Here is a 55,592-nt window from a genome sequence, read left to right on the forward strand (position 1 = left end):
CTGATCGTCGCGTAGTTCTCACCTTGATCGTCGCGCTACAGTTCGAGAGGGCACGGCGGCTGGCGCAGGATCTTGCGCGCCCAGAACGCGCCCAAGATGCACTGCGCAGCTTCGTCACGGCGATCCATGTGGGTAAGCAGGACATGCAGGTTGAACTGCAGCCGGCGGCTCTAGATGCCCAAGGGCCTGTCACCTGGTCCCATCCCATCCCGAGGCCAGTCAGCAGCCGGCCGTTCCGCGAAGCAAAGCTGAAAATCGAGGCAAGGCGTAGCGATGACCGATATGATGCTGAACTGGTCGCGCTGATGGCCGAGGCCATGGAGGTGCAGCGCTTGGTGTTGCAAGCGCCTGAACTCAGCCTCAACCAGCTGGGCAAGCGGGAAGGGCGGTGCCGCACCCACTTGGCCAGGCTGCTCCGCCTCTCGTGGATCAGCCCCAAGATCGTCGNAATCGCTGCTGGCACTCAGCCGAAGACGCTGACCCGCCGTGTGCTTATGTCGGCGCCGATTCCGCTCGCCTGGGACGAGCAAGAGCGGGAATTCGGTCTCGCGGTCTAGCCGCTGCAAACCTGCCAAACTGACGTGAAGCCGGGAACTTTCGCAGAGAGATTCCGGCTCTTTCCTTGCCAATGTGTGGGGCTGAGAACCGGGTCTCTGACCACAAGCCGGGCGCGGGCTCGCCGCAAACCCACGGAGAATGGGCAGTTTTTAGAGAGAGCGCAGCCCGGGCCCCGATAAACGGTCAACCCTGAAACTGCGTGGTGCGGCCAAGAAGACTCGAACTTCCACGGCCTTTCGGCCACAACGACCTCAACGTTGCGCGTCTACCAATTCCGCCATGGCCGCACACCAGGGAAATGGGGCACGAGGCCCCTTCGGCATGAAGCGGCGGGTAGCAGGGGAGGGCTTGGCGTGCAAGCCCTTCCCCACTTCCAAAACCGACTTAGTTGTACTTCCTGAGCTCGTTCTTGGCGATGGCCTGGCGGTGCACTTCATCCGGGCCGTCGGCCAGGCGCAGGGTCCGCTGGCCGGCATAGCCCGAGGCGAGGCCATAATCCTGGCAGACGCCGCCGCCGCCATGGGCCTGGATGGCCATGTCGTGGATCATGCAGCTCATGTTGGGGGCCACCACCTTGATCATGGCGATCTCGTTGGCGGCGGCCTTGTTGCCCACCGTGTCCATCATGTAGGCGGCCTTCAGCGTGAGCAGGCGGGCCTGTTCGATGGCGATGCGGGCATCGGCGATGCGTTCGTGCCACAGGCTGTGTTCCGAAATCGGCTTGCCGAAGGCGACACGCGATTTCAGGCGCTTCACCATCTTTTCCAGCGCGCGCTCGGCAGCGCCGATGGAACGCATGCAGTGGTGGATGCGGCCCGGGCCAAGGCGGCCTTGCGCGATTTCAAAGCCGCGGCCTTCGCCCAGGATCATGTTGGAGACAGGCACGCGCACATTGTCGAGGATCACCTCGAAATGGCCGTGCGGCGCGTCGTCGAACCCAAAGACGTTGAGCGGCCGCAGCTTGGTGATGCCCGGCGTGTCCAGCGGCACCAGGATCTGGCTCTGCTGCTGGTGGCGCGGGGCGCTGGTGTCGGTCTTGCCCATCACGATGGCAATCTTGCAGCGCGGATCGCCCACGCCCGATGACCACCATTTGCGGCCGTTGATCACATATTCGTCGCCGTCGCGGCGGATGGACGTTTCGATGTTGGTGGCATCCGACGAGGCGACCGCGGGCTCGGTCATCAGGAAGGCGGAGCGGATTTCGCCATCCATCAGCGGGCGCAGCCACTGGCGCTTCTGCTCTTCGCTGCCATAGGTGCGCAGCACCTCCATGTTGCCGGTATCGGGCGCCGAGCAGTTGAACACCTCCGACGACCAGCCGACGCGGCCCATTTCCTCGGCCAGGGTGGCATATTCAAGGTTGGTGAGGCCGGGGCCCTTCCATTCCCCCGTGTCATGATCGCAAATGTTCAGGAACAGGTTCCACAGGCCAGCGGCACGGGCCTTGGGCTTCAGCTCCTCGATCACCGGGATCACCTTCCAGCGCTCGCCTTCATGGGCTTCCTGCTGGTACCGCTCCTCGTTGGGATAGATATGCTCATCCATGAAGCCGCGCAGCTTTTCGATGAGGGCTTTCGTCTTGTCACTGTGATCAAAATGCATAGCGCGTCTTCCCGTTGGGTGGATTATCCGGAGCAGGCTGTCATGCCCAAGGCTGCTTCGCCACTGGCAAAATGAAAAGAGCGGGAAATTGCCTAACCGGCCGCCAAATGGACGTGGCTGGCGGGCAAATCGCGAAGCTGGGCTGGCGCATGTCCCTCATGATCGCGCACATCGCCGGCATGGCGCTGACCTGCCAGCACCGCGCCAGCCCATCCGTCGCGCGCCGATGCGACAGACAGCACGTCAAGCCCTGGCCCGCCAATGGCCATGCAGCCGGGGTGGTTGATCCGCACGGGGAGACGGCCGGTCAGCGCCCCATTCGGCTCTCAACAATTGGGCAACGGCCTCGACACCGGCCCAATCTTGCCCCGTCAACGCGACAGGCCCCACGCCGCCAGGAACGTCGCCGCCGCCGCCCGCACTTCGCGCCGGCCTTCTGCCTTATCGCCGGCGCTCGTCATGCCCATCAGGTGCCGGTCCACCACGCCGGCGCGGCACAGGCCGCTGAATTGCTGGGCGGCGAGGGTGGGGTCGCCTTGTTTCAGGGTGCCGGCGGCCATCTGGCGGGCGAGCCAGGCGGCGAAGCGGGCCATGCCGGGGCCGGGGCCGCGTTCGAACATGGCGCGGCCCAGTTCGGGCACGCGGGCGGCTTCGCCCATCACCAGTCGGTGGATGCCGGTGATCGGGTCAGACATGATGGTGTCCATGATGGCGTCGCCCATGCGGATCAGGGCGGATTCGATATCGGGCGCGCTGTCGAGATCGACGGTGAGAGCGGTGCCATATTGCTGCACCACCATGTCCACCACCGCTTCGAACAGCGCGAGTTTGGAGGGGAAGAGGCTCCACAGCGTCGTCTTGCTGCCGCCCACGGCCGCGGCGATGGCGTTCATCGAGGTGGCGCCATAGCCATGGGCGAAGAACAGGCGCTGGGCGGCGGCGATATAGGCCTGGCGGCGCGGATCGGCGGCCGGCGGCGGGGCGGCGCCGCAATCTTCTGTACTGGTCGGTATCAATTCACTTGACGGCGCGCTGAGCACGGCTCAAACCCCTTTCTGTACTGACCAGTATCGCCCGAGTCGCCCGTGCATCGCAAGCCTTTCCTGCTTCTTCCCCTGCTGCTGACGGTCGCCGCCTGCGCCATGCCGCCCCGGCTGGGCCCGGCGCCCGGCGTGCGCACCACCGCCAGTGTGGCCGCCGAACAAAGCCTGGCGGAAACGCCCGGCCGCGCCTGGCCGGCGGCGGACTGGTGGGCCGGCTGGGGCGATCCGCAGCTTGCTGGCCTGATTGAAGAGGCGCTCGCCGCCAATCCCGACCTGGCGCTGGCCAATGCACGGCTGGCGGCGGCCGATGCCGCCGCGCGGCAGAGCCGGGCCGGGCTGCTGCCGACGCTGAATGCCACCGGCACGCTGGGCGGGCAGCAATTGTCCAAGAATCTCGGCATCCCGCCGCAGTTCGTGCCGCCTGGCGTGCGCGAATTCGGCCAGGTCAATCTGCAGGCTGGCTGGAACCTTGATCTGTGGGGGCAGGGGCGTGCCGCGCTGCGCGCCGCCCGGCGGGAGGCCGATGCGCTGGCGGTGGAGCGGGATCAGGCCCGGCTGATGCTGTCGGCCAGTGTCGCCCAGGCCTATGCCGATCTCGCCGCCGCGCTCGATCGGCAGGCGGTGGCGGCCGATGCGCTGGCCATCCGCCAGCAGACTCTGGATCTCACCGCCGGCCGGGTTGCCGCCGGGCTGGACAATGATGGCGCCCGCGCCCAGGCCGCCAGCCGGCTGGCGCTGGCCCGCGCCGATGCCAGTGCGGCCGGCCAGCAGGTGCTGGTCGCCCGCCACCGGCTGGGCCTGTTGCTGGGCGCCGGGCCGGATCGCGGGCTGAGCACTGCAGCGCCAAAGCTGATGCCGCTGCCGCCCGGCCTGCCGGAGGGCGCACGGATCAACCTGATCGCCCGCCGGCCCGATCTGGCCGCCGCCCGGCTGCGCGTGCTGGTGGCCGGGGAGCAGGAACGGGTGGCGCGGCGGGCGTTTCTGCCCAATCTCAGCCTGAATGCCACCATCGGGCAGCAGTCGCTGGGTTTTGACACCTTGTTGAACGGCAACAGTTTCTATGCCCAGTTCGGCCCGGCGCTGAACCTGCCGATCCTGGATGGCGGCCGCCGCGCCGCCGACTTGAAGGGCAGCCGCGCCAACCGGCTGGCGGTGCTGGCCGCCCATGATGCGACGTTGCTGCGTGCCTTCAATGAAGTGGCCGATGCCGCCAGCGCCGTGGTGGCGCTGGGCGATCAGCAGGCGGCGGCACAGGCCGCCCTGCAGGAGGCTGAGGCCGCGCGGCGGGTGGCGGCGCTGCGCTATCAGGCCGGCCTGTCCAGCCAGCTCGCCGTGCTGATTGCTGATGATGCCGTGGTTGGCGCCCGCCGGGCGCTGGCCGATGTGACCGCATTCCGCCTTGCCGCCGATGTCGCGCTGGTGCGCGCGCTGGGCGGCGGCTTTCGTGAACAGGAGCGTGGCTGATGGCCGAAACCGAAACCCTGGCGCCTGCCGCCAATCCGAAGCGCGCCCGCGCCCTGCGCATCCTGGCCGGCGTGGTGGTGATCGCCGGCCTGGGCTCTGGCCTGTGGTGGGCCGCCTCTGAACGCGGCCGGGTGGAGACGGACAATGCCTATGTGGGCGGCGACACCGCGCAGGTGACGCCGCAATTGCCCGGCACGGTGGCCAGGGTGCTGGTGGGCGGCACCCAGGCGGTGAATGCCGGCGATGTGCTGGTGGTGCTGGATGATGCCGATGCCCGGATTGCCGTGGCCCAGGCCGAAGCCGCGCTGGCCCAGGCGCAGCAGCGCTTCACCCAGGCCGCGGCCAATGCCGATGCGGCCGGGGCCCGCGCCGCCGGCCGGCAGGCGGATGTGGCCGCAGCCCGCGCCCGCCTGGCCGAAGCCGATGCCGTGCTGGCCCGCGCCCGCGGCGAGTTTGAACGGCGCCAGCAATTGGCCGGCAGCGGTGCGGTTTCGGCCGAGGAATTGGCGGCGGCGCGTGCCGCGCTCGCGGCAGCCACCGCTGCGCACAGTGCGGCCACCAATGCCGTGAACGCAGCCACCGATGGCGCCCGTGCGGCCACCGGCGATGCCGCGGCGGCCACGGCTCTGGTCAGGAATGTCACCATCGCCACCGCGCCCGATGTGTGCGCCGCCCAGGCCATGCTGGATCGCGCCCGGCTGGATCTGGCCCGCACCGTGATCCGTGCGCCGATTGCCGGCATCGTCACCAACCGCAACGTGCAGGTTGGTCAGCGCGTGGCCGGCGGCGCCCCGTTGATGACGCTGGTGCCCACCGCCGGCCTGTTCGTTGATGCCAATTTCAAGGAAAGCCAACTGAAAGCCATCAAGACCGGCCAAGCCGTTGAATTGACGTCTGATCTTTATGGTGGCGATGTCGTCTATCACGGCCGGGTGACCGGCATGGCGGGCGGCACGGGGGCGGCCTTTGCCCTGATCCCGGCGCAGAATGCCACCGGCAACTGGGTGAAGGTGGTGCAGCGCCTGCCGGTGCGCATCACGCTGGATCCCGCCGAACTGAAGGCGCACCCGCTGCGCATCGGCCTGTCGATGACGGCGGTGGTGGACACCCGCGAATGACAACCGCCACGCCAGCCCAGCCGGCGACGCCCGTCCCCTTGACCGGCGCCAAGCTGTGGATTGCGGCCATGTCGTTGGCATTGGCCAATTTTGTCGTGGTGCTGGATATCACCATCGCCAATGTTTCCATTCCCAGCATCGCCGGCAGCCTGGCGGTGGCGCCATCGCAGGGCACCTGGGCCGTCACCAGCTACTCGGTGGCCGAGGCGATTTCGGTGCCGCTGGCCGGCTGGCTGGCGGCGCGCTTTGGCGTGGTGCGCTGGTTTGGCGTGTCGCTGTTCGGCTTTGGCTTCTTTTCCCTGCTCTGCGGTCTCAGCCAGAGCCTGGAGGCGCTGGTGCTGTTCCGCATTGCCCAGGGCTTTGCCGGCGGGCCGATCATGCCGCTGTCGCAGGCCTTGCTGCAATCCATCTTCCCCCGCGAGAAACAGGGCGCAGCCATTGGCCTGTGGGCCGCCACCACCACGGCAGCACCGATCTTCGGGCCGATCCTTGGCGGGCTGATTTCTGACAATGTGAGCTGGCACTGGATCTTCTTCATCAACCTGCCGGTGGTGGCGATCTGCCTGTTCGCGGTGGCGCGGCAGATGAAGCCGTTTGAAACCCCGCTGAAGCGCCAGCCGATCGACATCATCGGCTTCATCCTGCTGATCATCGGGGTGGGTGCCTTCCAGATCATGCTCGACACCGGGCGGGAGAAGGACTGGTTCGGTTCCACCGAAATCGTGATCCTCGCCATTGTCGCGGCGGTGGGCACCATCGCCTTCATCATCTTTGAATTGACCGACGATCACCCGATCGTTGACCTGAAGATCTTCCGCCATCGCGGCTTTGCAGCGGCGACAGCGGTGATCAGCATCGGCTTTGGCAGTTTTTTTGCGGTGGTCGTGCTCACGCCGCTGTGGCTGCAATCAGTGTTCGGCTACACGGCCACCCAGGCCGGTTACACGGTGGCCTGGATCGGCGTGTTTTCCGTGTTGATTGCGCCGGCGGCCGGGCTGTCGCTCACCAGGATTGATCCGCGCATCACCGTCACCTTTGGCGTGATCTGGCTGGGCCTGATGGCGGCCTGGCGCACCACCTGGTCAACCGACAGCGATTATCTGCACCTCGTCTGGCCCCACCTGCTCACCGGCATCGGCATGCCCTTCTTCTTCATCGGCCTGTCCAGCCTGGCGATGGCCAGCGTGAAGCCGGAGGAAAGCGTGTCGGCCGCCGGCATCCAGAATTTCTGCCGCACCTTGTGCGGTGCGATCGGGGCCGCCATCGCCACCAGCCAGTGGGACAATGAATCGCGCCAGGTGCGGGCAGCCATGGCCGATGGCATGAACGGGGTGGACAGCAGCCTGGCCCGGCTGCAAGCCGGCGGCCTTTCCGCCGATCAGGCCCGCGCTGCGCTTGACCGGGTGCTGGACGTGCAGGCCGCCACGCTGGCCAATCTGCACATCTATGCCGGCACCGCGCTGTTGTTCTTTGCGGCGGCCGCGCTGGTGTGGCTGATCCCCAAGGTCAACATCAGCGGCCCGATGGGCGGCGGCCACTGAGGACGGTCAATCGGCCAGCGCCAGGCAGCCGGCCGCCATCCGCTTGAGGCCGCGGTGGATGTTGATCTTGATCAGCGATTGCGACTGCCCGGTGGCAGCTGATGCCTCCATGATCGACAGGCCGTCGATCTTCACCAGCCGGATGGCTTCGGCCTGGGCCGGGCGCAACTGGCCCAGCAGGCCAGACACGGCATGGCAGGACAGCACGTCGATCTCGTGGCTGGCGACATGGCTGTCACAGGGCACCGGGGTCTTTTCGCGCTCCATCAGGCGCAGCCGGTCCACCCACTTGAAGCGGGCGATGGCCGCCAGCCACGGCCGCAGCGGCTGGCTGCAATCGAAATCATGGCGGCGATGGTGCAGGGCGATCAGGGTTTCCTGCACGGCATCCTCGACATGGGCGGCCGGCAGCCGGCGCTGGAAATAGCGGCCTAGCCACACCGCGGTTTCGCCCAGCAGCGCATCATAGGCGCGGGCATCGCCGGCGCGCCCCCGCGCCATCAGCGCGGCCCAGTGCGCCGTCTTGTCGGTGGTCCCGGCTGATGCACGCCGCCGGGCCGGCTTTACCTTGCTGGTCATGGACTGCCCTCCATTCACGCGGCCTAATGTCGTCGCGGGATGGGGCCTCGCACAGGCATCGCGGGTGCATTGGTTTGATACCGGCCGGCTATGGCCAACGCCGGCCCCTTGTGGTGCAGCGCAGCAATGATAGGATGGGCAACGTCATGGAAATGCACCAGATCCGCTATTTCCTCGCGGCGGCCCGGCTGCTCAATTTCACGCGCGCCGCAGAGGCCTGCAACGTGGCCCAGCCATCGCTGACCCGAGCCATCCAGAAGCTGGAGGAGGAGCTGGGTGGCGCGCTGTTCCGGCGCGAACGGGCGCGCACCCACCTGACCGAACTGGGCCGGCTGATGCTGCCCCATCTGGAACGCACCTATCGCGCTGCCGAGGATGCCAAGGCGCTGGCCAAGGGCTTTGGCAAGGGCCAGGTGGCGCCCCTGGTGCTGGGCGTGTGTTCGCTGGTGGAATCAGCAACGCTGGATGCGGTGCTGGCCGAACTGGCCGATGCGATGCCGGGGCTGCAGCTGAATGTGGTGGGCGGCACCAGTGCCGATCTGCTGGCGCAGGCGCTGGCCGGCCAGCTGGACCTGATGATCATCGAGGCGCCGGCCGACGCGCCGGAACGGTTCGAAGCGTGGCGGCTGTTCAGCCACGATTATCGCATGGTGGTGCGCCGCGATCATCCCGCCGCCAACCAGCCGGCGGTGAGCCTGGCCGATCTGGCGCGCGAGCCGCTGGTGGACCATGGCTGCGAAGGCATGGCTGCGCTGCGCCGGCAGGCCGAGGTGGTGGGCATCACCCTGAACCTGCGCCATGCGGCCCGCGATGTCGGCCAGCTCAAGCGCCTGATCGCCGCCGGGCTGGGCACCGGCTTCATGCCCGATCCGCGCGATCTGGCCATGTGTGCGGTGCCGGTGGCCGGCACGGCGATCAGCGCCGATGTCGTGCTGGCCGGGATCCAGGGGCGGCGGCGCAGCCTGGCGGCGGAAAGCTTCCTGCGCGCCAGCCGCGCCCGCAACTGGGCCAATGGTTCAGCCTGATCGCAAGGCTGCCAGCACGGCAGCCGGTTCGGCGCGGCGGCGGAAATCGGGATCGACAAAGGCAAAGCGCACGATGCCATCCGCATCGATCAGGAATGTGGCCGGAATCGGCAGCAGCCGGCCGCTGCCGCCCAACAACAGCGCCAGATCATCGCCGCCATCGCGATAGGCTGCGGTCATCTCGGCCGGCAGGCTGATCACCAGGCCCAACGCCAGGCACAGGCCCAGATCGACATCCACCAGCGCCAATGCGCCGGCCCGTTCGGCCAGGGCCGCCGCACTGCCATCCACTTCGGCCGAAATCGTCACCAGCCGGCCGCCGGCAGCGGCCAGCGCGGTGCCGGCATCACCCCAGCCGGCGCTTTCCACCCGGCACCAGGGGCACCACAGGCCGCGATGGATGCTGATCACCAGCGCATCGCCGCCGGCCAGCAACTGGGCCAGCGTGTGGAAACGCCCCTGCGCATCGGGCAGGGCAAAACCGGGGAAGCGCTGGCCCACGCGGGGCGCCCGGCGGCCGGCACCCCGCGCGGCCAGTTGGGCCACCAACGCATCATAGGCCTGGGCATAGGCGGCCAGTCGGCGGGTTTCGGCGTCCAGCGCCGGGGCGATGGGTGTCATGCCGTGGTGATAATCCGGGCAAGGCGGGCAGCGCCAGAGGCCACTGTAACGCGCCGCCGCTGCCATGCGAACAGCCGTGCATGGCAAACAGCGGCGCAACGGATCAGGATCCGGTGGTGATCATCGGGGCCGGCTTTGCCGGGCTGGCCGCCGCGCGCGTGCTGGGCGCGGCCGGTGTCGCCACGGTGGTGATTGATCGGCAGAACCACCATCTGTTCCAGCCGCTGCTGTATCAGGTGGCCACGGCCGGGCTTTCGGCTGCCGATATCGCCGCGCCCATCCGGGCCATCCTGCGCCAATGGCCCAGCGTGAGCGTGCTGATGGACACGGTGGTGGGCATCGACCGGGCAGCGCGCCAGCTGCAGCTGGCCAGCGGCGGCAGCCTGCGCTTTGGCGCGCTGATCATCGCCAGCGGCGCGCGCCATGCCTATTTCCGCAATCCCGAATGGGCAGCACATGCGCCGGGCATCAAGACCATCGACGATGCCATCCGGGTGCGCCGCGATCTGTTGCTGGCGCTGGAGCGCGCCGAAACCATGCGCGCCGAACAGCGCGAAACCCGGGCCGAGCACTTGACCTTCGTGGTGGTGGGCGGCGGGCCCACCGGGGTGGAACTGGCCGGTGCCATTGCCGAACTCGCCCGCCATGCCGCCGAACGGGATTTCCCGCACATCACCCGCAATTGCGTGCGCGTCGTGCTGGTGGACAGTGGTGACCGGCTGCTGAAGGCGCTGCCGCCCAGCCTGTCGGCCGCGGCGGCGCAGGCGCTGGCCGGGCTGGGGGTGGAGGTGCGGCTGAACAGCCGCGTCACCGCGCTGGAACCCGGCCGGATCATGCTGGGCGACGACAGCCTGCCCGCCTGCGTGACGCTGTGGGCAGCCGGGGTGGCGGCCTCGCCAGCGGCCAGCTGGCTGGGCGCAGCGGCCGATGGCAGCGGCCGGGTGATCGTGGGCAGCGATCTGGCGCTGCCCGATGATCCGGCGATCTTCGTGGTGGGCGACACGGCCGCCGCCACCAGCCGCGATGGCCAGCCCGTGCCCGGTGTGGCCACCGCCGCCAAGCAGATGGGCGCCCATGCCGCAAGGGCCATCCTGGCCCGCCGCGCCGGGCAGGCGGTGCCGGCCTTCCGCTATCGCCATCCCGGCAGCATGGCCACCATCGGCCGTTCGCATGCGGTTGCCGATCTGGGCTGGCTGAAGCTGGCGGGCGCGCCGGCCTGGCTGTTGTGGTGCACGGTGCATCTGTGGTTCCTCGCCGGGTTTCGCAACCGGCTGGTGGTGGGGGCGAACTGGCTGTGGCGCTATCTCACGTTTGAGTCCTCGGCCCGGCTGATCACCCAGCAGGAAAGCGACATGCGATGATGCTGATGCTGGCATGCCTGCTGGCGGCGGCGGTGGTGGGCTTTGCCGCCCACCAGGGCGGCACCTGCGGGGTGGTGGCGGTGCGCCGCTGGCGGGTGGCGCGCGATGCCCGGCTGTTGATGGGCTTTGCCGTGGCGGGCGGGGCGGCCACCCTGGTCTGCCTGCCGGTGGCCTGGGCGCTGGGCCGCGGCGGCCAGCTGCCGGGCAATGCGCCGCTGGCCCTGCCGTTGCTGCTGGGCGCGGTGCTGCTGGGCACGGGCGCGCTGGTCAATGGCGCCTGCATGGTGGGATCGCTGTGGCGCATGGGCAATGGCGAGCTGCATCTGATCGGCCTGCCGCTGGGCATTGTGGCCGGCGATGCGCTGGGCCGCCTGCTGGGCTGGCGGGTGGAATTGCCACCCAGCCGCTTTGCCCAACCCGATGGCGCCGGTCTGATGCTGGTGCTGGCCGGGGCGGTGGTGCTGATGCTGGCCGGGCGCTGGCTGGCGCGGCAGGGGGCGGATGCGCGCCGGCTGGCGGTGACGATGGCGGCGATGGGGGCGGCCGGCAGCCTGTTGTTCGTCGCGCTGCCGGGCTGGAGCTGGGCCGATGTGGTCAACGCCCGCGCGCGGGCCTGGGCCGGCGGCACAGCCGTGGCCGATACGGCCGGGCTGCGCGCCGCGCTCGCCACCCTGGCAGGCGCGCTGGCATCCGGCTGGATGACCGGGCAACTGCATCTGAAGTGGCGGGGCTGGCCGGCGCTTGGCCGCAGCCTGGCCGGCGGGGTGCTGATGATGCTGGGCATCGGCCTGATCCCCGGCGGCAATGATGCGCTGCTGCTGGGATCGGCGCCGGCCGGTGCGGCCACTGCCCTGCTGGCCTTTGCCCTGATGAACCTGACGATCCTGCTGCTGGGCGCGCTGCCGGCGATCAACCGCGCGGCACCAGCAGGCCGGCACTGAGCCAGATCTGCAGCCAGCCGCCGATCTGGCGCGCGCTGGCACCACTGGCATCGCAGGCCGCGCCAAAGGCCTGGCCGGCCGCCACCGCCGACAGCAAGCCGCCCTCGCCCTCATCCAGCCGGCGAAAGCGCGGGTCAGGCCCGTCGCGCCACACCAGCACCCAGCCCGGGGCCGGCGCCGGGGCGATGGGGTGATCCGGAATGGCCGCCCAGATCGCATCGGCATTGGTGGCGAACGCCAGCAGGCACGCCCCCGGCACCAGCCGCAGCCGCAGCCCTTCCCAATCAAGCCCGCCAGCCTCGGCCCACAGCGCCGGGGCGGGATCGGCCGCGCCAAAGGCGGTGCGCAGCGCCCAATCCAGCGCGGCCAGTTCCGGCACCTCGCGATCATCGGGCAGGTGGCGGTGCAGGAAGGCCGGGAAATCCTCGCCATAATCGGCGAGGGTCCAGCTGCTGGATGGGCTGATGGCGGCATAATCGAGGGCCAGCATGGTGAAGGCATCGCCGCCCAGCCAGTGCAACGTCTTGGCGAAATTGTCGGCCAGCCCTTCCACCAGCATGGCGCGGGCGGCATGGGTGTGGACGGCCAGGCCCGCCGGTCGCACCACCGCATCGGCCAGGCCTGCCAGATTGCCGGCCATCAGGCCGGCCTGGAACTGGCGTTGCAACGCGGCAAGGCCGGTCATGGTCGTGCCGCCTCGGCCTCGCCCAGCCGGGCGCGGTCAAGCTCGGCCAGCAGATCGGCCAGCGGCGGGATGTCATCATCCCGCTCGATCATCACCGCCACCGGCCCGGTGCGGCGCCGCACCTCTTCATACAGGGCCCACACCCGGCCCGGCACCGGCGTGTCGTGCGTGTCGATCAACAGGCCATCCTGGCCCTGGCTGGGGCCGGCCAGATGCAGCTGGCGCACCGCGTGCCACGGCAGGCCATCCAGCCAGTCCAGCGGATCGCGGCCATGGTTGTGCGCCGAAACATGGATATTGTTCACATCCAGCAGCAGGCCGCAGCCGGTGCGCTGCACCAGGGCGGTCAGAAATTCCCATTCGGCCAGGGTGCTGCTGTGAAATTCCAGATAGGTGGACGGATTTTCCACCAGGATCGGCCGGCCCAGCGCCGCCTGGGCCTGATCGATGTTGCGCGCCACGACGGCCAGCGCTTCCTCGCTGTAGGGGATGGGCAGCAGATCATGGCTGTTGACCCCGTCGATGCCGGTCCAGGCCAGATGGTCCGACACCCAGAGCGGCTGGACCGTGTCAGCCAACTGGCGCAGCCGGGCCAGATAGGCGGTGTCCAGCCCGGTGGCGGTGCCAAGGCTCATCGACACGCCGTGCAGGATCACGTCATGATGCTGGCGCACCCCTGCCAGCACGGCGGCTGGGCGGCCGCCATCCACCATGAAATTTTCCGAAATCACCTCCACGAAATCCACCGGCACATCACCGGCCAGAAAATCCGCATGGTGGGGGCGCCTGAGGCCAAGGCCATACAGGCTGCGCTGTGGGGGCGGGATCATCACCGCTCCGTTTCCAGGCCGCTTGGGGCCGGCCGGGGGGAACCGGCCCTGGCGCGGGGCTTACTTTTCGGTCAGACGGCCACCGGCAGCCTTGCAGGCCTTCACGGTCAGCGCCTTGAAGCCCTGGCCCTTGCAGGCATTCTGGCCCTTGCAGGCGCTGCTGGCGGTCGCACAGTCAGAGGTGCCTTTGCAGCTGTTGATGCCATAACAGTGGACCACCTTGTCGTCGGCAGCCTTGGTCTGGGCCTGAACGGCGATCCCGCCGGTGACCGCGATGGCGGCGGCGGCAGTGGCAAGCGAGATACGGGTAGCGAGCATGTTCATCTCCATGGCTGGGCGGCCCGAACGCGCCGGGCCCCCTGGGGTGCCGCCTCCCCTTGGTGGCGACACTGGCAATCCGGGCCGGCCACACCAAAGGTTACAGCCACCGGCACTGTAACCCATGATGCCGCCGCTGCGAATGACCATCCAGATGCCGGCGTCCCTTTTGGTCCGCCTCCCCCGCTGGCATCGGCGCGGCTGCCCCCTCTCACCCCGAACCCGGGGCAGCCGCGCCCCGTATGGAATGCACAAGGGCAGGCGGCAGGAGGCAGACCATGACAGCCAAGACGATGTTGGGCGCCGCCGTGCTGGCCGCGCTGGCCGCCAGCGCCGCCACTGCGGCCGAAAAGCCCAAGATGGAAAAATGCTTTGGCGTGGCCAAGGCCGGGCAGAATGATTGCGCCGCCGGAGCGGGCACCAGCTGTGCCGGCACGTCGAAGGTGGATTATCAGAAGAACGCCTGGAAACTGGTGCCGGCCGGCACCTGCACCAAGATCAAGACCCCCAAGGGCAGCGGCTCGCTGACCCCGGCCTGATCCCTTCGGCATGCACGGCAGCTTGCGCGCCGGGTTGCGCCCGGGACGGCCGTTGGGCGCGGGCATCGGCCTGCGCATGGCCCATCTGGCCGAACTGGCATCGGGCAGCGTCACGCTGCCCGATGGCCTGTGGCTGGAGGTGCATGCCGAAAACTTCATGGTGGCCGGCGGCCCGCGGCGTGCGGCCTTGCTGGCCCTTGCCGAACGCCACCCCATCTCGCTGCACGGCGTGGGGCTGGCGCTGGCCGGCACCCGCATGGCCCCGGCCCGCCATCTGAAGGCCCTGCGCCAGCTGTGCGATGCCGTGCAGCCGGCGCTGCTGTCTGACCATCTGGCCTGGCAGCTTGTGGGGCAGCCGGTGGGAAGCTGGCATGTGCCGGATTTCCTGCCCTTTCCGCGCACGGCCAAGGCGCTGGCGTTGATCATCGGCAACGTCAACCGGGCCCAGGATGCGTTGGGGCGGCGGCTGCTGATCGAGAACCCGTCGCATTATGGCGATGTGGGCGGCCATGCCATGGCCGAGCATGAATTTCTGGCCGAACTGGCGCTGGCCACCGGCTGTGGCCTGCTGGTTGATTGCAACAATATCCATGTTTCGGCCCACAATCTGGGGCTGGATTCGGGCTGGCTGGTGGATCAGCTGCCGGCCGAGGCGGTGGGCGAAATCCATGTTGCCGGGCATCGCCCCGACGCCATGGGCCAATTGCTGATCGACAGCCATGATGCGCCGGTGGCAGCGCCGGTGTGGGCGCTGGCCGCCCGCCTGCTGGCCCGCACCGGCCCGCGACCCATGCTGGTCGAACGCGATGCCGAACTGCCGCCGCTGGCCGATCTCTTGGCCGAAGCTGCCCAGGCCAGCGCCCTGATTGCTTGTGTGCATCATGGCGGTTGAAGGCCTGTCATCCCCGGCCCGGTTCGAAGCCTGGTTCGCCCGGCTGCTGGCGGGCGATGCCGTGCCACTGGCCCCGGGCCTGGCGCGGGCGGTGGCCGTGCATGCCAACAATGCCATGGCGGCCGCCACCGCCGCGCTGGCCAGCAATTTTCCGGTGCTGCTGGCCCTGATGGGCGAAGCGGCCTTTGCCGATCTGGCCCAGCGCCATGCCCGCCGCTGCCCCCCGGCCGATCCGCGCCTGTGCCTGTATGGCCGGGGGCTCGATGAAACGCTGGTCCAGGCGCTGCCGGCTGGCGACTGGCCCTGGCTGCCCGACATGGCGCGGCTGGAACAGGCGGTGGTGGGGGCGCTGTTTGCCGCCGATCCGCCGCGCCGGCCGCGCCGGCTTGATCCGGCACGCTGCTGGCCGCTGGCACCGGCGACCAGGTGGGTATGGTCTGCCGCGCCGATTGCCAGCCTGTGGCAGGCGCACCAGCCGGGCGCGGCCTGGCCCGATGAATTTCCAGCCGCTGGCGAGCTGGCGCTGATCAGCCGCCGCGATGGCCAGTGCCTGATCACCGCCCTGCCGGCCGCGGCACTGCCGCTGCTGGAGGCCTTGAAACGCCGCACGCCGCTGGCGCAGCTGCCCGCCGATGGGCTGCCGCATCTGCCGGCCATCGCTGCGGCCGGTGCCCTTGTTCCTGCTGTTGGAGACGGATGATGAAGCCCTATGCCGCTGTTGCTGCCCTGTTGTCGCGCCTGCCGGAATCGCTGTGGCTGCTGCTATGCCGGCTGGGCATTGGCGCCATCTTCTTCCTGTCGGGGCGCACCAAGGTGGATGGCCTTATCACCCTGAAGGACAGCACCTACACCCTGTTCGAATATGAATATGCCCTGCCGCTGGTGCCGCCCGATATTGCCGCCCATGCCGCCACCTATGCCGAACATGCCTTTCCCATCCTGCTGGCGCTGGGCCTGTTCACCCGGGCCAGCGCGCTCGGCCTGCTGGGCATGACAGCCACCATCCAGATCTTTGTCTATCCCGATGCCTGGCCCACGCATCTCAGCTGGGCGGCGATCCTGTTGCCGATCATCGCGCGTGGGCCCGGCGCCCTGTCGCTGGATCATCTGCTGGGGCTGGATCGCCGGGCCGCGCCATGATGCTGGCGGTGCTGATGGCCGGCGCGCTGGCCTGCCCGGCCAGCGGCCTGGCGGTGGCGGTGCTGGGTTCGGGCGGGCCCATTGCCGAAGGCCGCGCCGGGCCTGCCTATCTCGTCCACATTGCCGGCCGGCCGCGCCTGTTGATCGATGCCGGGCCGGGCGCGCTGCTGCGGCTGGGTGAAGCCGGCGTGGCGCCCGAACGCTTGGACGCGATTGCGCTGTCGCATCTGCATGTCGATCATGCCGGCGATCTGCCGGCCATCCTGAAATCGGCCAATTTTGCCGATCCGCCGGCAAGGCTGGCCCTGTTCGGGCCGGATGGCCGCGGGCTGTTCCCCGGCACCCGTCAGCATGTGATGGCCCTGTTGGGCGAACAATCGGGTGCCTATCGCTATCTGGCTGATTGGCTGGCTGGGCCACAGCCCCGGCTGGCCATCACCGACGTGCCCAGCGGCGATCCCGACCGGCCGCACGAAACCCTGCTGGTCGACTGGCCGGATTATCGCCTGTCGGCCATTGCCGTGCACCATGGCGTGGTGCCAGCGCTGGCCTTTGTGGTGCGCAGCGGCGGCGCCACCGCCGTTCTGGCCGGCGATCAGAGCGAATTTTCCGCCGGCTTCGATGCCGCGCTGGCCGCCAGCCGGCCCGGCCTGTTGATCATGCACCACGCCATCCCGGAAGGCCCCGGCCAGCCGCGTGGCCTGCACCGCCCACCGGCCCGGATCGGCGCCGCGGCGGCCGTACTCCAGGCTGGCCAGCTGGTGCTGTCCCACAACATGAAACGCGCGCTCGACCGGCAGGATGAAGGCCTTGCCGCGCTGCGCCAATCCTATGCCGGCCCGGTCAGCATTGCTGTCGATGGCGCCTGCTATGCCGCCTCACCACCGCAATGAGGCCAGCACATCGGCCGGATCGGCCCGGCGACGAAAGTCGATGTCGACATGGGCAAAGCGCACCCTGAGACCAACTTCGATCACATAGGTGGCCGGGATCGGCAGGATGCCACTGGCCGCGCCATAATGGGCCGCCAGATCCAGGCCAGCATCGCGATAGGCCGCAAGCAGCTCATCGCCCATGAAGAAGGCCAGGCCCAACGCCGTGCTGGCGCCGAAATCGACATCGCACAGCACATGGGCATCCGGGCCAACCCGTTCGGCCATGGCCTGGGCCCTTCCGCCGGTTTCGGGCGTCACCAGCACCAGCCGGCAGCCGGTATCGCGCAACTGGGGCCGCGCGGCCTGCCAGCTTTCCACCTCGGCCCGGCACCACGGGCACCACAGGCCGCGATGGAAGCTCAACACGATCGGCCCATCGTGGCACAGGCCAGCCAGGGTGGTGAGCCGGCCATCGGCAGCCGGCAGGGCCAGATTGGGAAAGCGCTGGCCGGCCGCCGGGGCCAGCCGGCCGGTCCCCAGCCGCGCCAGCCGTGCCACCAGGCGATCGGCCCGCGCGTGCCAGACCGGATCGACCACCGGGCCGCGCAGCGGCTGGGGTTGGGCAACCATCATTGCGATTCCCTAAACCCCGCCGCCAGCAGCGCCCAGCCACGGCGCAACATGGAGTGCATAGCCAGTCGCTATCGCCCGCATCATTGCACGGGCGGGATGCCCGGCGGGTAGTACGAAACCTCGATGCGCAGGCCATCGGGATCGGGCAGGAACAGCGCCACCGTGCCGTCGTCAAACCGCTGCAGCCGCGCCACGTGGCCAGCGGCCGCCAAGCGCGCGGCCAGCGCCTCGACAAAGGCGATATCGGGCGCGGCAAAACCGATATGGTTGGTGCCGGCGCCATAGCGTTCATAGGGGGCGGTGTCCGGCCGGGCGGCGCCAAATTGCAGATTCAGGCCATCCGCATTGCGCCAGATGTGCGGCTTCACCCGTTCAAAGCCCAGATGCGGCAGCAACAGGCCATACCAGGCGGCGCTGGCCGCGGGATCGCGCGACAGGATGGTCAGATGGTCAAGCCGCAGCGCCATTCTCACCCCTCCCGCGCCGGCCACCACAGCGGGCCGACCAGGATCAGCAGCACGATGATGTTGAACCCGGCGTTGGCGGCGTGGCCGGATGCGATCGATCCGGCGCTGTCCAGCATGAACCAGGCCAGCAGCCCGGCCAGAATGATGCGCCGCACCGGCTCGGGCGCCAGCGGATGCAGCCGGGTGGCCAGCCCCCACACCATCACACCCCAGCCCAGCAGGAAGCCCCCGGTGATGGCCGTGAGGAACCGGGTGGTATCGGCCGCATAATCCTGTGCCCCGTCCAGCGGCCAGGCGAGCAGATCAAGCGACCAGCGCGCCGGCTCGGCCAGCGCCGGCACGGTGCCCAGCGAGAACAAGGGCCCAAACAGGCCGATGCCCAGCGCCGTGAATTTCATCCAGCCCCGCTGCTGCGCCGCGTTCATGTTCCCACTCCGCTTGATGGGCCATCATGGCGCAGAATTGTAGCGTATGCTACATATTTTGCAGCGCTCGGCCAACCTCGTCCACGAACAGCCGCAACCTTGCCGAAGCCTCCGCTCGACAGCCAGACGCTGCGGATCGGCATCAACCACTTCGCAACCGGGCCAGCAGGTCGATGCCGGCGGCCTCGAAGCGGGCCATTGCCCGATCAGAATCCAGGCTGACCTTGCCGCTTTCCAGGTCCAAACAAGGCGCCGGCCGATGCGCCCAGATCAGCATCGGTGCGGACCGGGCCCGGTGGCGGCCGGTGCATGGGAACAACCGCACCCAGAGGATCAATCAGCGCGCCAACCGGCTGCTCAGGGGGTCCGCGCTGCATCCCTCCCCCAAAACACAAACGGCCCCTCGCTCCTGAGTGGGGGTAGAGCGAGGGGCCGGGCGGGCCCTCCCCGCCAGAGTGGCTGCCCCGGGGGGAGGCAGCACACTGGAGACAATATCAGAACCTGAAGCCGATTTCAGCCCCGATCACGCGGCGCTGGCCCGGCGAGATGAACGAGCCGCCAAATTCGATGGCGGGGATGACTTCGTTCAGCCACTGCTTGTCGAGCAGGTTGTTGGCGAACACCGAAGCGGTCCAGTTCTTGCCTTCGATGCCGGCGCGCAGGTTGACGATGCCGAAGGCGTTGCGGCGCGTCACGTCATAGCGGGCGTTGCCCACCACGGCGGGCAGCGCCAGCGCGGAGATCGGCAGCAGGCCGCTGAACAGGGTCGGCTTTTCCTGGTTCTGCACGCTGTGGAACCAGGTCGGGCCGGTCAGGCGATAATCGGCGCGGAAATTGGCCTTCAGCCCATCGGTCACCGGCAGGCTGACCTGGGTGCCGACATTCAGCGTGTAATCGGCGGTATAGGGGCTCTTGTTGCCCACCGTGTCGGGCCGGCTGCTGTTCTTCTTGATCTCGCTGCCATTGAGGTTGCCCGAGGCGAACAGCGTCCAGCCATCGACCACCTTGGCCGAAACATTGGCTTCGGCGCCCCACACATCAACCCGGTCGATATTGGAGACGACGCGCAGCAGGCCAAAGCCGCCGACGAAGAATTCGAAGAACTGCATGTCGCGCACCTGGGTGTAATAGGCGGCGAGGTCATAGCTGATGCGGTTGTCGAACAGGCTGCCCTTGATGCCGGCTTCAAACGCCGACGAGCGTTCCAGGCGATATTGATCGTTGATGCGCACGCCGGCGTTGATGGTGCCTACGGTCACGCCGTTGTTGAAATTCTGCGCGACGATGGCGGCCGAACCCTGGTTGTTGAAGCCGCCCGATTTGAAGCCCACGCCCCAGTTGGCGAACAAATTGGTGTCGTCGTTCAGCTTGTACCCCAGGGTGATCTTGGGCTGCAGCTGCTTGAACGTGTTGGCGGCCGGCGGGATGGCGGCGCCATTCTGGCCGGGGTTGATCGGCCCGCCGGTGATCGGATCATTCACCAGCGGCACCAGATTGGTGGCGCGGCGGCGTTCAATGTCATAGCGCATGGCCAGGCCCACGGTGAAGGCATCGGTGGCCTTCCAGTCCACGGTGCCGAACGCGGCATAGACATCGGTGTTGAACCGGTCGTTGAACAGCTGGCTGGTCGGGTTTGACGAACCCGGCGCGTTGTAGAGCGTGGGCGACACGCCCTGGCCCAGATCGGCGCCCAGGCTGACGCCGGTTTCGCGACGGATGTTCAGATAATAAAGGCCAACCGACCAGTTGAGCGGGCCATCCAGCGTGCTGGCATAGCGGATTTCGGCCGAGACATCCTTCTGCTTGCGGGTCTGCAGCTGGGTGCCGTCGCAGGTGGTCGGGCTGTAGGCGCCAAAGGTGGAGCCGTTGGCCGGCGCGAAGATGAACGGCACTGGGATCTGGCCGATGAAGGTGGGGGCGGCCAGGCCAAAGCCGGTGAGCTGCGCCGTGGTGGCGAAGCAGCGGTTGTTCACCGCCTGGCTGGTGGGGTTGTTGATGTTGCTGATATAGCGGGCAAAATCGGCCGACGTCCCATCAGCGGTCAGCGACTGGTCGACATCGGAAAACAGCGTCCACGCCGTCAGCTTGCCCTTTTCGAACTCATGCTCGATGCGGGCGCTGGCTTCCCAGGTGGTCTGTTCGTTGGTCGGCCGGATGTTGCCGTAATAACGGAACTGCCGGTTGTTGACATTTTCATAGAAGGCCGGGTTCACCGCTGCGAAATTCGGCAGATGGAAGCTGGCGTTGAAGTTGATCGACGCGCCCGACAGGCGGGCGTGGCGGGCCTTCACATCAAGCGTGGTGGCATCACCCAGCTTGGCGACGACACGGCCATCGATGCCATAATTTTCCTGATCGTCGACGACCTTGCGGTTGCCGAGGAATTCGTTGCGCCAGAAGCCATCGGTCGTCTGGTAGTTGGCGGACAGCACAAAGCCAACGCCATCGGCAATCGGCCCCGCCACATGGCCAAAGGCCTGGCCGGTGGCGAGCTCGCCATAATTGGCGCGGAACGCGCCCTCGATCACGTCACCGGGCTTCACCGTGGTCATCACGATGGCGCCGGCGGCGGCGTTGCGGCCATAGATGGCGCCCTGCGGCCCCTTCAGCACTTCGACCTGGCGCAGCGTGCCCTGCACCTGGTTCAGCTGGGCGGTGTTGGTCTTCAAGATGCCATCCACCACCAGCGCCACGCTCGATTCGGCGTCGCGGGCGCCGTTGAGGCCGCGGATGTTGATCTGGGTGTCACCGGCCTCGGCCGAACCCGACACGATGGTGACGCCGGGGGTGAGCTGCACCATTTCCTGGGTGCGGAAGGTGCCGGTGGCGGCCAGCGTCTCTGCGGTGATCACCGAAACGGTGGCCGGCACGTCCACCAGCCGCTCGCTGTTGCGGCGGGCGGTCACGATGATCTCGTCACCGGCATCCTCGGTGGCGGCGGCCTGCTGGGCGGCAGCTGGCGATGCAACGGCGGCCGCCGATAGCAGCAGCGCGGTCACCAGTGCGCGGCGCGCGGTCACCTGATTGCCCGTTTCGGCCACGAAATCCTGCATCTTGCCCACTCCCGGTTGGTGCGCGGCCACTCCCTGCCGCGCGATTCAGCCGCTCTTGTATACAAAAGCGTCCGCTGGCAAGCTGCCAATGCGCCACATCCATGCAAACGGCGGCGGGCGTCACCGCTTTGCAACAGTTTTCCATCCAGTCCGGACCAACAGCCATGACCACCGCGTCCGACAAAGCATCCGAACGGGCCTATGCCGAAATCCGCGGCCTGATCCTGGCCGGCGATGCCAGCCCCGGCACCCCGCTGCGCGAAGAGGCGCTGGCCGATATCGTTGGCGTGTCGCGCACGCCGGTGCGTGAGGCACTGAAACGGCTGGAGGCGGAACATTATGCCATCCGCACCCCCGGCGGCCGGCTGGTGGTGGCGGCCTGGGATGTGGACGATGTGGCTGAAATCTTTGCCCTGCGCGCCATGCTGGAAGGCCATGCCGCCGCCCGCGCCGCGCGCCGGCTCAGCCCCGATGGCCTCTCCGCGCTGAAGGCCTGCAACCAGGCCCTGCACGATGCGTTGGCCGCCGATGAACCCGATGTGGCGCGCTTCCTTGCCGAAAACCGCCGCTTTCACGATCTCGTCATCGGGGCCTCGGCCTCGGCCCGGCTGGCCACCATGCTGGCCAGCCTGGTGGAACAGCCGATCGTGCGGCGCACCGCCACCCGCTATGCCCGCGATGATCTGATGCGCTCAGCCAACGAACATGATCAATTGATTCAAGCCTTTGCGGCGCGTGATGCCGATTGGGCGCGCGCCGTGATGGCCGCCCACATCCACCGCGCGCTTCACGCCTTCCGCGCTGCAAGCCCTTCGAAATAGGCAATGATTTCGGCGGCCGGCATGATTTCGGCGGTCTTGGCCTTCAGATCGAACAGATTGGCTGCGTGCACGCTGTCCAACCGGTCCCCCACGCCATCTTCCACCACCAGCGGCACATAGCCGCAGCAGATGGCATCCACCGCGCTGGCCCGCACACAGCCGGAGGTGGACAGGCCGCAGATCACCAGCGTGTCGATGCCCAGCGCCCGCAGCCGCGCATCCAGATCGGTACCGAAAAACGCCGATGGATATTGCTTGGTGATCACCGCCTCGCCAGGCACGGGGTGCAGCGGCGGCTCGAAATCGCCGAGCGGGCTGCCACGGTCGAACACCCGGAGCGCGGCAATCTTGCGGTAGAAGACGCCACCATTGGCGCCGCCCGGTTCATATTCCACCCGCGTGTGCAGCACCGGAACGGCCAGCGCCCGCGCCGCCGCCAGCACGGCCGCCGCCTCGTCGCGTACCGCCTCCACCCCCGCATAGAGCGGCGATCCGGCGGCAAAATATGCGCGGGCAAAATCGATCATCAACAGCGCCGGCCGCGCTCCCGGCGCCAGCCCCTGGCCAAAGCCCGCGCTGCGATAATCCGCGCCTGCGTCAACCATCTCAACCTCTCCCGCTGTCAAGCCGTCTATACAGAGGCACAGCAGCTTTGTATACAAAACCCATGTCTGCCACCCCCGCCATCACCATAGTCGAGGTTTCCCCCCGCGACGGCCTCCAGAACGAGGCCAATCTGGTGGAAACCGCCAACAAGATCGCCCTGATCGAGCGGTTGGTGGCCATGGGCGCCCGCCGCATCGAGGTGGCCAGCTTCGTCAATCCGCGCCGCGTGCCGCAGATGGCGGATGGCGAAGCGGTGATCGCCGGCCTGCCGGATGCGCCGGGCGTGCGCTACATCGGCCTGTGCCTCAACGAACGCGGCGTTGATCGCGCCATCGCCACATTGGATGGCCGCCGCCCGCTGGATGAAGCCGGTTGCGTGCTGGTGGCGAGCGACACGTTTGGCATCGTCAACCAGGGCCAGAGCATCGCCGATGGCATCACCGCCAACAGCGCCATGCTGGCCAAGGCCAAGGCCGCCGGCCTGTTTGCCCAGGTCACCGTCAGCGCCGCTTTCGGTTGCCCCTATGAAGGCCCGGTGCCCGCAGACCGCGTCATCGATCTGGCCCGCCGCATGGCCGATGCCGGCGCCCAGGAAATCGCGCTGGCCGATACGATTGGCGTCGGCGTGCCATCCCAGGTCGGCGAATTGACCGAGCGGGTGATCGAAGCCATCGCCCCCATCCCGATCCGCCTGCACCTGCACGACACCCGGGGCCTGGCACCGGCCAATGCCTGGGCCGGTTATCAGGCGGGCTGCCGAACCTTTGACTCGGCGCTTGGCGGCCTCGGCGGCTGTCCGTTCGCGCCGGGTGCCGCCGGCAATGTCGGCACCGAAGAGCTGCTCTATCTGTTTGGCCGGTCGGGCATCGACCATGGCCTTGATCTTGAAACCACCCTCGCCGCCAACGCCTGGTTTGCCACCATCATGGGCCGGGCCCTGCCCAGCCGGGCGGGCAAGGCCGGTGATTTCGTTGCGCGCCCCATTCCCACCGGAGCAACATCGTGAGCTATCGTCTTGGAGTCGACGTCGGCGGCACCTTCACCGACCTGATCGTGATCGACGAGGAAACCGGCCGCGCCGTGCGCGACAAGGTGCCCTCTACCCCGCATGATCCCTCCGAGGCGGTGATCGCCGGCGCCCGTCAGTTGGCCGCCAAGGCCGGCATTTCGGCGGCCGATCTGTCGATGTTCCTGCATGGCACCACGGTCGCCACCAACGCCGTGCTGGAACACAAGATCGCCCGCGTCGGCCTGATCGTCACCGAAGGCTATCGCCACATCTTGCAGATCGCCCGCAGCCTCGTGCCCGGTGGCCTGGCCGCCTGGATTGTGTGGCCCAAGCCGACGCCGATGGCGCCGCTGGAAGCCACGATCGAAGCCCATGAGCGGATCGGTGCCGATGGTGCCATCGTCCGCCCGCTCGACGAAGCGGCGCTGCGCCAGAGCCTGAAACGGCTGGCCGCGGAAAGGGTGGAAGCCATCACTGTCTGCCTGATGAACTCCTATCTCAACGATGCGCACGAGCGCCGCATCGCCGAAATCTGCGCCGAGGAGCTGCCTGGCCTGCCGATCTCGCTGTCGGCCGATATCCTGCCCGAAATGCAGGAATATGAACGCGCCCTCACCACCGTGGCCAACAGCGCGGTGCGCCCCACCGTGTCGCGCTATGTCGGCAATCTCGAAAACGCGCTCAAGGATTGGGGCACCACCGCCAAGCTGAACCTGCTGCGGTCGGATGGCGGCCTGATGTCGGCAGAGAAGAGCCGGACGGCCCCGGTGAACCTGCTGATGTCTGGCCCGGCCGGCGGTGTGGCCGGTGCGGTGTGGATCGCCAAGAACGCCGGTTTCCCCAACGTGCTGACGCTCGACATGGGCGGCACCTCCACCGATGTCGCCCTGATCGAGGATTATCAGCCGCGCCTGCGCCGCGAAACCAGCGTGGGCCACCTCACCGTCCGCGCCTCCAGCCTTGATGTGAAGACGGTCGGTGCAGGCGGCGGCTCCATCGCCACCGTGCCCGAACTCACCAAGGCGCTGCGCGTCGGCCCGCAATCGGCGGGCGCGGTGCCCGGCCCGGCCGCCTATGGCCGTGGCGGCGAACTGCCCACCGTCACCGATGCCAATGTCGTCCTCGGCTATCTGCCGGAAAATCTCCTCGGCGGCGCCTTCAAGCTTGACCGCGAAGCCTCCCGCCGTGCGGTGCAGACGGTGGCCGACGCGCTTGGCCTGTCCCTGTTCGAGGCCGCGGCCGGCATCATCGCCATCGTCAACGAGACGATGTTTGGCGCGCTGCGGCTCGTGTCCGTGCAGCAGGGCTATGACCCGCGCGATTTCGCCCTGATGGCCTTTGGCGGTGCCGGCCCGCTGCACGGCAATGCTATGGGCATGCTGATGGGGTCCTGGCCCGTCATCATCCCGCCCTCGCCCGGCGTGCTCTGCGCCTATGGCGATGCCACCACCCGCCTGCGGGTCGATGCGCAACGCAGCTTCAACCGCCTGGTCACCCAGACCAGCGATCCCGAAGTCGGCGCGGTGATTGAAGAGCTGATCGCCCAGACCAGCGGCGAGCTGGCCGCCGAAGGCGTGGCCGCGAGTGAAGTGGAAATCCGCGTCGAGATTGATGTGCGCTATGCCGGCCAGGCCTTTGAAGTGCCACTCTACTCGCCGCCCGGTTCCACTATCGCCAGCCTGGCCGAACGCTTTGATGCCGAACACAAACGCCTGTTCACCTTCAATCTTTCGGTGCCGCAGGAACTGGTCAACATCCGCGTCGTGGCGCTGGGCAAGGCGGCCAACGTCTCGGCCGAACGCATCGCCAAGGGTGACGGCAATCCCACCGCCGCCCGGGTGCGCGATCACGAGGTGTGGATGGATGGCAAGGCCCGCGCTGCCGCCATTTTCGACCGCAGCCGACTGCGCGCCGGCGATATCGTGCCGGGCCCGGCGGTGATCACCGAAATGGACTCCACGACGCTGGTCCACAATGGCCACATCGCCACCGTCGATGATTTCGGCAATCTGCTGATCACCCCGGCGTGAGGATGCTGGCCTGATGCCCGACCGTCATCCCCGCGCGCGGCGCCCGGCCGCCAGGGCCCTGAACCGCTCCTCCAGCCGGTGGGAACGCGGCATGGTCCTGCTTGCGGGCTGGTTGCTGTTGGCGGATGCTTTCCTCTCCACCATCTGGGGAGGACGCTGATGAAGACAATGATGATCGCCGCCATGGCCGCTGCCCTGTCGGCCGCGCCGACCGCTGCCCGGCTGGAATCCAGCGGTGCGGACGGCTTTGTCTCGGTGAACGAAGCGCTGGTACCATTGCCGGCCGACAGACTATGGGCTGCCGTGACCAGCTGGAGCAGCTGGTGGGATCCGGCCCACAGCTACAGCGGCAGGCCGGGCGCCATCATCCTTGAACCCCAGGCCGGTGGCGCGCTGGTGGAACGCTGGCCCGGTGGCAGCACCACCCACGCGACCGTGCTCACGGTGATGCCGCCGGGGCTGTTGCGGCTGTCGGACGGCTTTGGCCCGCTGCAATCGCTGCCGGTGGGCGCCATCCTTGATATCGCGCTGAAGCCCGAAGCCGGCGGAACCCGCCTGAAGATGACCTATCGCACCGGCGGCAGCCCGGCCCAGAAGCTGGATGCGCTGGCCGGTCCGGTGGATTTCGTGATGAGCGCCGGTTTCAGCGGGCTCGTGAACTTTGCCACCACCGGCAAACCCAAATAGCCCTGGTTGAAGGACTGTCCCATGCCCGCCCGCATCATCGAAACCAATCCGCAGCCGTTCGCGGCCAAGGCGATCGACCCGGTCACGCTCGACATCATCGAGAATGCGCTGCGCAACGCCCGCATCGAGATGGACGCGACGCTGGTGCGCACCGCCATGTCGCCCGGCATCCGCGAACAGGGCGATGCCTTCCCGATGATCGCCAACCCGGCGGGCAAGATGATCGTCGGCCAGTTCGGCAGCTTCATCGATGGCTTCCTGAAGGGCTGGGACGGCATCATCGAGGAGGGGGACATGATCTTCCTCTCCGATCCCTATTCCTGCGAAGGCGCGATTTCGCACAGCAACGACTGGCTGGTGCTGCTGCCGGTCTATCGTTCCGGTCGGCTGGTGGCGTGGACGGCGATGTTCGGCCACCAGAGCGACATTGGCGGCAAGGTCGCCGGCTCCATGCCGATCGACGCGCGCTCGATCTTTGAAGAAGGCGTGCGCATCCCGCCGGTGAAGATCTGGAAGAAGGGCGAGTATAACGAGGATCTGATCAAGCTGATCATGCACCAGACCCGCAAGCCGGACTGGTGCGCGGCCGATCTGAACGCGCTCATCGCCTCCTGCCGGGTGGCCGCCCGCCGCATCGATGAAATGTGCGCCCGCTTTGGCGAGGACGAGGTGGTCGCCGCCATGGACGCGCTGCTCGCCCGCAACCACCGCGCCATGAAGGCGCTGATCGCCTCGTCCGTCTCCACCGATAAGGTGAGCTTCGAGGACTTCGTCTGCGATGATGGCGTGGGCTATGGCCCCTACAAGATCAAGTGCACCATGCAGCGCGTGGGCGACAAGGTGGTGCTGGATTTCGACGGCACTGATCCACAGTCGGACGCGGCGATCAATTTCTACCTCAACGAGAACATGTTCAAGATGTTCTTCGGCATCTACATGATCATGGTCTTTGATCCGCAGATCATGTTCAACGATGGCTTCTATGACCTGATCGAGGTGAGGATCCCCGAAGGTTCGCTGCTGAAGCCACGTTACCCGGCCGCCCTGTCGGGCCGCACCCATGCGCTCGGCCGCATCTTCGACCTCCTGGGCGCGCTGCTTGGCCAGCGCACCCCGGAATTCCTGTGCGCCGCCGGCTTCTCCTCCTCGCCCCACCTCATGTATTCCGGCCGCGACCAGCGCGCGGGCAAAAATGGTGAATGGTTCCAGCTGTTCCAGATCGGCTTTGGCGGCATTCCCGGCAAGCCGTTTGGCGATGGCCCCGATGGCCATTCGCTCTGGCCGGGCTTCACCAACGTGCCCAACGAGTTTCTGGAGCGTTATTTCCCGCTGCGCATCGAACGCTATGAGGCGCTGGCCGATACCGGCGGCGCCGGCAAGTTCCGTGGCGGCAATGGCATATTGATGTCCTACCGCTTCCTGTCGGCCGGCACCGTGTCGATCCATGATGATCGCTGGTTCACCTATCCCTGGGGCGTCAACGGCGGCGCGCCGGGCAGCCGCGCCCGCAAGATCCTCGAAAAGGCCGATGGCACCCAGACGATCGTCGCCAACAAGCTCGACAGCCTGGATGTGGAGGCCGGCGACCAGCTGCATTTCATCACCTGGGGCGGCGGCGGCTGGGGCAACCCGCTGGAGCGTGATCCGGCGCTGGTCGGCCTCGAAATCCGCCAGGGTCTGGTCAGTGTGGCCGGGGCCCGGGCCTATGGCGTGATCGCCGATGCCGAGGGCAAGATTGATGAGGCGGCCACCGCTGCCCTGCGCGCCGAACTGGCGGCGGCCCAGCCGGCCGAGCCGGCGATCTTCAACCGTGGCGGCACCGTGGAGCAGCTGCGCGCCACCTGCGAAGCCGAAACCGGCCTGCCGGCGCCCAAGCCGCCGGTCTGGCATTTTGCCGAGGCCGCGGAATGAGCAGCACCGCCACCGGCCCACTGGCTGGAATCAAGGTCGTCGAAATGGGCCAGCTGATCGCCGGCCCCTTCTGCGGGCAATTGTTGGGCGACATGGGCGCCGATGTCATCAAGCTGGAACCGCCCGGCCAGGGTGATCCGATGCGCGTCTGGGGCCGCGGCGATTATCCGCTGTGGTGGGAAGTCGTCGCCCGCAACAAGCGCGCCGTGTCGTGCAACCTGCGCTTGCCCGAAGGCCAGCAACTGGCGCGCGATCTCATCGCCAAGGCCGATATCCTTATCGAGAATTTCCGCCCCGGCACGCTGGAAAAATGGGGCCTTGCCCCGGAAACCCTGCACGCGCTGAACCCTGGCCTGATCATCGTGCGCGTCTCCGGCTATGGCCAGTCCGGCCCCTATTCGTCGCGCGCCGGCTTTGGCGGCATTGGCGAGGCGATGGGCGGCTGGCGCGCCATCGTCGGCGATCCCGACCGGCCGCCCAGCCGCATGGGCGTCTCCATCGGGGACAGTCTGGCCGCCACCTATGGCGCGCTGGGCGCGCTCGCCGCGCTCAACCACCGCCACGCCACCGGCAAGGGCCAGATCGTCGACTCCGCCCTTTATGAGGCGGTGCTGCAGGTGATGGAATCGCTGGTGCCGGAATATGTCGCCTCCGGCTATGTCCGAGAACGCTCCGGCTCGGTGCTGCCCGGCATCGCGCCCAGCAATGTCTATCCCTGCAAGGACGGCGAATATCTGATCGGCGCCAATCAGGACACGGTGTTCGGCCGCCTGTGCGAGGCCATGGGCCGTCCCGAGCTGGCCAGCGATCCGCGCTATGTGAACCATGTCGCCCGTGGCCGGCACCAGGAAGAGCTGGATGCGCTGATCGGCGAATGGACGAAAACGCTGACGGTCGAGGAACTGGAAGACAAGATGGTTGCCGCCGGCGTTCCGGCAGGCCGCCTCTATCGCCCGCAGGACATGCTGGATGATCCGCATTTCCAGGCCCGCGATGCCATCATCGGCGTGCCGCACCCGCGCTGGGGCGAGGTGAAAATGCAGAATGTCTTCCCCAAATTGTCGGCAACGCCCGGCAATGTCCGCCGCCGCGCACCCGAATCCATCGGGCAGGACAATGACGATGTCTATGGCGAGCTGCTCGGCCTCGATGCCGCCGCGCTGTCCGATCTGAAGGCGCGCGGCATCATCTGATCAGCTGGGGCCACAGCTGCCACAGCAGCCACAGCCCCAGCCCGGCAAAGATGGCCGCCGCCAGCCGCCGCACCAGGCCCAGCGGCACCAGCGTGAGCGCGCGTTCGCCCAGCAGCACGGCCGGCACATTGGCCAGCATCATGCCGGCGGTGGTGCCGATGGTGACCGACATGATGTCATGAAAGCGCGCGCCCAGCGCCACCGTCGCCACCTGGGTCTTGTCGCCGATCTCCACCAGGAAAAAGGCGATGCTGGTGGCGGCGAAGGCCTGCGCCCGGTTCACCAGTTGCGGCGCATCATCCATGGCATCGGGCACCAGCGTCCACGCCGCCATGGCCAGGAATCCGATGGCGACCGCCAGCTGGAACCACGGCCCCGCCAGCCAGGCCGCCAGCGCCGCGCCGGCCCAGGCCGCCAGGCCATGGTTGGCCAATGTTGCCACCAGGATGCCGGCGATCACCGCGCCGGGCTGGCGATAGCGCGCCGCCAGCAGCACGGCGAGCAGCATGGTCTTGTCACCAATCTCGGCCAGCGCCACCACGCCAGCTGAGGTTGCGATGACCGGAAGGCTGGCGGCGATGACTGTCATGCTGGCCTGCTACACCCTCTTGCCTTCATGCGCCAACAGGCAGACAATGGCGCCATGATTGTCCTTGCCCTGCTGCTGGCCAATGCCACCGTTACCACCCCTGTCCCGGTGATTGCCCCTGCCGTGATCGACAACAGCCTGGAAGTGGCTGGCGACGCGCTGGCCGCCGAACAGCTGAAAAAGCGCATGTTCATCGATGTGAAGGTCAATGACAGTGGCCCGCATCGTTTTCTGGTCGATTCCGGTGCCGACCGTTCGGTGGTGAGCGACGGTCTGGCCGCCCGCCTCAGCCTGCCCGCCGGCGATCCGGTGCGGGTGCAGGGCATGGCCGGCATGCGCGAGGTGGGCACGGTGGAGGTGACCGCCCTCACCCTTGGCACGTCGGAAGTCGGCCCGATCATGGCGCCCGCCCTGTCGGCCAAGCATCTGGGCGCTGATGGCCTGATCGGCATTGATGCGCTCGCCGATCAACGGCTGATGCTGGATTTCGACAAGCGCACCGTCACCGTGCAGGATTCGCGCACCCCCTATGTGGCCAGCGGCAATGAAATCCTGGTCACCGCCCGGCGCCGCAAGGGCCAGTTGATCATCACCCAGGCCGCCATCGACCGGCGCGACGTTTCCGCCGTGATCGACACCGGCAGCGAGATCACACTGGGCAACAGCGCCCTGCGCCAGCGATTGTTCGGCACCAGCCGGCCCAAGGGCATGGAAGATGTCGAGCTCATTTCCGTCACCGGACAGACGCTGAAGGCCGAAGCGGTGCGGCTCGACAATGTGCGCATCGGCGGCCTCACCCTCAACAATGTGGTGATCGCCTTTGCCGATGCGCCGCCCTTTGCCCTGTTCGGCCTCACCGATCGGCCGGCCATCTTCCTGGGCTCGGATCTCCTGTCCAGCTTCCGCCGGGTCAGCCTGGATTTCCGCAACCGCAAGGTGCGCTTCACCCTGCGCCCCGACGCCCGTCAGAGCAGCTTCATTTCCCAGCGTTACTGAAGCCCCCGATCAGTTCTGCAGCGTGTTGGTCGCCAACCGCTGGAACTGGCTCTGGCACCCCGCCTCGATCAGGGCGACGCCCAGCGCCTCCACGTCGGCCGCCGCAGCGATCTGCTTCACGGTCAGCGTCACCGGTGCCTTGCCACCAGCGATGGTCAGCGCCCCGGCCTTGCCGGCCACGGCGGGCGGCAGCGTGGCCAGGGCCTGGCCGGCGCCAAACATCACGCTGGCCGATGCGCCGTCATCGCGGGTCACCGTCACCGTCTGCGCCGCTGTGGTATCGGCGCGCCACAGGGCGATATTGGCCGGATCGATGGCGCACACCGTGTCGCTGGCGCGGGTATCCAATGCCCACACGCCGGGCGGGGTGGGCGGGCCCTGATCCTGGCCACCGGCGCGCACCGCCCCGATGCGGGCGCGGCGGGCGGGCTTTTGCACCAAGAGGTCGCTGAACGCCACCTCCTGCGCCACCGCGCTGGGCGCCGCCAGGCTGAAGCTGCCGGGGCCGGAAAAGCTGCGGGTGCCCTTGGCATCCAGCACCACGATCGAATCGCCGGCCTTCAGGGTGATCGGGCCATCGGCGAGGCGCTGGCCCGGCTTGAAACTTGCAGCCGACGGGCCGGCGGCGCGCACCACCAGCGGGCCCGCCATGGCGGCCGATGCCATCAGGGCCACTGCCACTGCAAGCGCCGGTTTAATCGAGATCATACACCCCTCCAGGTCCAACTTGTTCCATTCGCTGTACCAGATACGCAAGCGCCTTGTCTTGCGGCGCAGCGGCTGAACGCTGCCTGAGCGCCTGCAGCGCCGCGGCATCGCCACGCTCAAAGGCGGCGTAAAGCCCGGCAAACACCTTGTCGGCCACCGCATCCCCGGCGCCAAGCGGTTCATACACCTCGATCGGCTTCTGCCGGCCGCGCACCCGCACCCGGCCCATCGGCCGGAAATGCTCCAGCCCCATCTGGGTTGCGGCCTCGCCACTGATCAGGGCGGCGGTCTTCAACGATTTGTTGGCGCCTTCCAGCCGAGCCGCCACGTTCATTGAATCGCCCAGAGCGGTGTACTGGATGCGGCCTTCGCCGCCGAAATTGCCCACAACGACATCGCCCCAATGCAGGCCCACACGGGTGCGCCCCATCGCCGGGCGGCCATCGCGCGGCTGCTTGAAGCGTTCGCCCACCTGCGCCATCTCCACCGCACAGGCGAGTGCCCGGTTGGCATCATCCGGCCGGGCAATCGGCGCGCCCCAGAAGGCGACCACGGCATCGGCGACAAATTTGTCGATGGTGCCGCCATGCTTCAGCACCACGTCGCTCATCGTGTCGAGATATTCGTTCAGCGTCGCCGCCACCACCTCTGGCGGCTGGCTCTGGCACATCGATGTGAAGCCTTCGATATCGCTGAACAGCGCAAAGATCGGCCGGCGCTCCCCGCTCAACTGCAGGCGCTCCGGCTCGGCCAGGATCTGCTGGGCCACGTCACGCGGCAGATATTTGCCCAGCGCCCCTTGCGCGAACTTGCGCTGTTCGGCGCCCACGATGCGCGCCGTGGTGCTGGCCGCCATCAACGCCAGCAGCCAGCCCACGCCCAGCCCGGCGCAGGGCAGGCCATAAGTGTCAAAGCCCGCCCCCTGCAGGCCATAGGGCAGCCAGCCCAAGAGGCCAATTTCGGCCAGCACGAACGGCCCCAGCAAGCGCGCGCCCAGGTCAAAACCGCCGGTCACCGCGCCCAGCGCCACCGCCAATATCGCCAGCGCCCAGATCACCCAGCCCGGCAGGCGTTTGAAATCGCTGCCATCCAGCGCCTGGGCGATCAGCACGGCGTGCAGTTCCACCCCCGGCGTCGTCTTGCCCGAAAGCCGGGTGAACGGCGTGATGAACCGGTCCGCCTCTGGCAGATCGGCCCCGATCAGCACGATCTTGCCGGCGATGGCATCCTTCAACGCGGCCGCCGTATCGGCATTGCCGAACAAGTCCACCGGCAGGGAGGCAAACACCGGCCGGTCGGCATATTGGGCTTTGCGGAAGATGGCCGAACCCTGATGCCGCTCATAGCCTTTCACGCCGGTGATGGCATTGACCAGCAGCGCCGGCGGCCGCCCGGCCGGATTGGGCCACTGCCGCCAGGCATTGTCATTGTCCACATCCAGCCGGATATTGGCGGTGCGGACCGGGGCCGATGCCACGCTGCCAAAGAAATTGCGCATATGCGCTTCCTGCCAGGGCATGACGAACTCGCCATTCTCAGCATTGCTGGAAAAGCCGAAGAAGGTCGGCGTCTTCATGTCCAACAATGCGGCCTTCAGCACCGGGTCTTCCGGCTGCGGCTGGTCAATCAGGATGTCGACGCCGATGGCGCGTGGCCCCAGCGCATCCAGATTGGTGAGTGCCCGGGCCAGCATGGTGCGATCGAGCGGCGACCGCTTGCCAGTGGCCGTCAACGTCTCCTCGGTGAACACCACCAGCACCACACGCGGATCCTGGTCCACCCGTGGGGCGGTCAGGTCCACGCGCACATCATAGAGGCCGCGCTCGGCCGAGAGGGCCAGTGGCAGATTCCAGCTGAAGCGCGCGATGAACAGCGCCAGCAGCAACACCAGCAGCGTCACCGACAGGCGCAGCGGCCCGGCCGTGGTGATCGCGCGGCGCATCGTGGCAATCCGGCTGGCCATGCTTCCCCTGTTGATGGCTCGATGGCCGCATCATAAGACCGTTCCGGCCGCTGGCGCCAGCCCTCCTGCATGATTGCAGCCCAGCAGCACAGCGCCTAGCATCCCGCTTGGGGGGAGGCAGCGGATCAGCATGGGCAGGATCAACCGGCGGCAGGCTTTGCAAGGCATTGGTGCCAGTCTTGGCCTGGCTGCGGCCAGCCGGGCCGCCACCGGCAAGCGGCCAAACATCGTCATGATCGTCGTCGACGACATGCGATTCGATGAATTTGGCGCAGCCGGCCACCCCTGGCTGGAAACCCCGAACATCGATCGACTGGCCCGGGAGGGCGCGATGTTCACTGAAGCCATCCACGCCATCCCCTTGTGCTCGCCCAACCGCGCCTCGATCCTCACCGGCCAATATCCGTCGCGCCATGGCGTGGCCGGCAACGAGGCGCGCAGCGAATTGAGCCATCGGCTGCAGACCTTCCCGCGCGCCCTGCAGCGCAGCGGCTATCGCACCGGCTTTGTCGGCAAGTGGCACATGGGCAATGATGCCACGCCGCGCCCCGGCTTTGATTATTGGGTCAGCTTCCCCGGCCAGGGCGCCATCATCGATCCGCAGCTGCATGAAAACGGCCGACTGACCACGGTGCCCGGCTATATCACCGATCTGCTCACCGATCGGTCTTTGGCCTTCCTGCACGCCGCCGCCGCCGGGTCGCAGCCATTTTTTCTGTATCTCGGCCACAAGGCCATCCACCCTGATGCGGTGCAGCACAATGATGGATCGATCGATCCCAACGTGCCCAGCCGCTTCATCCCGGCCCCGCGCCACGATGGGCGTTATGCCGGCAAGGCGGTGCCACGGCGGCCCAATTTCGTGCCGCCCGATCAATTGCCCGACAACAATGCCCAGGTGGCGGCGCTGTTGGCACGCAAATATGCGGCCGGAACCCGCGCCCGCTATAAGGCCGAGATTGATGCCAGTTCATCGGATGCAACCGTGCGTGGGCGGGCGGAAATGCTGCTGTCCATCGATGAAGGCCTGGGGCGCATCCTGCGGCAACTCGAAGCCGATGGCGTGCTCGAAAACACGGTGATCCTGTTCACCAGCGACAACGGCTATTTCCATGGCGAGCATGGCCTGAGCGTGGAGCGCCGCCTGCCATTCGAGGAGGCGGTGAAGGCCCCCTTGCTGGTGCGGGCGCCCGGTCTTGCCCGGCCGGGCAGCCGCATCGACGCGCTGGTGTCCAGCGTCGATCTGGCGCCCACCGTCCTCGAACTGGCCGGCGCACCCATCGGGCCGCACATCCAGGGCCGCAGCTTTGCCGCCACCCTGTCCGGAGCGGCGCGAGGGCGTGACCAAGTCTATATCGAATATGGCGGTGACGCGGTGTTCGACTGGCTGGACGATGCCGGCTATCGCGCCATCCGCACCAGGCAGCACAAATATGTCCACTGGATCCAGCACCCGGAGCGCGATGCGCTCTATGATCTGGCCAGCGACCCGTTCGAACAGCGCAACCGCATTGGCGATCCCGCCCTGGCGCCGCTGCTCGCCGATCTCAAGGCCCGGCTGCGGGCTGCGGTGGCCGATGCCGTCGGGCTCTAGCGCCGGCGGCCGCGGCCACCGCCGCGACCGGCGCCCTTGCCACCATCCACATCAAACAGCCCGGCCAGGCTTTCGATGATGGTGCCGCCCAGCTGCTCGGCATCCATGATGGTGACAGCGCGGGCATAATAGCGCGTCACATCATGGCCGATGCCGATGGCGATCAGCTCGACCGGGCTGCGCGTCTCGATTTGCTTGATCACGGCGCGCAGGTGCCGCTCCAGATAATTGCCGCTGTTCACCGACAGGGTGGAATCATCCACCGGCGCGCCATCGGAAATCACCATCAGGATGCGCCGGTCTTCGGGCCGCGCCAGCAGCCGCTCGTGCGCCCACAGCAGCGCCTCGCCATCGATATTCTCTTTCAGCAGGCCCTCGCGCATCATCAGGCCCAGATTCTTGCGCGCTCGCCGCCATGGCGCATCGGCCTGCTTGTAAACGATGTGGCGCAAATCATTGAGCCGCCCCGGCTTGGCCGGCCGGCCGGCCGCGAGCCAGGCCTCGCGGCTCTGGCCGCCCTTCCAGGCGCGGGTCGTGAAGCCCAGAATCTCGGTCTTCACCGCGCAGCGTTCCAGCGTGCGGGCCAGGATATCGGCGCAGATGGCGGCAATGGAAATCGGCCGGCCGCGCATCGAACCCGAATTGTCGATGAGCAGCGTCACCACCGTATCGCGGAAATCCGTGTCGCGTTCGATCTTGTAACTGAGGGCATGGGCCGGGTTGGTGACGATGCGCACCAGCCGGGCGGCATCCAGCAGGCCCTCCTCCTGGTCGAAATCCCAGCTGCGGTTCTGCTGCGCCATCAGCCGGCGCTGCAGCCGGTTGGCCAGCTTGGTCACCGCCGATTGCAGCGGGATCAGCTGCTGGTCCAGATAGGCGCGCAGCCGGGTCAACTCCTCGTCGTCACACAGGTCGGCAGCACCCACCACCTCGTCAAACTTGGTCAGATAGGGCTTGTAGTCAAAATCCGGCGGCAGGTCGCTCAATGGCATGTTCGGCCGCCATGGCATCATGCCCTCATGGCCCTCGTCGCCCATCTCGGCGTCAGACACCTCGTCGGTGTCCATCTCCACCTCGCGCTGCTCGGCATCCTCGGGCGCATCGCTGGACTCTTCGGCGCGGGTCTCGGTCGATTGCTCGTTGCCGCCGCCGTCGTCCTCCTGGTTCTCCTCATTGTCCTCGCCGGGCTGTTCCTCCTCGGCGCCATCGTCCGATTGCTCGGTCTCGTCACTGGACTCTTCGGGATCGGCGGCCAGGCCCAGATCGGCCAGCACATGGCGCATCATCTGGCCGAACTGCGCCTGATCGCCCATCGATGCCGCCAGCGCGTCCAGATGGCTGCCGGCCTGCGCCTCGATAGCCCCTCGCACCATATCCACCGCCTGCTGGGCCACCCGCGGCACCGCGGCACCGGTCAGCCGCTCACGCACCATCAGGCTGATCGCGGTGGCCAGCGGCACTTCATCGGCGGTGCGGGCGCGCACGATCGGATCGGTGCGCAGCCGCTGCTCGGTCATCCGGTCAAGGTTGCGGGCGACGCCGGCCATTTCGTTGGCGCCCAGCGCCTCGAACCGCGCCTGCTCAACCGCGTTCCAGATATCGCGCGCCAGCCCCGCATCGGGCTGATCGGCGGCATGCACCTTGGGATCATGATGCAGCCGCTTCAGCGCGAAACTGTCGGCCCAGCCGCGCACTTCGGCCACCTGCTCGGCCGGCAGCGCGCGCGCCGGCTGCGGCACCCGCGCCTGATCGCCGAAACAGCCCGGCTTGTCGGCGGTATAGGCCAATTCCATGTCGGGCGCATGGCCCATCGCCCGCATGGTCGCGGCCACCGCCTGGCGGAAATCCTCGATGGGGCTCTGTTCAGCCATTACCACAGCACCTTGCAGCCAAATTCAGAGAACGCGCTATCGCACGTCACCACCGTCATCCCTTCTGCCAGTGCCTGCGCCGCGATCAACCTGTCAAATGGATCGCGGTGGACGCCTGGCAACAGTCCCGCAGCCAGCGCATGGGCATCGGTGATCGGTAACGGCTCGAACCGGTTTTCGGCCATCAGGCGGGGAAAATCGGCGGCCGGGTCAGGAAACAATCCCAGCTTGCCGATTCGGAACTTGATCGCGATTTCAAGGGCCACAACCGGGCTGACAAACACCGGATGACGCGCGGCCGTCAGCGCTTCAGTCGCCGCTGGCCCCAGCAACGCCGGCGCGGCCCACCACCAAATGGCGGCATGGGTATCAAGCAGCAGCCTCACACCCGTCACATTGCGCTGATCTTGGCTTCCCACGCATCAATGTCAGCATCGGTCATCGCGGAGCTCATCGCATCGTCGACCAGTGCCGCAAGTGCCGGCCAGCCGCCCGGCTTGCGTTCGAAGGGAATGTCATCGGCAGCATCCAGCTTCACCAGCTTTGCATAAGGCTTGCCGGCCTTGGCGATCACGATTTCCTCTCCGGCATGGGCGCGGTCGAGCAGGCGCGAAAGATGCGTCTTTGCGTCGTGAACATTGACAGTTGCCGGCATCACCACACCTCACTTAGCCAAGTTAGTCCAGTTTGTGCCGGATGGCAATCAACGCTTCGCCTTGGCCGCCACGCTTTCCGGCAATTCCTCGCCGAACACGCGCTGATAATATTCGGCGACGATGCTGCGCTCCGCCTCGTCGCACTTGTTCAGGAACGACAGGCGGAAGGCAAAGCCCACGGAGCCAAAGATCACCGCATTCTGCGCCCAGGTGATCACCGTGCGCGGGCTCATCACCGTGGAAATGTCGCCGCCGATGAAGCCCGACCGTGTCATGTCGGCCACGCGCACCATGTTGGCCACGGTCTTGCGGCCGGCATCGCTGTCAAACTGCTTCACCTTGGCCACCACGATGGCGGTTTCGGTGTGGTGGGGCAGATAATTCAGCGTGGTGACGATGCTCCACCGGTCCATCTGGCCCTGGTTGATCTGCTGCGTGCCGTGATACAGCCCACTGGTGTCACCCAGGCCCACGGTGTTGGCGGTGGCAAACAGCCGGAACCACGGGTTGGGCCGGATCACCCGGTTCTGGTCAAGCAGGGTCAGCTTGCCTTCCACTTCCAGCACGCGCTGGATCACGAACATCACGTCGGGGCGGCCGGCATCATATTCGTCGAACACCAGCGCCGTCGGCGTCTGCAGCGCCCAGGGCAGCAGGCCTTCGCGGAACTCGGTCACCTGCGTGCCGTTCCGGAGCACGATGGCATCCTTGCCGATCAGATCGATGCGGCTGATATGGCTGTCGAGGTTGATGCGGATGCACGGCCAGTTCAGCCGCGCCGCCACCTGCTCGATATGGGTGGATTTGCCGGTGCCGTGATAGCCCTGCACCATCACCCGGCGGTTGTGGGCAAAGCCGGCCAGGATGGCGAGCGTGGTGTCGGGATCGAACACGTACGACGGGTCCAGATCCGGCACGCGTTCATCGGCAATGGAAAAGGCCGGCACCGCCATGTCGATATCGACCCCGAACACCTCGCGGGCGTCCACCGTGGTGTCGGGCGCGGAAAGGGCCACCGGGCGGGTTTCGTGCATCTCGCTCACGTCTTGTTCGACTCCATCTTGTATCCGGCAGCGGATTTCAGGTGCGTAAAGGCGTTGACCACCGCCTGCAACTTTCCTTCGTGTGACCGGTCCCCCCCATTGCTGTCAGGGTGGTATCGGCGCACCAGCGCGCGATAGGCGCGGCGGATATCGGCGGGGCTGGCATTGCGGTCCAGCCCCAGCGCGCCCAGTGCCTTGGCATCACCGGGCGCCGCCCATTTGCCGGGTGGCGGTTTCGGCCGCGCCGGGCCCTTGCCGCTGAACAGCTCGTGCGGATCGCCGATGGTGAAGGCCGGCTTGCCCCGCACCATGTCCTGCACCCAGCCGGCCATCGGTGATTGCGCGGCGTGGATCTCGTCAACGCTCATCCCGTCGAAATAATTATAGCCGGCGTTGAAGGCACGCACATGTTCAAGGCACAGAAACTGCCATCCGCCCACATCGCCGGGCACCTTGTTCGATCGCGGCGCGCGAAATTCCCCGGCCTCGCCACAGCCCGGCCAGGCACAGGCCTGCGGCTGGGCCTGTTCAACCCGCCCGTGCCACCGGTTGGGGCGTCTGGCATTTGGCTCGGAAATGACGGTGTCCCTTTGTTTCAGCCGGTCTATAACGGCCGGCAAAGGAGTGCATATGGGCAAGGTTGCCGCAGAAATCCACGCGCGTCTCACCGCCGCGCTGTCACCGTCCATCCTCGAAGTGATTGACGACAGCCACCAGCACCACGGCCACGCCGGCCACCGCGGCGACGATGCCGAATCGCACTTCACCGTGAAGCTCGTCGCTGCCAGCTTTGCCGGCCAGTCGCGCATCGCCCGCCAACGCGCCGTCTATGCCGCGCTGGGCGATCTTGTCGCCCCCGATCGCATCCACGCGCTGCGCATCATCGCTGCGGCACCGGGGGAAGGCTGATGCGCGCGGCGGCCGCCACCATCGCCACCATGCTTGCCCTGCTGTTGGCTGCCCCGGCGCTGGCTGCCACCGAAAGCATAGGCAGCCTCGATGCCGTGCCCATCATCGATCGCCTCGATGTCGCCGATCTGCCCGCCGGGCAGCTGCAGCGCTTCTGGTTCCGCGCCGGCGCCAGCCCGGTGGGCCAGCCCTGGCTGGTGCCGGTGGTGGTGGTGAAGGGCGCCACACCCGGCCCGCGCCTGCTGCTCACCGCCGGCATCCATGGCGATGAACTCAATGGCATCGCCGTGCTGCACCGCCTGGCCGGCACGGTCGATCCCGCCAAACTCGCCGGCACGCTGGTCATGGTCCCAGGCCTCAACCCGCCGGGCCTGATGCAGTCGGCCCGCCAGTTCACGCCCGATTGGGGCCGCAGCGCCCCCAATCTCAACCGCGAAATGCCCGGCAAGGAAGGCGGCAACACAGTGGCCGATTTCGCCGGCCGGCTGTGGAACCGCCTGGTTCGGCCCAATGCCGATACCGCCGTTGATCTCCACACCCAGTCGCGCGGCACCGCTTATATGATGTATGTCTTTGCCTCCAACGCCCGCACGCGGCGCATGGCCGAACTGGTCGGGCCCGACATCATCAAGATGGACAAGGGGGACAAGGGCACGGTGGAAAACACCCTCACCGATGATGGCGTGCCGGCGATCACGCTGGAACTGGGCCGGCCCGAGATGTTCGACGATGCGATGATCGCCCGCGCCGAAGCCGGCCTCACCAACCTGATGCGCGAGCTGAAGATGCTGCCCGGCAAGGTGACCCCACCGCCGGCCAGCCTGTTTGTCGCCAATGATCTGATGCCCGCCCGCGCCACGAAGGCCGGCTGGGCCCGGCTGCTGCTGCCGCTGGGCGCTGCGGTCAAGAAAGACCAGCCGCTGGCCGAAATCCGCGACAGCTTCGGCCGCCTGGTCGAAACCGTGCTCAGCCCGGTGGATGGCCGCATCAGCATGATCGCCACCGATCCCCGCACCGATCAGGGCGCCAGCATCGCCCGCATCACCTGGTGGTCCCCCGACCCCGCCTGCGCAAACGGCTGTTGAACCCATCGCCCCAAGCCGCTAATCCCGCAACCGGGCCGGCTTAGCACAGCGGTAGTGCAGCGGTTTTGTAAACCGAAGGTCGGGGGTTCGATCCCCTCAGCCGGCACCATGCTCGCAGATGAATCGGTCTGCTCCAGTTTGACAAGCAGTGGCGGCGCGGGTGCAGGGCGGGCCTGTCAAAGGCACTGCTGGTCGAATGGCGGTCGCCAGCCCAAAATCCGAATCTGCGCGTTTCGGCCGGTCGCCCTTTGCCCGCATCAACCAAGGGGCAGAAAATCGGCTACAGGGTCCGCGCCAGCAGCGCCTTCAGCTCGCCCTCCCAGAAGACCGACCAGGTGTGGGTGCTGTGGCCGCGGGTTTCGGCGGTTTCGGGGATCAGCACGAAGCGGCCCTGTGGCATGGCCTTCACGTGGGCGGTAGCATCGCCGACACCAGGTGGGTTGATGAAATCATCGGCGCTGTTCACCCAGGTGATGGGCATGGTGATGCGGGCGAGATTGGGGGCCGGGTTGTAATTGCGGCTGGCCTCCAGCTGATAGATGCGGTCGTTGGCGTCGGCGCTGCCGGCTAGGCCCTGCGCCATGGCGCGTTCGGCGGCGGCATCGGCGAGGTCACGCGTCGGCCAATCGGCCTGCATCCTCACCGGGGCCGAACTCGCCATCGCCTGCAACGCCACACCAACCCTCAGGCCGTTCAGCGGCTGTTTGCTGTAATTGCCGCCGTTCCAATCCGGATCGGCCTTGATCGCCTGGATCGCCATCGCCCGCCACATGCGGTTGCGCCCGGCCAGCGGGATGACATTGCAGGCCAGCGGCATGATCGCGGCGGCGCGGCCGGGCAGATCGGTGCCGAACTGGAAGCCCATCATGCAGCCCATCGATGTGCCCATCAGCAGCCGCAGCCGCTTCACCTTGAGATTATCGAGCAGCAGGCCCTGCGCGCGCACCATGTCGGCATAGTCATAGGCCGGGAAGGCCATCCTCAGCCCGTCGCTGGGTTTGGACGAGCCGCCATGGCCGATGGCGTCGGGCAGGATGATGAAGTGGGTGGCGAGATCAAGCGGCGCGCCGGGCGCGAACAGGCGGGTGAACTGGGGTGTGAGGAACTGGGCGCCGGTGCCGCCGGTGCCATGGCCGATCATGACCGCGTTGGTGATATTGCCTGCCGCATCGCGCTGCGGCGTGCCCAGGGTGCGATAATGCTGCTTCAGCTCGGGCAGCAGCTGGCCATCGCCGAAGCGGAAATCGCGGGTGACAAAATCCGCCTCGGCCACCGGCAGGGTTTGCGCGGCGGCGGGGGCGGCGATCAGGGCGGCGAGCAGGAGCGTGCGGATCATGGCGGCGATTTGGCCCGGCGCATGGGCCCGGCGCAACGAAAAAAGGCCGCCCCGAAGAGCGGCCTTTTCGAAAGATGGTGCCCAGAAGAGGACTCGAACCTCCACGCCCTTGCGAGCGCCAGCACCTGAAGCTGGTGCGTCTACCAATTCCGCCATCTGGGCACGGCGCCGCTTTCGCAGCGCGGTAGTTGGCGGCTGTTATGGGCAGGCGGCGGGCTTGTCAACCGCTGCCAGCCGATTTTCTGTCGATTTTTCCGGGGGCACTGCGCCGGGGGCAAGATGGCCCAAGACAGGGCGGGCAACTGCCGCTAAACCCTGCCGCCATGATGGCAAACAGCGTGAACGGGGTGCCCCCCCTGGCCCAGGGCGAACTGGTGACGGTGGTGGGTGGAGCCGGCTTCATCGGCCGCTATGTGGTGCAGGCGCTGGCGCGGGCCGGCTGCCGGGTGCGCGCCGTGTCGCGCCATGCCGACAGCGCGCTGTTCCTGAAGCCGCTGGGCGATCTGGGCCAGATCCAGGTGGTTTCGGGCAACATCACCAGCGATGCCGACATGGCGGCGGCCTTTGCCGGCGCGGCGGCCGGGGTGAATCTCGTCGGCATCCTGGCCGAATCCGGCAGCCAGCGGTTTGATTCGCTGCAGGCCGAAGGCGCCGGCCGGGCCGCCCGGGCGGCAGCGGCGGCGGGCGCGCGCAGTTTCGTGCAGGTGTCCGCCATCGGGGCCGATGCCGGCAGCCCCATCGCCTATGCCCGCAGCAAGGGCGAAGGCGAGCAGGCGGTGCTGGCCGCCTTCCCCGGCGCCACCATCCTGCGCCCCAGCCTGGTGGCGGGGCCGGAAGACCAGTTTTTCAACCGTTTTGCCGGGATGGCGCGCATCGCGCCCTTCCTGCCGGCGATTTCGGGCAGCAGCCTGTTCCAGCCAGTCTATGTCCATGATGTCGCTGATGCGGTGCTGGCGGCGCTGAACAATCCGGCGGCGCGCGGCCAGACCTATGAACTGGGCGGGCCGGATGTGCTCAGCTTCACCGCCATTCTGCAGATGATTTCGGACCTGACCGGGCTCGACCGGCCGGTGGTGCCCTTGTCGGACTTCACGTCGGGACTGTTGGCCAAGCTGGGTGACGTGCTGCCCTTCATGCCGATGAACAGCGATCAGCTCGCGATGCTGAAAAAGGGCAATATCGTCGGCCCCGGCAGGCCGGGCCTTGCCGATCTGGGCGTCACCCCCACGCCGCTGGCCGCCTTCGTGCCGGCCATGCTGGAACGCTTCCGCCGCGGCGGTCGCTTTGCCAAGGCCGCCTGATGAACCAGCCCGATCTTCTCACCATCATCCTGCTCGGCATTGTCGAGGGGCTGACCGAATATCTGCCGGTGTCCTCCACCGGCCACCTGATCCTCGCTGGCGAGCTGCTGGGCTTTTCGGGGGAGGCCGGCGCCACCTTTGACATCGCCATCCAGTCCGGCGCCATCCTGGCCGTGCTGGTCGCCTATTGGGGCCGCTTCATGGGCGTGGCGCAGGGGCTGCTGCGGCGCGATGCCGGGGCCTTTGCCTTCCTGGGCAACGTGGTGCTGGGCTTCCTGCCGGCCGCGGTGATGGGCGTGTTGTTCATCAAGGCGGTGGAGGCGCTGCTGGAAAGCCCGACCACGGTGGCGGTGTCGCTGATCCTGGGCGGCATCGCGATCCTGTGGATCGAACGGCGCATGGTCGAGGCCCGGGTTTCGGGGGTGGAAGCGCTGTCGGCCGGCCAGTCGCTGAAGATCGGCCTCGGCCAATGTCTCGCCATGATCCCCGGCGTGTCGCGATCGGGCGCCACCATCATGGCCGCCCTGATGCTGGGGGTAGACCGCAAGACCGCGGCCGAATTCAGCTTCTTTCTCGCGGTGCCGACCATTTCGGGCGCCACCGTGCTGATGCTGTGGAAGAACCGGGACGCGCTCGATGCCTCCAACCTCAGCGCCATCGGCATCGGCTTTGCCGTCAGCTTCGTGGTGGCGCTGGTGGTGGTGAAGGGCTTTGTCGCGCTGGTCAGCCGTTATGGCTTTGCACCCTTTGCCTGGTATCGAATCATCGCCGGCGGCGCGGCTCTGGCCTGGCTCTGGGCGCGATAGGGCCGGATCGGCCATGAATTTTTGGGCATAATCGGCAGAAATCGCCGCTTTCGTTCCAAAAAGGGCAGTATTGTTGCCCAATCTCCCGCTTTTTGCGTGACAAGCGCGTCGCGATATGGTTTCGCGCATCCCATCGAAAGGGATGGCAGCCATGGGCGCAACAAAATTGCTGAAGTTCATCGAGCGGGACCAGGCCTATCCGGCCAAGCGCACCGCCGACGAACGCGCGCAGGATTTCCTGGAGATCAGCCGCCCCTATATCCTGGCCAAGGCCGAGGAGCAGGCTGGCCGCTGCAGCCAGTGCGGCGTGCCCTTCTGCCAGGTGCATTGCCCGCTGCAGAACAATATCCCCGACTGGTTGAAGCTGACGGCGGAAGGCCGGCTGGAAGAGGCTTATGAAGTCTCGTCCGCCACCAACGCCATGCCGGAAATCTGCGGCCGCATCTGCCCGCAGGACCGGCTGTGCGAAGGCAATTGCGTGATCGAGGAAGGCTTTGGCAGCGTCACCATCGGATCGGTTGAAAAATTCATCACCGACACCGCCTGGGAAAATGGCTGGGTGAAGCCGCTGAAGCCGGTGGCTGACCGCAGCGGCCAGAGCGTGGCGATCATCGGCGCCGGCCCGGCCGGGCTGACCGCGGCGGAAGCGCTGCGGGTGAAGGGCTATGACGTGCATGTCTATGACCGGCATGACCGGGCGGGTGGCCTGCTGACCTATGGCATCCCCGGCTTCAAGCTGGAAAAGCCGGTGGTGATGCGGCGCGTGGAGCGGCTGGCGGCCGGCGGCGTGCACTTCCATCTGAATTTTGCCGTGGGCCGCGATGCCAGCCTGGCGGAGCTGCGCGAACGCCATGATGCCGTGCTGATCGCCACCGGTGTCTACAAGGCCCGCCAGGTCGAGGTGCCGGGCGCCGATGGCCCGACGACGATGGCAGCGCTGGATTATCTGATCGCCGCCAACAAGACCGGCTTTGGCGATGTGCTGCCCGATGCGGGGCAATTTGATGCCGCCGGCAAGCATGTGGTGGTGATCGGCGGTGGTGACACCGCGATGGACTGTGTGCGCACCGCCATCCGCCAGGGCGCGGCCAGCGTGAAATGCCTTTATCGCCGTGACCGGGAGAATATGCCGGGTTCCGCCCGCGAAGTCGCCAATGCCGAGGAAGAGGGCGTGGACTTCGTGTGGCTGGCTGCTCCCGCCGAAATCACCGCCACCGGCGTGGTGGCGCAGGGCATGCGGCTGGGCCAGCCCGGCCCCGATGGCCGCCGCGCCCCCGAACCGGATGCCGACAACCGCTTCACCCTGCCCGCCGATCTGGTGATCAAGGCGCTGGGCTTTGATGCGGAGGATCTGCCCACCCTGTTCGGCGCGCCGGATCTGCCGGTGACGCGCTGGGGCACATGCCGCGTTGACCACAAGACGATGATGACCGGGCTGGATGGCGTGTTCGCCGCCGGAGACATCGTGCGCGGCGCCAGCCTGGTGGTGTGGGCGGTGCGCGACGGGCGTGACGTGGCGGCGCAGATGCACCAATATCTGCGCGCCCGGGCCAGCACGGCCGCCATGGTGGCGGCCTGATCGCGCCCGCGACTGGGGAATTTCAATGTCGTCTGCAGCCACCATCCTGATCGCCGCCGTCGCCTCGTTGGGCAGCGCCACGGCCCAGCCGCCGGCCCGCCCGGCCGGCCCGCCGGCACCGCCGCCGGTGAAGGCCGATGCCGCCACCATGCAGGCCGCCAACGCGCTGGTGGCGCAATTGGGCCTGAAGGCGCAACTGCAGCGCCAGATGGCTGGCACCGTTGCCCAGATGAAGCGCGGCAATGTGATCGGCGCCATGCTGGCCCAGCAGCCGGGCTTCATTCCGGCCTATCAGGCCAACAAGGCGAAATTTGATCCGGTGCTGCAGAAGGCGGGCGCCATTCAGGCCGAAATCGCGCAAGGCGTGATCAACCAGAATGTTAACGCCGTGGTGGCCGCCGCCGCCCAGGCCTATGCCCGGCAATATAGCGCGGCAGAGCTGAATGGCCTGATTGCCTTTTACAAGAGCCCTCTGGGCGTGAAGCTGCAGGCCAAGCAGGCACTGGTGGGCCAGGAGATCGCGGTGCAGACCGCCCGGCTGATCGGCGCCAAGATTGATGCCGCCATGACCGCCAACGCGCCGCGCCTGCGCGCCGCGCTGGCCCCGCTGAACAGCATCGCGCCGCCACCTGCACAGAAATAAGCCCGTTTCGGGAGCCCGACCGATGACCACCCTGCCCGTCTTCACCGCCAGCGCCGAAGAGCGCGCCCGCATCGCCGAGATCGGCATGTATCGCCCCGAGCTGGAGGGCGATGCCTGCGGCGTGGGCCTGGTGGCCGCCACCGATGGCCGGCCACAGCGGCGGGTGGTGACGGCAGCGATCGATGCGCTGAAGGCGGTGTGGCACCGCGGCGCCGTCGATGCCGATGGCAAGACCGGGGATGGCGCCGGCATATTGGTCGAAATCCCGGTCGATTTCTTTCACGAGCATATCGAACGCCACGGGCAGAAGCCGGTCGCCGGCCTGCTCGCGGTGGGCCAGGTCTTCCTGCCGCGCACCGATCTGGGCGCGCAGGAGGCCTGCCGCACCATCGTCGAATCGGAAATCATCGGCTTTGGCTACAAGGTCTATGGCTGGCGGCAGGTGCCGGTGGACATCAGCTGCATCGGCGACAAGGCGATGCAGAGCCGGCCGGAGATCGAGCAGATCATGATCGCCGGGCCCAGGCCGAACGGCGACGATGCCAAGGAGCAGTTCGAGAAGGATCTGTTCCTGATCCGCCGCCGCATCGAGAAGAAGGTGATCGAGGCGCAGATCCAGGGCTTCTACTTCTGCTCGCTGTCGTGCCGCACCCTCATCTACAAGGGTCTGTTCCTGGCTGAATCGCTGAGCGTCTTCTATCCCGACCTCAACGACGAGCGCTTCGTGTCGCGCTTTGCCATCTATCACCAGCGCTATTCCACCAACACCTTCCCGCAATGGTGGCTGGCGCAGCCGTTCCGCTGCCTTGCCCACAATGGCGAGATCAACACGATCCGCGGCAACACCAACTGGATGAAGAGCCACGAGATCAAGATGGCGGCTTCGGCCTTTGGCGAGCATTCGGAGGATATCAAGCCGCTGATCCCGGCCGGCGCGTCGGACACGGCGGCGCTGGACGCGGTGTTCGAAGCCTTTGTGCGCTCCGGCCGCGATGCGCCGACCGCCAAGCTGATGCTGATCCCGCAGGCCTGGCAGCAGGACCCGACGCTCGATCCCGCCACCCGCGCCATGTATGCCTTTTTCGCTTCGCTGATGGAGCCGTGGGATGGGCCGGCGGCGCTGGCCATGACCGATGGCCGCTGGGTGGTGGCGGGGCTGGACCGCAACGCGCTGCGACCCATGCGCTATTGCCTCACCCGCGATGGCCTGCTGATCACCGGGTCCGAAGCCGGCATGGTGGTGGTGCCGGAAGCCGATGTGGCCAAGAAGGGCGCGCTCGGCCCCGGCGAGATGATCGCGGTTGATCTCGATGCCGCGCCGTCGCGTTTTTACAGCGATGCCGAGATCAAGGCCAAGGTCGCCGGCGCGCAGGATTATGCCGCGCTGGTCGCCGGCTTCACCAATTTCGAGGATCTGCCCGGTAGGGCCAGCCCGGAACCCGGCCCGGCCTTTGCCCGCGATGAACTGCGCCGCCGCCAGATCGCCGCCGGCCAGACGCTGGAAGACATGGAGCTGATCCTGGCGCCGATGGTGGAAGACGCCAAGGAGGCCGTGGGCAGCATGGGCGATGATGCCCCGCTGGCGGTGATTTCCGAAAACGCCCGCAACCTCAGCCATTTCTTCCGGCAGAATTTCAGCCAGGTCACCAACCCGCCGATCGATTCCCTGCGCGAAACCCGGGTGATGAGCCTGAAGACGCGCTTTTCCAACCTGACCAACATCCTGGACGACGAAGCCACCCAGGCCGGCGTGATGGTGATGGATTCGCCGGTGCTGACCAACCGCGACTGGGATGTGCTGAAAGGCCATTTCGGCCGGCAGGTCGCCGAGATTGACTGCACGTTCGACATCAACGGCGGCCCCGCCGCGCTGCGCGCCGCCATCGCCCGCATCCGGGCCGAGGCGGAAACCGCCGTGCGCCAGGGCAAGACGCAATTGTTCCTGACCGACGAGCATCAATCGGCACAAAAGGCCGGCATCGCCATGATCCTGGCGACGGCGGGCGTGCACACCCACCTGGTGCGCAAGGGCCTGCGCACCTATGTCTCGATCAACGTCCGCTCGGCCGAGGCGCTCGACACCCATTATTTCGCCGTGCTGATCGGCGTGGGTGCCACCACGGTGAATGCCTATCTGGCGCAGGAGGCGATTGCCGATCGCCACGCCCGCGGCCTGTTCGGCAGCATGTCGCTAAGCGATTGCGTCGCCCGCTACAAGAAGGCGGTGGACGATGGCCTGCTGAAGATCATGGCCAAGATGGGGATCGCGGTGATCTCCTCCTATCGCGGCGGCTACAACTTCGAAGCCGTTGGCCTGTCCCGCGCGCTGGTGAATGATTTCTTCCCCGGCATGCCGGCCAAGATTTCCGGCGAAGGCTTTGAATCGCTGTTCATCAACGCCCAGCTGCGCCACGACAAGGCGTGGGACGAGGATGTGATCGCCCTGCCGGTGGGCGGCCTTTATCGCTGGCGCGCCGGTGGTGAGGCGCACGCCTGGAGCGCCCAGCTCATCCACCTGCTGCAAACCGCCGTCAGCCGCGACAGCTACAGCGATTATCAGAAGTTCAGCCGCGGCGTGCAGGCGCTGCCGCCGATCTCCCTGCGTGACCTTTTGGATTTCGTGCCGGGCACCAAGCCGGTGCCGATCGAATCGGTCGAATCGGTCACCGAAATCCGCAAGCGCTTCGTGACCCCGGGCATGAGCCTGGGCGCCCTGTCCCCCGAAGCGCATGAGACGCTGGCGATTGCCATGAACCGCATCGGCGCCAAGGCGGTGTCGGGCGAAGGCGGCGAGGATCGCAGCCGCTTCACCCCCTATGCCAATGGCGACAACGCCAATTCGGTCATCAAGCAGATCGCCTCGGGCCGCTTTGGCGTGACGGCGGAATATTTGAACGCCTGCGAGGAGATCGAAATCAAGGTCGCGCAGGGCGCCAAGCCCGGCGAGGGCGGCCAGCTGCCCGGCTTCAAGGTGACCGAGCTGATCGCCAGGCTGCGCCACTCCACCCCCGGTGTGACGCTGATCAGCCCGCCGCCGCACCACGATATCTATTCGATCGAGGATCTGGCCCAGCTCATCTATGATCTGAAGCAGATCAACACCCGCGCCCGGGTGTGCGTGAAGCTGGTTAGCAGCGCCGGCATCGGCACGGTTGCGGCCGGCGTTGCCAAGGCCCATGCCGATACCATCCTCATCTCCGGCAATGTCGGCGGCACCGGCGCCTCCCCGCAGACCAGCATCAAATATGCCGGCACGCCGTGGGAAATGGGCCTGTCCGAAGTCAACCAGGTGCTCACGCTCAATGGCCTCAGGCACCGGGTGAAGCTGCGCGCTGATGGCGGCCTGAAGACTGGCCGCGACGTGGTGATCGCCGCCATTCTGGGTGCCGAGGAATATGGCATCGGCACCATGAGCCTGGTGGCCATGGGCTGCATCATGGTGCGCCAGTGCCATTCGAACACCTGCCCGGTGGGCGTCTGCACGCAGGACGATGCCCTGCGCCAGAAGTTCGGCGGCTCGCCGGAAAAGGTCATCAACCTGATGAGCTTCATCGCCGAAGAGGTGCGCGAGATTCTCGCCCGCCTCGGCTGCCGCAGCCTCGACGATGTGATCGGCCGCACCGAACTGCTGCGCCAGATCAACCGTGGGGCCGAGCATCTCGACGATCTCGACTTGAACCCGATCCTCGCCAAGGTCGATGCGCCCGATGCCATGCGGCGCTGGGGCCTGGGCAACGGCCGCAACCCGGTGCCCGACAGTCTGGACGCCGAAATGATCCGCGACGCCGCCCATCTGTTCGAACGCGGCGAGAAGATGCAGTTGGCCTATACCGTGCGCAACACCCACCGCGCCGTCGGCACCCGGCTGTCGGGCGAGATCACCCGCCGGTTCGGCATGACGGCGCTCAGCCCCGGTCACGTCCATATCCGCCTGCGCGGCTCGGCCGGCCAGTCGCTCGGCGCCTTTGCCGTGCAGGGCGTCAAGCTGGAGGTGTTCGGCGAAGCCAACGACTATGTTGGCAAGGGCCTGTCGGGCGCCACCATCGTGGTGCGGCCGATGGTGTCGAGCACGCTCGCCAGCCAGGACAATGCGATTGTCGGCAACACCGTGCTCTATGGTGCCACCTCCGGCCAGCTGTTTGCCGCCGGCCGCGCGGGCGAGCGCTTTGCCGTGCGCAATTCCGGCGCGACCGTGGTGGTGGAAGGCTGCGGCGCCAACGGCTGTGAATATATGACCGGCGGCACCGCCGTGATCCTGGGCACCACCGGGGACAATTTCGCCGCTGGCATGTCGGGCGGGATGGCCTTCGTGTTCGATGCCGATGGCGGTTTCGAACGCCGGGTGAACCGCGAATCGGTGGTGGTGCAACGGCTGGCCAGCGCCCATTGGGAAGGCGTGCTCCACGGTCTGATCGAAGCGCATGTGGCGGAAACCGGTTCGAAATGGGCCGCCGGCCTGCTCGCCGAGTGGGACCGCACTCGCGAGCGCTTCTGGCAGGTGTGCCCGAAGGAGATGATCAGCCGCCTCGCCCACCCGCTCAGCGACGAGAGCAGCGCCATCGCGGCGGAGTGAGGCCGGCTCTTGAAATCGGGTCCTTCACTGCCATATATTTGTAAGACAGTTGAAGGACCCGACGATGGCCAAGAGCAATGATCCGCTGATCGAGAGCCTGATGCAGCTGGCGGTGACCGCCGCCCCGCTGATCCGAAAGGCGCGCGAAAGCGGCATTTTCCGCACCGAAACGGTGGTGGAAGCCGAAGTGGTGAAGCCCGAGGCCCCAAAGCCGCCGGAACCGCCGAAAGCCGAAGCCGCGCCGGTGGCCCCAGAGCCGCCGCCCGCCTCGGCCGCGCCCGATCCTTCGGTTGCGGCGATGCAGGACATCATCGTGCGCCAGGCCCTGCGCATCAACGAGCTGGAAGCCGAAGTGGCCGCGCTGAAGGCCAAGGCGGCCAAACCGGCGAAGCCCAAGGCCAAACCGCGCGCCGCCAAGGCCTGAACATCCTCCCCCTGTGGGGGAGGTGGCAGCCGCAGGCTGACGGAGGGGGCCGCCAAACGCGGTCGCGCCAGTCCCCTCCGCCCTGCGGGCACCTCCCCCAGCGGGGGGAGGATCTACGTCACCCCTTCTTGAACAGCACCTTGCCGCGCTGCTCGACATAGAGCTTCTCGAACGTCGCCGGATCGAAATAGGCCTCAACCCGGCCCGTCTCCGGCATCACGCCATAGACTTCATAGCAGCCGCCATCGACCTTGGCCTTCGCCACCGTCCAGCCCTGCTTGGTCAGCTCGGCCTTCAGCGCCTCGATCGGCTTCATGTCGGCCGGCTTGACGTTGCATTTCAGCTTGCCGGTGGCGAGCGCCGGGCCCGCCATCACCGCAGCCGCCACGGCCGCCATCATCATCACGCGCATGTTCATGCCTTTCTGCTTGCAGGAAAAAATCGCACCAGTTGCAGCCCGCCAACCACGCCGGCCACGGCCATCGCCAGGCTGAACGCATCGTGCACCACCGCCATATGGGCCAGCGCCAGCACCGCCGCCGGCAGGGCCAGGCGCTGCACCGGCTTCCACGCCCGTTTCAGCACCCGCATCGCCGCATCACTGCTGGCCAGCGCCGGCAACAGCATCAGCGCCAGCGCCGCCCAGCCGGTGAGGATACCGGGCGTGAAGGCTTCATCGGCAATCAATGCCCATTCGCCGCCCGCTTCGGCAAAGCCGCGCATCGCCAGCACATAAAGCCACAGATGCACGCCGCTGGCGCCAAAGGCCGCCAGACCGATGCCGCGCCGCAGCCACAACAGTCGCGCCAGTGGCCGCCACATCCGGGCCAGCGGCGTCATCACCACGGCAATCGCCAGCCAGGCCATCGCCCAGTTGCCGCTGGCCGCCACCAGCGCATCCACATCGGCATCCGGTGCCGCCGCCTGCCACCACAAGCCAGCCAGCGGCGCCATCAGCACCGCCCACAGGGCCAACAAGGCAAGTCGCCGGGTCATCGCCCAAGGCCTAGAGTTGTTGCGAACGATTTGCAACAGGCGCGTGGATGCACCCGCCTCTTTCCAAGCCGGCAAACATGATTATGACAGGATGAAATGTGGCGACTTTACCATTTCACCCTCTGTCCGTTCAGCCGCAAGGTGCGCTTTGCCCTGGCGGTGAAGGGCGTCACCCACGAGCTGGTGCAGGAACGTCCGTGGGAAAAACGCCCTGAATTCACCGCGATGAACCCGGCCGGGCAAACCCCGGTGATGCGGCGCAGCGATCTGGGCGGCACCGATCTGATCCTGTGCGATTCGGTCGCCATCACCGAACATTTCGAAGAAGCGCTGGAACGCACCCCGCTGCTTGGCGCCACACCCGAAGCCCGCGCCGAAACCCGCCGGCTGGTCGCCTGGTTTGATCAGAAATTCTATGCCGAAGTGAACGCGCCGCTGCTGGCCGAACGCATGTACAAGCGCGCCGTGCTGAAGGGCGCGCCGGATGGCGGCATGATCCGTCAGGCCGGGCGGATGGCCGACATGCACCTGGATTATATCGATTTCCTGCTGGAACGCCGCGCCTGGATCAGCGGCGGCCAGTTCGGCCTCGCCGATATCGCCGCCGCCGCGCATCTTTCGGTCGCCGATTATCTCGCCGGCCTGGAATGGGATGGCCATGAACCGGCCAAAACCTGGTACAGCGCCATCAAATCCCGCCCCACCTTCCGGCCGCTGCTGGCCGAACGGCTGGAAGGCCTGCCCCCGCCCCCGCATTACGACAAGCTCGACTTCTGATCTGTTGATGCCGGGCCTGTCGAGGCACGCTCCAGGCGCGGTGCGTGCCTCGACAGGCTCGGCATGAGCGGTTGGGGTTTGCCCGGCAAAAGCCGGTGATTGGTTGACGGCCGGGCCCACAACCGCCAAGTCTCAAAAAAACGCCTTTGGGGAGAGGCCCTTTGCCCGTCGATGCCGAAGCCCGCGCCCGCCGGCTGCTGATCGCGTTGCTGTTCGTCGGCACTGCGCTGAACTATGTCGACCGGCAGGTGCTGGCGCTGCTGAAGCCCACGCTGGAAGCCGAATTCGGCTGGAGCGATCAGGAATTCGCCCACCTCGGCAGCGTGTTCCAGCTCTCCGCTGCCTTCGCCCTGCTCGCCGTCGGCTGGTTTGTTGACCGTTTTGGCGTGCGCCTTGCCTATGGCATCGCCGTCGCGGTGTGGAGCGCGGCCGGCATGGCCCACGCCGCCGCCGCGAACGTGAGCCAGTTTGTCGTCGCCCGCTCCGTGCTGGCGGTGGCGGAAAGCGTCAACACCCCCGCCGCGGTTAAGGCCGCCGCCACCTATCTGCCGCTCACCCAGCGCAGCTTCGGCCTTGGCATGGTCAACACCGCGCCCAACATCGGCGCCATCCTCACCCCGCTGCTGATCCCGCCACTCGCCCTCGCCTTCGGCTGGAAGGCCGCCTTCCTCGTCACCGGCGCCCTCGGCTTCGTCTGGCTCGCGCTGTGGATCGGCGGCACCCGCCGCCTCGCCCCCGTCGGCGTCGCCAAAAAGGCCGCACTCGACGGCAATTGGGCGCAGCTTCTGTCCGACCGGCGCACCTGGACGGTGGTCGGCGCCAAGGCGCTCACCGATTGTGTCTGGTGGTTCGTCCTCTTCTGGTCCACCGATTTCCTGGTGAAAACCTTCGGCCTCACCCAAGCCGAAGTCGGCCTGCCCAGCGCCCTCATCTTCGCCCTCGCCGCCGTCGGCGCCTTCAGCTGCGGGCTGCTGTTCCCCGCCCTCCTGAAACGCGGCATGAGCATCAACAAGGCCCGCAAAACCAGCATGGCCCTCTATGCCGTGCTCATCCTGCCCATCCCGCTCGCCCTCCAGGCCCCCAGCGCCATGGCCGCCGCCCTCATCATCGGCCTCGCCCTGCTCGCGCACCAGGGCTTTTCCACCAACATCTTCGGGCTGGCCGCCGACACCGTCCCCCCCGCCCGCGTCGCCAGCGTGATGGCCCTGGGCGGCGTCGCCGGCAACCTCACCGGCACCGGCATCATCGAACTCACCGGCTGGTGCCTGACGAACGGGGTGGGTTACTGGCCGATGTTTGCTATTGCAGCAGGCGCGTATCTGACGGCGCTGGCGTTCATCCATGTGATGCAACCGGTCATCCGCGCGGCGGACGAGGGGTAAGGCAAGAGGGCCTCCGGCGGGCAGGGTCGCAGACCCTGCACCCGTCAGTCTTTACGCCGCCCTTCCTGCACACGTCGCTCCGGACTCGATCCGGGTCCCGCCTCCCAATCGCTACCTCCCTGCCTTCGAATAGAGGAATTGTTAACGCTTTCCCGGATTTTGAGATGTCAGTTTTTCCTCGCGGCTTTCAACTGTGCCAAGATCGCAAGGGCTTGGGGAGGAATGGTCGTGTCTCCAATTGCGCGCTTGATAAGAACGATTTGATGTTCGGATTCGGCGCCAACGTTAAGCAGAGCATCATAGGCCTTGCAACCAAGCGCTACGATTCTTGAGGGTGCCAAAGCACGGACCTGACCCGCCTTATTCATGAGCCTTCCTGTCAGGGCGTTGC

At 67.2% G+C, this 55,592-nt stretch carries 54 protein-coding genes and 3 tRNA genes; 30 read left to right on the plus strand and 27 right to left on the minus strand.

What is annotated here, in order from left to right:
- Positions 1-758: 758 nt before the first annotated feature.
- The 3 genes from CHU93_RS13680 to CHU93_RS13695 form a co-directional block, all read right to left on the minus strand.
- A tRNA-Leu gene (locus CHU93_RS13680) sits at positions 759-845 on the minus strand.
- A gap of 97 nt (positions 846-942) precedes the next feature.
- Positions 943-2,163, minus strand: a complete 1,221-nt coding sequence (locus tag CHU93_RS13685; protein ID WP_086117782.1) for an acyl-CoA dehydrogenase family protein — start codon at positions 2,161-2,163, stop codon at positions 943-945.
- A gap of 371 nt (positions 2,164-2,534) precedes the next feature.
- Positions 2,535-3,179, minus strand: a complete 645-nt coding sequence (locus CHU93_RS13695; RefSeq protein WP_165768747.1) for a TetR/AcrR family transcriptional regulator — start codon at positions 3,177-3,179, stop codon at positions 2,535-2,537.
- Positions 3,180-3,248: 69 nt separating this feature from the next.
- On the opposite strand from CHU93_RS13695, the gene CHU93_RS13700 reads away from it, so the two are divergent.
- Genes CHU93_RS13700 through CHU93_RS13710 form a run of 3 tightly spaced genes read left to right on the plus strand, consistent with a single transcriptional unit; the run spans position 3,249 to position 7,329 of the window.
- On the plus strand, positions 3,249-4,670 hold the full coding sequence (locus tag CHU93_RS13700) for an efflux transporter outer membrane subunit (RefSeq protein WP_094474734.1): 1,422 nt from the start codon (positions 3,249-3,251) through the stop codon (positions 4,668-4,670).
- Complete coding sequence (locus tag CHU93_RS13705) at positions 4,670-5,788, plus strand: HlyD family secretion protein (protein WP_094474735.1); 1,119 nt, start codon at positions 4,670-4,672, stop codon at positions 5,786-5,788. Before CHU93_RS13700 ends, CHU93_RS13705 begins: the two co-directional genes overlap by 1 nt.
- Entirely contained in the window at positions 5,785-7,329 is a 1,545-nt protein-coding gene (locus CHU93_RS13710) for a DHA2 family efflux MFS transporter permease subunit (protein WP_094474736.1), read from the plus strand. Before CHU93_RS13705 ends, CHU93_RS13710 begins: the two co-directional genes overlap by 4 nt.
- 6 nt (positions 7,330-7,335) lie before the next feature.
- On the opposite strand, the gene CHU93_RS13715 is transcribed toward CHU93_RS13710, so the two are convergent.
- Positions 7,336-7,908, minus strand: a complete 573-nt coding sequence (locus tag CHU93_RS13715; RefSeq protein WP_243375693.1) for a sigma factor — start codon at positions 7,906-7,908, stop codon at positions 7,336-7,338.
- Between the two features lie 110 nt (positions 7,909-8,018).
- Here CHU93_RS13715 and CHU93_RS13720 point away from each other — a divergent pair, with 110 nt between their 5' ends.
- Positions 8,019-8,933 carry a LysR family transcriptional regulator gene (locus CHU93_RS13720; protein ID WP_165768748.1) on the plus strand — a complete coding sequence of 305 codons (915 nt, stop codon included), beginning with the start codon at positions 8,019-8,021 and terminating at the stop codon, positions 8,931-8,933.
- On the opposite strand, the gene CHU93_RS13725 is transcribed toward CHU93_RS13720, so the two are convergent.
- Positions 8,925-9,554: a redoxin domain-containing protein gene (locus CHU93_RS13725; RefSeq protein WP_165768749.1), complete on the minus strand. Its 630-nt coding sequence runs from the start codon at positions 9,552-9,554 to the stop codon at positions 8,925-8,927. The genes CHU93_RS13720 and CHU93_RS13725 overlap by 9 nt on opposite strands.
- Before the next feature lie 80 nt (positions 9,555-9,634).
- Here CHU93_RS13725 and CHU93_RS13730 point away from each other — a divergent pair, with 80 nt between their 5' ends.
- Both CHU93_RS13730 and CHU93_RS13735 read left to right on the plus strand, forming a co-directional pair.
- Complete coding sequence (locus CHU93_RS13730; protein ID WP_094474739.1) at positions 9,635-10,915, plus strand: NAD(P)/FAD-dependent oxidoreductase; 1,281 nt, start codon at positions 9,635-9,637, stop codon at positions 10,913-10,915.
- Complete coding sequence (locus CHU93_RS13735; protein ID WP_094474740.1) at positions 10,912-11,856, plus strand: YeeE/YedE thiosulfate transporter family protein; 945 nt, start codon at positions 10,912-10,914, stop codon at positions 11,854-11,856. The genes CHU93_RS13730 and CHU93_RS13735 overlap by 4 nt, the downstream gene beginning before the upstream one ends.
- Here CHU93_RS13735 and CHU93_RS13740 read toward each other — a convergent pair.
- Genes CHU93_RS13740 through bufA2 form a run of 3 tightly spaced genes read right to left on the minus strand, consistent with a single transcriptional unit; the run spans position 11,825 to position 13,695 of the window.
- Positions 11,825-12,541 (minus strand): HvfC/BufC N-terminal domain-containing protein, encoded by a 717-nt coding sequence (locus CHU93_RS13740; RefSeq protein ID WP_086117792.1) that lies wholly within the window; start codon positions 12,539-12,541, stop codon positions 11,825-11,827. The genes CHU93_RS13735 and CHU93_RS13740 overlap by 32 nt on opposite strands.
- Complete coding sequence (gene bufB, locus CHU93_RS13745) at positions 12,538-13,371, minus strand: MNIO family bufferin maturase (RefSeq protein ID WP_094474741.1); 834 nt, start codon at positions 13,369-13,371, stop codon at positions 12,538-12,540. Before bufB ends, CHU93_RS13740 begins: the two co-directional genes overlap by 4 nt.
- Before the next feature lie 60 nt (positions 13,372-13,431).
- Entirely contained in the window at positions 13,432-13,695 is a 264-nt protein-coding gene (bufA2, locus tag CHU93_RS13750; protein ID WP_094474742.1) for a BufA2 family periplasmic bufferin-type metallophore, read from the minus strand.
- A 272-nt stretch (positions 13,696-13,967) separates the two neighbouring features.
- On the opposite strand from bufA2, the gene CHU93_RS13755 reads away from it, so the two are divergent.
- The 5 genes from CHU93_RS13755 to CHU93_RS13775 are packed head-to-tail and all read left to right on the plus strand — an operon-like array spanning position 13,968 to position 17,153.
- Positions 13,968-14,228 carry a BufA1 family periplasmic bufferin-type metallophore gene (locus tag CHU93_RS13755; protein WP_094474743.1) on the plus strand — a complete coding sequence of 87 codons (261 nt, stop codon included), beginning with the start codon at positions 13,968-13,970 and terminating at the stop codon, positions 14,226-14,228.
- 52 nt (positions 14,229-14,280) lie between these two features.
- On the plus strand, positions 14,281-15,120 hold the full coding sequence (locus CHU93_RS13760) for an MbnB/TglH/ChrH family RiPP precursor modification enzyme (protein WP_094474744.1): 840 nt from the start codon (positions 14,281-14,283) through the stop codon (positions 15,118-15,120).
- The gene (locus CHU93_RS13765; protein ID WP_094474745.1) at positions 15,110-15,820 is read left to right on the plus strand and encodes an HvfC/BufC family peptide modification chaperone; all 711 of its coding nucleotides are present in this window, start codon (positions 15,110-15,112) and stop codon (positions 15,818-15,820) included. Before CHU93_RS13760 ends, CHU93_RS13765 begins: the two co-directional genes overlap by 11 nt.
- On the plus strand, positions 15,820-16,260 hold the full coding sequence (locus CHU93_RS13770) for a DoxX family protein (protein ID WP_094474777.1): 441 nt from the start codon (positions 15,820-15,822) through the stop codon (positions 16,258-16,260). Before CHU93_RS13765 ends, CHU93_RS13770 begins: the two co-directional genes overlap by 1 nt.
- Complete coding sequence (locus tag CHU93_RS13775) at positions 16,257-17,153, plus strand: MBL fold metallo-hydrolase (RefSeq protein WP_094474746.1); 897 nt, start codon at positions 16,257-16,259, stop codon at positions 17,151-17,153. Before CHU93_RS13770 ends, CHU93_RS13775 begins: the two co-directional genes overlap by 4 nt.
- On the opposite strand, the gene CHU93_RS13780 is transcribed toward CHU93_RS13775, so the two are convergent.
- The 5 genes from CHU93_RS13780 to CHU93_RS13795 form a co-directional block, all read right to left on the minus strand.
- Entirely contained in the window at positions 17,139-17,768 is a 630-nt protein-coding gene (locus CHU93_RS13780) for a peroxiredoxin-like family protein (RefSeq protein ID WP_094474747.1), read from the minus strand. The genes CHU93_RS13775 and CHU93_RS13780 overlap by 15 nt on opposite strands.
- Positions 17,769-17,848: 80 nt before the next feature.
- On the minus strand, positions 17,849-18,235 hold the full coding sequence (locus CHU93_RS13785) for a VOC family protein (protein ID WP_094474748.1): 387 nt from the start codon (positions 18,233-18,235) through the stop codon (positions 17,849-17,851).
- Positions 18,236-18,237: 2 nt separating this feature from the next.
- Positions 18,238-18,660, minus strand: coding sequence for a hypothetical protein (locus CHU93_RS13790; protein ID WP_094474749.1), 423 nt, complete (start codon positions 18,658-18,660; stop codon positions 18,238-18,240).
- Between the two features lie 142 nt (positions 18,661-18,802).
- Entirely contained in the window at positions 18,803-18,937 is a 135-nt protein-coding gene (locus tag CHU93_RS18140; RefSeq protein ID WP_279354570.1) for a hypothetical protein, read from the minus strand.
- A 217-nt stretch (positions 18,938-19,154) separates the two neighbouring features.
- Positions 19,155-21,713, minus strand: a complete 2,559-nt coding sequence (locus tag CHU93_RS13795) for a TonB-dependent receptor (protein WP_094474778.1) — start codon at positions 21,711-21,713, stop codon at positions 19,155-19,157.
- Positions 21,714-21,877: 164 nt separating this feature from the next.
- On the opposite strand from CHU93_RS13795, the gene CHU93_RS13800 reads away from it, so the two are divergent.
- Positions 21,878-22,534 (plus strand): GntR family transcriptional regulator, encoded by a 657-nt coding sequence (locus tag CHU93_RS13800; RefSeq protein ID WP_094474750.1) that lies wholly within the window; start codon positions 21,878-21,880, stop codon positions 22,532-22,534.
- Here the strand turns inward: CHU93_RS13800 and CHU93_RS13805 are convergent.
- Positions 22,501-23,139 carry an isochorismatase family protein gene (locus CHU93_RS13805; protein ID WP_094474751.1) on the minus strand — a complete coding sequence of 213 codons (639 nt, stop codon included), beginning with the start codon at positions 23,137-23,139 and terminating at the stop codon, positions 22,501-22,503. The two genes, CHU93_RS13800 and CHU93_RS13805, sit on opposite strands and share 34 nt — an antisense overlap.
- A gap of 62 nt (positions 23,140-23,201) precedes the next feature.
- Between CHU93_RS13805 and CHU93_RS13810 the strand changes: the two genes are divergently transcribed.
- From CHU93_RS13810 to CHU93_RS13830, 5 genes are all read left to right on the plus strand, one after another.
- Positions 23,202-24,146, plus strand: coding sequence for a hydroxymethylglutaryl-CoA lyase (locus CHU93_RS13810; RefSeq protein ID WP_094474752.1), 945 nt, complete (start codon positions 23,202-23,204; stop codon positions 24,144-24,146).
- Positions 24,143-26,179, plus strand: coding sequence for a hydantoinase/oxoprolinase family protein (locus CHU93_RS13815; protein WP_094474753.1), 2,037 nt, complete (start codon positions 24,143-24,145; stop codon positions 26,177-26,179). Before CHU93_RS13810 ends, CHU93_RS13815 begins: the two co-directional genes overlap by 4 nt.
- Positions 26,180-26,338: 159 nt before the next feature.
- Positions 26,339-26,866, plus strand: coding sequence for an SRPBCC family protein (locus CHU93_RS13820; RefSeq protein WP_094474754.1), 528 nt, complete (start codon positions 26,339-26,341; stop codon positions 26,864-26,866).
- 21 nt (positions 26,867-26,887) lie between these two features.
- Positions 26,888-28,777, plus strand: a complete 1,890-nt coding sequence (locus CHU93_RS13825) for a hydantoinase B/oxoprolinase family protein (protein ID WP_094474755.1) — start codon at positions 26,888-26,890, stop codon at positions 28,775-28,777.
- On the plus strand, positions 28,774-29,970 hold the full coding sequence (locus CHU93_RS13830) for a CaiB/BaiF CoA transferase family protein (protein WP_094474756.1): 1,197 nt from the start codon (positions 28,774-28,776) through the stop codon (positions 29,968-29,970). The genes CHU93_RS13825 and CHU93_RS13830 overlap by 4 nt, the downstream gene beginning before the upstream one ends.
- Here CHU93_RS13830 and CHU93_RS13835 read toward each other — a convergent pair.
- Positions 29,963-30,559, minus strand: coding sequence for a TMEM165/GDT1 family protein (locus CHU93_RS13835; protein WP_086117809.1), 597 nt, complete (start codon positions 30,557-30,559; stop codon positions 29,963-29,965). The genes CHU93_RS13830 and CHU93_RS13835 overlap by 8 nt on opposite strands.
- A 54-nt stretch (positions 30,560-30,613) precedes the next feature.
- On the opposite strand from CHU93_RS13835, the gene CHU93_RS13840 reads away from it, so the two are divergent.
- Positions 30,614-31,555, plus strand: a complete 942-nt coding sequence (locus tag CHU93_RS13840; RefSeq protein ID WP_165768750.1) for an aspartyl protease family protein — start codon at positions 30,614-30,616, stop codon at positions 31,553-31,555.
- Between the two features lie 9 nt (positions 31,556-31,564).
- On the opposite strand, the gene CHU93_RS13845 is transcribed toward CHU93_RS13840, so the two are convergent.
- Both CHU93_RS13845 and CHU93_RS13850 read right to left on the minus strand, forming a co-directional pair.
- On the minus strand, positions 31,565-32,263 hold the full coding sequence (locus CHU93_RS13845; RefSeq protein WP_133064409.1) for a hypothetical protein: 699 nt from the start codon (positions 32,261-32,263) through the stop codon (positions 31,565-31,567).
- Complete coding sequence (locus CHU93_RS13850; protein ID WP_094474759.1) at positions 32,250-34,226, minus strand: adenylate/guanylate cyclase domain-containing protein; 1,977 nt, start codon at positions 34,224-34,226, stop codon at positions 32,250-32,252. Before CHU93_RS13850 ends, CHU93_RS13845 begins: the two co-directional genes overlap by 14 nt.
- Positions 34,227-34,356: 130 nt before the next feature.
- On the opposite strand from CHU93_RS13850, the gene CHU93_RS13855 reads away from it, so the two are divergent.
- On the plus strand, positions 34,357-35,820 hold the full coding sequence (locus tag CHU93_RS13855) for a sulfatase-like hydrolase/transferase (protein ID WP_094474760.1): 1,464 nt from the start codon (positions 34,357-34,359) through the stop codon (positions 35,818-35,820).
- Here the strand turns inward: CHU93_RS13855 and cobT are convergent.
- From cobT to CHU93_RS18030, 5 genes are read right to left on the minus strand one after another with little or no spacing between them, the layout of a single operon-like run.
- A complete protein-coding gene (gene cobT, locus CHU93_RS13860; RefSeq protein ID WP_094474761.1) occupies positions 35,817-37,691 on the minus strand; it encodes a cobaltochelatase subunit CobT in 1,875 nt (624 codons plus the stop codon). The genes CHU93_RS13855 and cobT overlap by 4 nt on opposite strands.
- Positions 37,691-38,077: a type II toxin-antitoxin system VapC family toxin gene (locus CHU93_RS13865; RefSeq protein ID WP_165768751.1), complete on the minus strand. Its 387-nt coding sequence runs from the start codon at positions 38,075-38,077 to the stop codon at positions 37,691-37,693. Before CHU93_RS13865 ends, cobT begins: the two co-directional genes overlap by 1 nt.
- A gap of 5 nt (positions 38,078-38,082) precedes the next feature.
- Positions 38,083-38,346: a type II toxin-antitoxin system Phd/YefM family antitoxin gene (locus CHU93_RS13870; protein WP_094474763.1), complete on the minus strand. Its 264-nt coding sequence runs from the start codon at positions 38,344-38,346 to the stop codon at positions 38,083-38,085.
- Between the two features lie 48 nt (positions 38,347-38,394).
- Positions 38,395-39,381 (minus strand): cobaltochelatase subunit CobS, encoded by a 987-nt coding sequence (gene cobS / locus CHU93_RS13875; protein WP_086117816.1) that lies wholly within the window; start codon positions 39,379-39,381, stop codon positions 38,395-38,397.
- A 5-nt stretch (positions 39,382-39,386) separates the two neighbouring features.
- Positions 39,387-39,830: a J domain-containing protein gene (locus CHU93_RS18030; RefSeq protein ID WP_243375694.1), complete on the minus strand. Its 444-nt coding sequence runs from the start codon at positions 39,828-39,830 to the stop codon at positions 39,387-39,389.
- Positions 39,831-40,020: 190 nt separating this feature from the next.
- Here CHU93_RS18030 and CHU93_RS13885 point away from each other — a divergent pair, with 190 nt between their 5' ends.
- From CHU93_RS13885 to CHU93_RS13895, 3 genes are all read left to right on the plus strand, one after another.
- The gene (locus CHU93_RS13885; RefSeq protein ID WP_094474779.1) at positions 40,021-40,299 is read left to right on the plus strand and encodes a BolA family protein; all 279 of its coding nucleotides are present in this window, start codon (positions 40,021-40,023) and stop codon (positions 40,297-40,299) included.
- Complete coding sequence (locus CHU93_RS13890; protein ID WP_094474765.1) at positions 40,299-41,384, plus strand: succinylglutamate desuccinylase/aspartoacylase family protein; 1,086 nt, start codon at positions 40,299-40,301, stop codon at positions 41,382-41,384. Before CHU93_RS13885 ends, CHU93_RS13890 begins: the two co-directional genes overlap by 1 nt.
- Positions 41,385-41,418: 34 nt before the next feature.
- Positions 41,419-41,493 (plus strand) — tRNA-Thr (locus CHU93_RS13895).
- Positions 41,494-41,664: 171 nt separating this feature from the next.
- Here the strand turns inward: CHU93_RS13895 and CHU93_RS13900 are convergent.
- Positions 41,665-42,720, minus strand: a complete 1,056-nt coding sequence (locus tag CHU93_RS13900; protein WP_133064410.1) for an alpha/beta fold hydrolase — start codon at positions 42,718-42,720, stop codon at positions 41,665-41,667.
- Between the two features lie 75 nt (positions 42,721-42,795).
- A tRNA-Leu gene (locus tag CHU93_RS13905) sits at positions 42,796-42,882 on the minus strand.
- 161 nt (positions 42,883-43,043) lie between these two features.
- On the opposite strand from CHU93_RS13905, the gene CHU93_RS13910 reads away from it, so the two are divergent.
- From CHU93_RS13910 to CHU93_RS13935, 6 genes are all read left to right on the plus strand, one after another.
- Positions 43,044-44,021 carry a complex I NDUFA9 subunit family protein gene (locus tag CHU93_RS13910; protein ID WP_243375695.1) on the plus strand — a complete coding sequence of 326 codons (978 nt, stop codon included), beginning with the start codon at positions 43,044-43,046 and terminating at the stop codon, positions 44,019-44,021.
- On the plus strand, positions 44,021-44,827 hold the full coding sequence (locus CHU93_RS13915; RefSeq protein WP_094474767.1) for an undecaprenyl-diphosphate phosphatase: 807 nt from the start codon (positions 44,021-44,023) through the stop codon (positions 44,825-44,827). The genes CHU93_RS13910 and CHU93_RS13915 overlap by 1 nt, the downstream gene beginning before the upstream one ends.
- A gap of 151 nt (positions 44,828-44,978) precedes the next feature.
- Positions 44,979-46,406 (plus strand): NAD(P)-dependent oxidoreductase, encoded by a 1,428-nt coding sequence (locus CHU93_RS13920; protein WP_094474768.1) that lies wholly within the window; start codon positions 44,979-44,981, stop codon positions 46,404-46,406.
- Positions 46,407-46,431: 25 nt separating this feature from the next.
- Positions 46,432-47,049: a DUF2059 domain-containing protein gene (locus tag CHU93_RS13925; RefSeq protein WP_094474769.1), complete on the plus strand. Its 618-nt coding sequence runs from the start codon at positions 46,432-46,434 to the stop codon at positions 47,047-47,049.
- A 22-nt stretch (positions 47,050-47,071) separates the two neighbouring features.
- Positions 47,072-51,622: a glutamate synthase large subunit gene (gene gltB, locus CHU93_RS13930; protein ID WP_094474770.1), complete on the plus strand. Its 4,551-nt coding sequence runs from the start codon at positions 47,072-47,074 to the stop codon at positions 51,620-51,622.
- 64 nt (positions 51,623-51,686) lie between these two features.
- On the plus strand, positions 51,687-52,046 hold the full coding sequence (locus tag CHU93_RS13935; protein ID WP_094474771.1) for a hypothetical protein: 360 nt from the start codon (positions 51,687-51,689) through the stop codon (positions 52,044-52,046).
- 118 nt (positions 52,047-52,164) lie between these two features.
- Here CHU93_RS13935 and CHU93_RS13940 read toward each other — a convergent pair whose 3' ends face one another.
- On the minus strand, positions 52,165-52,464 hold the full coding sequence (locus tag CHU93_RS13940; protein ID WP_094474772.1) for a PepSY domain-containing protein: 300 nt from the start codon (positions 52,462-52,464) through the stop codon (positions 52,165-52,167).
- Positions 52,461-53,042 (minus strand): ferric reductase-like transmembrane domain-containing protein, encoded by a 582-nt coding sequence (locus CHU93_RS13945; protein WP_094474773.1) that lies wholly within the window; start codon positions 53,040-53,042, stop codon positions 52,461-52,463. The genes CHU93_RS13940 and CHU93_RS13945 overlap by 4 nt, the downstream gene beginning before the upstream one ends.
- Positions 53,043-53,138: 96 nt before the next feature.
- Here CHU93_RS13945 and CHU93_RS13950 point away from each other — a divergent pair, with 96 nt between their 5' ends.
- Both CHU93_RS13950 and CHU93_RS13955 read left to right on the plus strand, forming a co-directional pair.
- Entirely contained in the window at positions 53,139-53,819 is a 681-nt protein-coding gene (locus CHU93_RS13950; RefSeq protein WP_094474774.1) for a glutathione S-transferase family protein, read from the plus strand.
- 161 nt (positions 53,820-53,980) lie between these two features.
- Positions 53,981-55,201, plus strand: a complete 1,221-nt coding sequence (locus CHU93_RS13955; protein WP_094474775.1) for an MFS transporter — start codon at positions 53,981-53,983, stop codon at positions 55,199-55,201.
- A 167-nt stretch (positions 55,202-55,368) separates the two neighbouring features.
- On the opposite strand, the gene CHU93_RS17780 is transcribed toward CHU93_RS13955, so the two are convergent.
- Positions 55,369-55,592, minus strand: a 224-nt coding sequence (locus tag CHU93_RS17780) for a hypothetical protein (RefSeq protein ID WP_207759284.1), incomplete at its 5' end; no start/stop codon positions are given.

Origin of the sequence: Sandarakinorhabdus cyanobacteriorum, from assembly GCF_002251755.1 — a bacterium.
Lineage (GTDB): Bacteria > Pseudomonadota > Alphaproteobacteria > Sphingomonadales > Sphingomonadaceae > Sandarakinorhabdus > Sandarakinorhabdus cyanobacteriorum.

Bases quoted from the DNA above. Each gene is read 5' to 3' on its own strand.
- CHU93_RS13685 (WP_086117782.1), bottom strand. From the start codon at position 2,163: ATGCATTTTGATCACAGTGACAAGACGAAAGCCCTCATCGAAAAGCTG.
- CHU93_RS13705 (WP_094474735.1), top strand. From the start codon at position 4,670: ATGGCCGAAACCGAAACCCTGGCGCCTGCCGCCAATCCGAAGCGCGCC.
- CHU93_RS13710 (WP_094474736.1), top strand. From the start codon at position 5,785: ATGACAACCGCCACGCCAGCCCAGCCGGCGACGCCCGTCCCCTTGACC.
- CHU93_RS13715 (WP_243375693.1), bottom strand. From the start codon at position 7,908: ATGACCAGCAAGGTAAAGCCGGCCCGGCGGCGTGCATCAGCCGGGACC.
- CHU93_RS13725 (WP_165768749.1), bottom strand. From the start codon at position 9,554: ATGACACCCATCGCCCCGGCGCTGGACGCCGAAACCCGCCGACTGGCC.
- CHU93_RS13730 (WP_094474739.1), top strand. From the start codon at position 9,635: ATGGCAAACAGCGGCGCAACGGATCAGGATCCGGTGGTGATCATCGGG.
- CHU93_RS13735 (WP_094474740.1), top strand. From the start codon at position 10,912: ATGATGCTGATGCTGGCATGCCTGCTGGCGGCGGCGGTGGTGGGCTTT.
- CHU93_RS13740 (WP_086117792.1), bottom strand. From the start codon at position 12,541: ATGACCGGCCTTGCCGCGTTGCAACGCCAGTTCCAGGCCGGCCTGATG.
- bufB (WP_094474741.1), bottom strand. From the start codon at position 13,371: ATGATCCCGCCCCCACAGCGCAGCCTGTATGGCCTTGGCCTCAGGCGC.
- bufA2 (WP_094474742.1), bottom strand. From the start codon at position 13,695: ATGAACATGCTCGCTACCCGTATCTCGCTTGCCACTGCCGCCGCCGCC.
- CHU93_RS13755 (WP_094474743.1), top strand. From the start codon at position 13,968: ATGACAGCCAAGACGATGTTGGGCGCCGCCGTGCTGGCCGCGCTGGCC.
- CHU93_RS13765 (WP_094474745.1), top strand. From the start codon at position 15,110: ATGGCGGTTGAAGGCCTGTCATCCCCGGCCCGGTTCGAAGCCTGGTTC.
- CHU93_RS13770 (WP_094474777.1), top strand. From the start codon at position 15,820: ATGAAGCCCTATGCCGCTGTTGCTGCCCTGTTGTCGCGCCTGCCGGAA.
- CHU93_RS13775 (WP_094474746.1), top strand. From the start codon at position 16,257: ATGATGCTGGCGGTGCTGATGGCCGGCGCGCTGGCCTGCCCGGCCAGC.
- CHU93_RS13780 (WP_094474747.1), bottom strand. From the start codon at position 17,768: ATGATGGTTGCCCAACCCCAGCCGCTGCGCGGCCCGGTGGTCGATCCG.
- CHU93_RS13785 (WP_094474748.1), bottom strand. From the start codon at position 18,235: ATGGCGCTGCGGCTTGACCATCTGACCATCCTGTCGCGCGATCCCGCG.
- CHU93_RS13790 (WP_094474749.1), bottom strand. From the start codon at position 18,660: ATGAACGCGGCGCAGCAGCGGGGCTGGATGAAATTCACGGCGCTGGGC.
- CHU93_RS18140 (WP_279354570.1), bottom strand. From the start codon at position 18,937: ATGCTGATCTGGGCGCATCGGCCGGCGCCTTGTTTGGACCTGGAAAGC.
- CHU93_RS13795 (WP_094474778.1), bottom strand. From the start codon at position 21,713: ATGCAGGATTTCGTGGCCGAAACGGGCAATCAGGTGACCGCGCGCCGC.
- CHU93_RS13800 (WP_094474750.1), top strand. From the start codon at position 21,878: ATGACCACCGCGTCCGACAAAGCATCCGAACGGGCCTATGCCGAAATC.
- CHU93_RS13805 (WP_094474751.1), bottom strand. From the start codon at position 23,139: ATGGTTGACGCAGGCGCGGATTATCGCAGCGCGGGCTTTGGCCAGGGG.
- CHU93_RS13810 (WP_094474752.1), top strand. From the start codon at position 23,202: ATGTCTGCCACCCCCGCCATCACCATAGTCGAGGTTTCCCCCCGCGAC.
- CHU93_RS13820 (WP_094474754.1), top strand. From the start codon at position 26,339: ATGAAGACAATGATGATCGCCGCCATGGCCGCTGCCCTGTCGGCCGCG.
- CHU93_RS13825 (WP_094474755.1), top strand. From the start codon at position 26,888: ATGCCCGCCCGCATCATCGAAACCAATCCGCAGCCGTTCGCGGCCAAG.
- CHU93_RS13830 (WP_094474756.1), top strand. From the start codon at position 28,774: ATGAGCAGCACCGCCACCGGCCCACTGGCTGGAATCAAGGTCGTCGAA.
- CHU93_RS13835 (WP_086117809.1), bottom strand. From the start codon at position 30,559: ATGACAGTCATCGCCGCCAGCCTTCCGGTCATCGCAACCTCAGCTGGC.
- CHU93_RS13840 (WP_165768750.1), top strand. From the start codon at position 30,614: ATGATTGTCCTTGCCCTGCTGCTGGCCAATGCCACCGTTACCACCCCT.
- CHU93_RS13845 (WP_133064409.1), bottom strand. From the start codon at position 32,263: ATGATCTCGATTAAACCGGCGCTTGCAGTGGCAGTGGCCCTGATGGCA.
- CHU93_RS13850 (WP_094474759.1), bottom strand. From the start codon at position 34,226: ATGGCCAGCCGGATTGCCACGATGCGCCGCGCGATCACCACGGCCGGG.
- CHU93_RS13855 (WP_094474760.1), top strand. From the start codon at position 34,357: ATGGGCAGGATCAACCGGCGGCAGGCTTTGCAAGGCATTGGTGCCAGT.
- cobT (WP_094474761.1), bottom strand. From the start codon at position 37,691: ATGGCTGAACAGAGCCCCATCGAGGATTTCCGCCAGGCGGTGGCCGCG.
- CHU93_RS13870 (WP_094474763.1), bottom strand. From the start codon at position 38,346: ATGCCGGCAACTGTCAATGTTCACGACGCAAAGACGCATCTTTCGCGC.
- cobS (WP_086117816.1), bottom strand. From the start codon at position 39,381: ATGCACGAAACCCGCCCGGTGGCCCTTTCCGCGCCCGACACCACGGTG.
- CHU93_RS13885 (WP_094474779.1), top strand. From the start codon at position 40,021: ATGGGCAAGGTTGCCGCAGAAATCCACGCGCGTCTCACCGCCGCGCTG.
- CHU93_RS13890 (WP_094474765.1), top strand. From the start codon at position 40,299: ATGCGCGCGGCGGCCGCCACCATCGCCACCATGCTTGCCCTGCTGTTG.
- CHU93_RS13900 (WP_133064410.1), bottom strand. From the start codon at position 42,720: ATGATCCGCACGCTCCTGCTCGCCGCCCTGATCGCCGCCCCCGCCGCC.
- CHU93_RS13910 (WP_243375695.1), top strand. From the start codon at position 43,044: ATGATGGCAAACAGCGTGAACGGGGTGCCCCCCCTGGCCCAGGGCGAA.
- CHU93_RS13915 (WP_094474767.1), top strand. From the start codon at position 44,021: ATGAACCAGCCCGATCTTCTCACCATCATCCTGCTCGGCATTGTCGAG.
- CHU93_RS13920 (WP_094474768.1), top strand. From the start codon at position 44,979: ATGGGCGCAACAAAATTGCTGAAGTTCATCGAGCGGGACCAGGCCTAT.
- CHU93_RS13925 (WP_094474769.1), top strand. From the start codon at position 46,432: ATGTCGTCTGCAGCCACCATCCTGATCGCCGCCGTCGCCTCGTTGGGC.
- gltB (WP_094474770.1), top strand. From the start codon at position 47,072: ATGACCACCCTGCCCGTCTTCACCGCCAGCGCCGAAGAGCGCGCCCGC.
- CHU93_RS13935 (WP_094474771.1), top strand. From the start codon at position 51,687: ATGGCCAAGAGCAATGATCCGCTGATCGAGAGCCTGATGCAGCTGGCG.
- CHU93_RS13940 (WP_094474772.1), bottom strand. From the start codon at position 52,464: ATGAACATGCGCGTGATGATGATGGCGGCCGTGGCGGCTGCGGTGATG.
- CHU93_RS13945 (WP_094474773.1), bottom strand. From the start codon at position 53,042: ATGACCCGGCGACTTGCCTTGTTGGCCCTGTGGGCGGTGCTGATGGCG.
- CHU93_RS13950 (WP_094474774.1), top strand. From the start codon at position 53,139: ATGTGGCGACTTTACCATTTCACCCTCTGTCCGTTCAGCCGCAAGGTG.